Origin of the sequence: Citrobacter portucalensis, assembly GCF_002042885.1 — a bacterium.
In the GTDB taxonomy this organism is placed as follows: Bacteria; Pseudomonadota; Gammaproteobacteria; order Enterobacterales; family Enterobacteriaceae; genus Citrobacter; species Citrobacter portucalensis.
On sequence record NZ_MVFY01000001.1, the window covers coordinates 401,561 to 459,231 of the forward strand.

General features: G+C 51.8%; 53 protein-coding genes and 2 pseudogenes (2 of these 55 running past the window's edge). 21 read left to right on the forward strand and 34 right to left on the reverse strand.

The genetic code is table 11. The annotated features are described in order from the left end of the window. Window positions 1-1,183, forward strand: the 3' portion of a protein-coding gene (locus BZK40_RS01970) for an MFS transporter (RefSeq protein ID WP_008784815.1). Its footprint begins 128 nt before the window's first position; 1,183 of the gene's 1,311 nt are visible here — the last part of the coding sequence; the start codon falls outside the window, past its left edge; it ends in the stop codon at window positions 1,181-1,183. A 69-nt stretch (window positions 1,184-1,252) separates the two neighbouring features. On the opposite strand, the gene BZK40_RS01975 is transcribed toward BZK40_RS01970, so the two are convergent. Next, a complete protein-coding gene (locus BZK40_RS01975) occupies window positions 1,253-1,870 on the reverse strand; it encodes a glutathione S-transferase family protein (protein WP_079934116.1) in 618 nt (205 codons plus the stop codon). 112 nt (window positions 1,871-1,982) lie between these two features. Between BZK40_RS01975 and BZK40_RS01980 the strand changes: the two genes are divergently transcribed. Then, window positions 1,983-2,912, forward strand: coding sequence for a LysR family transcriptional regulator (locus tag BZK40_RS01980; RefSeq protein ID WP_020996394.1), 930 nt, complete (start codon window positions 1,983-1,985; stop codon window positions 2,910-2,912). 89 nt (window positions 2,913-3,001) lie between these two features. Then, window positions 3,002-3,991: a zinc-dependent alcohol dehydrogenase family protein gene (locus BZK40_RS01985; protein ID WP_079934056.1), complete on the forward strand. Its 990-nt coding sequence runs from the start codon at window positions 3,002-3,004 to the stop codon at window positions 3,989-3,991. Window positions 3,992-4,026: 35 nt separating this feature from the next. Here the strand turns inward: BZK40_RS01985 and BZK40_RS01990 are convergent, their stop codons facing one another. From BZK40_RS01990 to BZK40_RS02020, 6 genes and pseudogenes are all read right to left on the reverse strand, one after another. After that, window positions 4,027-4,800: an amino acid ABC transporter ATP-binding protein gene (locus tag BZK40_RS01990; RefSeq protein ID WP_008784819.1), complete on the reverse strand. Its 774-nt coding sequence runs from the start codon at window positions 4,798-4,800 to the stop codon at window positions 4,027-4,029. Continuing rightward, window positions 4,784-5,710: an amino acid ABC transporter permease gene (locus BZK40_RS01995; protein WP_008784820.1), complete on the reverse strand. Its 927-nt coding sequence runs from the start codon at window positions 5,708-5,710 to the stop codon at window positions 4,784-4,786. The genes BZK40_RS01990 and BZK40_RS01995 overlap by 17 nt, the downstream gene beginning before the upstream one ends. Window positions 5,711-5,719: 9 nt before the next feature. Further along, window positions 5,720-6,229 (reverse strand): GNAT family N-acetyltransferase, encoded by a 510-nt coding sequence (locus BZK40_RS02000; protein ID WP_003833076.1) that lies wholly within the window; start codon window positions 6,227-6,229, stop codon window positions 5,720-5,722. A 10-nt stretch (window positions 6,230-6,239) separates the two neighbouring features. Beyond that, window positions 6,240-8,498 (reverse strand): annotated as a pseudogene (locus BZK40_RS24595) (NtaA/DmoA family FMN-dependent monooxygenase). Window positions 8,499-8,523: 25 nt separating this feature from the next. Then, window positions 8,524-9,645, reverse strand: a complete 1,122-nt coding sequence (locus BZK40_RS02015) for an amidohydrolase (protein WP_048227597.1) — start codon at window positions 9,643-9,645, stop codon at window positions 8,524-8,526. Beyond that, a complete protein-coding gene (locus tag BZK40_RS02020; RefSeq protein WP_079934059.1) occupies window positions 9,645-10,643 on the reverse strand; it encodes an MsnO8 family LLM class oxidoreductase in 999 nt (332 codons plus the stop codon). The genes BZK40_RS02015 and BZK40_RS02020 overlap by 1 nt, the downstream gene beginning before the upstream one ends. Before the next feature lie 514 nt (window positions 10,644-11,157). On the opposite strand from BZK40_RS02020, the gene BZK40_RS02025 reads away from it, so the two are divergent. Together BZK40_RS02025 and ansP are read left to right on the forward strand one after the other, a co-directional pair. Further along, on the forward strand, window positions 11,158-12,699 hold the full coding sequence (locus BZK40_RS02025; protein ID WP_079934060.1) for a methyl-accepting chemotaxis protein: 1,542 nt from the start codon (window positions 11,158-11,160) through the stop codon (window positions 12,697-12,699). 281 nt (window positions 12,700-12,980) lie between these two features. Next, the gene (ansP, locus tag BZK40_RS02030; RefSeq protein WP_003833088.1) at window positions 12,981-14,423 is read left to right on the forward strand and encodes an L-asparagine permease; all 1,443 of its coding nucleotides are present in this window, start codon (window positions 12,981-12,983) and stop codon (window positions 14,421-14,423) included. Between the two features lie 41 nt (window positions 14,424-14,464). On the opposite strand, the gene BZK40_RS02035 is transcribed toward ansP, so the two are convergent. The 4 genes from BZK40_RS02035 to BZK40_RS02050 all read right to left on the reverse strand — a co-directional run bounded on the left by BZK40_RS02035 (window position 14,465) and on the right by BZK40_RS02050 (window position 17,806). Further along, window positions 14,465-14,686, reverse strand: a complete 222-nt coding sequence (locus BZK40_RS02035; protein ID WP_003020157.1) for a YgdI/YgdR family lipoprotein — start codon at window positions 14,684-14,686, stop codon at window positions 14,465-14,467. A gap of 137 nt (window positions 14,687-14,823) precedes the next feature. Beyond that, window positions 14,824-15,885 carry a 7-bladed beta-propeller protein YncE gene (gene yncE / locus BZK40_RS02040; protein WP_032943509.1) on the reverse strand — a complete coding sequence of 354 codons (1,062 nt, stop codon included), beginning with the start codon at window positions 15,883-15,885 and terminating at the stop codon, window positions 14,824-14,826. Window positions 15,886-16,137: 252 nt separating this feature from the next. Then, entirely contained in the window at window positions 16,138-17,172 is a 1,035-nt protein-coding gene (gene curA / locus BZK40_RS02045; RefSeq protein WP_048214160.1) for an NADPH-dependent curcumin/dihydrocurcumin reductase, read from the reverse strand. 58 nt (window positions 17,173-17,230) lie between these two features. Continuing rightward, entirely contained in the window at window positions 17,231-17,806 is a 576-nt protein-coding gene (locus BZK40_RS02050) for a helix-turn-helix domain-containing protein (RefSeq protein ID WP_003833097.1), read from the reverse strand. Between the two features lie 37 nt (window positions 17,807-17,843). Here BZK40_RS02050 and BZK40_RS02055 point away from each other — a divergent pair, with 37 nt between their 5' ends. Both BZK40_RS02055 and BZK40_RS02060 read left to right on the forward strand, forming a co-directional pair. After that, window positions 17,844-18,362 carry a GNAT family N-acetyltransferase gene (locus BZK40_RS02055; protein ID WP_048235335.1) on the forward strand — a complete coding sequence of 173 codons (519 nt, stop codon included), beginning with the start codon at window positions 17,844-17,846 and terminating at the stop codon, window positions 18,360-18,362. Further along, the gene (locus tag BZK40_RS02060) at window positions 18,359-18,808 is read left to right on the forward strand and encodes a DMT family transporter (protein WP_048227592.1); all 450 of its coding nucleotides are present in this window, start codon (window positions 18,359-18,361) and stop codon (window positions 18,806-18,808) included. The genes BZK40_RS02055 and BZK40_RS02060 overlap by 4 nt, the downstream gene beginning before the upstream one ends. 64 nt (window positions 18,809-18,872) lie before the next feature. On the opposite strand, the gene BZK40_RS02065 is transcribed toward BZK40_RS02060, so the two are convergent. After that, window positions 18,873-19,106, reverse strand: a complete 234-nt coding sequence (locus BZK40_RS02065; RefSeq protein ID WP_048235333.1) for a YdcY family protein — start codon at window positions 19,104-19,106, stop codon at window positions 18,873-18,875. 17 nt (window positions 19,107-19,123) lie between these two features. Next, on the reverse strand, window positions 19,124-20,722 hold the full coding sequence (locus BZK40_RS02070; RefSeq protein ID WP_079934061.1) for an ABC transporter substrate-binding protein: 1,599 nt from the start codon (window positions 20,720-20,722) through the stop codon (window positions 19,124-19,126). A gap of 282 nt (window positions 20,723-21,004) precedes the next feature. Between BZK40_RS02070 and BZK40_RS02075 the strand changes: the two genes are divergently transcribed. Genes BZK40_RS02075 through BZK40_RS02085 form a run of 3 tightly spaced genes read left to right on the forward strand, consistent with a single transcriptional unit; the run spans window position 21,005 to window position 27,457 of the window. Continuing rightward, window positions 21,005-22,312: an SrfA family protein gene (locus BZK40_RS02075; RefSeq protein WP_079934062.1), complete on the forward strand. Its 1,308-nt coding sequence runs from the start codon at window positions 21,005-21,007 to the stop codon at window positions 22,310-22,312. Window positions 22,313-22,316: 4 nt separating this feature from the next. Continuing rightward, complete coding sequence (locus BZK40_RS02080; protein ID WP_060683725.1) at window positions 22,317-25,298, forward strand: virulence factor SrfB; 2,982 nt, start codon at window positions 22,317-22,319, stop codon at window positions 25,296-25,298. Further along, the gene (locus BZK40_RS02085; RefSeq protein WP_079934063.1) at window positions 25,295-27,457 is read left to right on the forward strand and encodes a virulence factor SrfC family protein; all 2,163 of its coding nucleotides are present in this window, start codon (window positions 25,295-25,297) and stop codon (window positions 27,455-27,457) included. Before BZK40_RS02080 ends, BZK40_RS02085 begins: the two co-directional genes overlap by 4 nt. 19 nt (window positions 27,458-27,476) lie before the next feature. Here the strand turns inward: BZK40_RS02085 and BZK40_RS02090 are convergent, their stop codons facing one another. Further along, window positions 27,477-27,650, reverse strand: a complete 174-nt coding sequence (locus tag BZK40_RS02090; RefSeq protein ID WP_003020198.1) for a GhoT/OrtT family toxin — start codon at window positions 27,648-27,650, stop codon at window positions 27,477-27,479. A 192-nt stretch (window positions 27,651-27,842) separates the two neighbouring features. On the opposite strand from BZK40_RS02090, the gene yncL reads away from it, so the two are divergent. Further along, a complete protein-coding gene (gene yncL / locus BZK40_RS02095) occupies window positions 27,843-27,938 on the forward strand; it encodes a stress response membrane protein YncL (protein WP_071524268.1) in 96 nt (31 codons plus the stop codon). Between the two features lie 119 nt (window positions 27,939-28,057). Here yncL and BZK40_RS02100 read toward each other — a convergent pair whose 3' ends face one another. Next, window positions 28,058-28,837, reverse strand: coding sequence for an AraC family transcriptional regulator (locus BZK40_RS02100; RefSeq protein ID WP_079934064.1), 780 nt, complete (start codon window positions 28,835-28,837; stop codon window positions 28,058-28,060). Window positions 28,838-28,938: 101 nt separating this feature from the next. On the opposite strand from BZK40_RS02100, the gene BZK40_RS02105 reads away from it, so the two are divergent. Further along, window positions 28,939-30,066 (forward strand): multidrug effflux MFS transporter, encoded by a 1,128-nt coding sequence (locus tag BZK40_RS02105; RefSeq protein ID WP_079934065.1) that lies wholly within the window; start codon window positions 28,939-28,941, stop codon window positions 30,064-30,066. Window positions 30,067-30,259: 193 nt separating this feature from the next. Here the strand turns inward: BZK40_RS02105 and patD are convergent, their stop codons facing one another. From patD to BZK40_RS02140, 7 genes and pseudogenes are all read right to left on the reverse strand, one after another. Next, window positions 30,260-31,687, reverse strand: coding sequence for an aminobutyraldehyde dehydrogenase (patD, locus tag BZK40_RS02110; RefSeq protein ID WP_079934066.1), 1,428 nt, complete (start codon window positions 31,685-31,687; stop codon window positions 30,260-30,262). 21 nt (window positions 31,688-31,708) lie between these two features. Further along, complete coding sequence (locus BZK40_RS02115; RefSeq protein ID WP_003020204.1) at window positions 31,709-32,515, reverse strand: ABC transporter permease; 807 nt, start codon at window positions 32,513-32,515, stop codon at window positions 31,709-31,711. Further along, a complete protein-coding gene (locus BZK40_RS02120) occupies window positions 32,505-33,449 on the reverse strand; it encodes an ABC transporter permease (RefSeq protein WP_003833133.1) in 945 nt (314 codons plus the stop codon). The genes BZK40_RS02115 and BZK40_RS02120 overlap by 11 nt, the downstream gene beginning before the upstream one ends. Further along, window positions 33,450-34,466, reverse strand: a complete 1,017-nt coding sequence (locus BZK40_RS02125; protein WP_079934067.1) for an ABC transporter ATP-binding protein — start codon at window positions 34,464-34,466, stop codon at window positions 33,450-33,452. Between the two features lie 16 nt (window positions 34,467-34,482). Further along, window positions 34,483-35,628 (reverse strand): putative ABC transporter substrate-binding protein YdcS, encoded by a 1,146-nt coding sequence (ydcS, locus tag BZK40_RS02130; protein ID WP_008784842.1) that lies wholly within the window; start codon window positions 35,626-35,628, stop codon window positions 34,483-34,485. A gap of 327 nt (window positions 35,629-35,955) precedes the next feature. Then, window positions 35,956-37,365, reverse strand: coding sequence for an aminotransferase-like domain-containing protein (locus BZK40_RS02135; RefSeq protein WP_008784843.1), 1,410 nt, complete (start codon window positions 37,363-37,365; stop codon window positions 35,956-35,958). Between the two features lie 92 nt (window positions 37,366-37,457). Continuing rightward, window positions 37,458-37,727 (reverse strand): annotated as a pseudogene (locus BZK40_RS02140) (type II toxin-antitoxin system HicB family antitoxin); the annotation flags it as partial. 347 nt (window positions 37,728-38,074) lie between these two features. Between BZK40_RS02140 and BZK40_RS24335 the strand changes: the two are divergent. After that, window positions 38,075-38,290, forward strand: a complete 216-nt coding sequence (locus BZK40_RS24335; RefSeq protein WP_139762106.1) for a hypothetical protein — start codon at window positions 38,075-38,077, stop codon at window positions 38,288-38,290. Between the two features lie 4 nt (window positions 38,291-38,294). On the opposite strand, the gene BZK40_RS02145 is transcribed toward BZK40_RS24335, so the two are convergent. Further along, the gene (locus BZK40_RS02145; RefSeq protein ID WP_079934068.1) at window positions 38,295-38,945 is read right to left on the reverse strand and encodes an Ssp6 family T6SS pore-forming effector; all 651 of its coding nucleotides are present in this window, start codon (window positions 38,943-38,945) and stop codon (window positions 38,295-38,297) included. Between the two features lie 558 nt (window positions 38,946-39,503). Here BZK40_RS02145 and BZK40_RS02150 point away from each other — a divergent pair. The 4 genes from BZK40_RS02150 (at window position 39,504) to BZK40_RS02165 (ending at window position 42,464) form a co-directional block, all read left to right on the forward strand. Beyond that, window positions 39,504-40,907, forward strand: coding sequence for a cytochrome ubiquinol oxidase subunit I (locus BZK40_RS02150; RefSeq protein WP_079934069.1), 1,404 nt, complete (start codon window positions 39,504-39,506; stop codon window positions 40,905-40,907). Further along, window positions 40,907-41,917 (forward strand): cytochrome d ubiquinol oxidase subunit II, encoded by a 1,011-nt coding sequence (gene cydB, locus BZK40_RS02155; RefSeq protein ID WP_079934070.1) that lies wholly within the window; start codon window positions 40,907-40,909, stop codon window positions 41,915-41,917. Before BZK40_RS02150 ends, cydB begins: the two co-directional genes overlap by 1 nt. Next, entirely contained in the window at window positions 41,917-42,042 is a 126-nt protein-coding gene (locus BZK40_RS02160) for a DUF2474 domain-containing protein (protein WP_003020230.1), read from the forward strand. The genes cydB and BZK40_RS02160 overlap by 1 nt, the downstream gene beginning before the upstream one ends. A 191-nt stretch (window positions 42,043-42,233) precedes the next feature. Beyond that, window positions 42,234-42,464: a DUF2554 family protein gene (locus tag BZK40_RS02165; protein ID WP_003020233.1), complete on the forward strand. Its 231-nt coding sequence runs from the start codon at window positions 42,234-42,236 to the stop codon at window positions 42,462-42,464. Between the two features lie 3 nt (window positions 42,465-42,467). Here BZK40_RS02165 and rlhA read toward each other — a convergent pair whose 3' ends face one another. Further along, complete coding sequence (rlhA, locus tag BZK40_RS02170) at window positions 42,468-44,429, reverse strand: 23S rRNA 5-hydroxycytidine C2501 synthase (protein WP_079934071.1); 1,962 nt, start codon at window positions 44,427-44,429, stop codon at window positions 42,468-42,470. A gap of 79 nt (window positions 44,430-44,508) precedes the next feature. After that, on the reverse strand, window positions 44,509-45,045 hold the full coding sequence (locus BZK40_RS02175; RefSeq protein ID WP_079934072.1) for a helix-turn-helix domain-containing protein: 537 nt from the start codon (window positions 45,043-45,045) through the stop codon (window positions 44,509-44,511). A 105-nt stretch (window positions 45,046-45,150) separates the two neighbouring features. On the opposite strand from BZK40_RS02175, the gene BZK40_RS02180 reads away from it, so the two are divergent. Then, window positions 45,151-46,317, forward strand: coding sequence for a benzoate/H(+) symporter BenE family transporter (locus BZK40_RS02180; protein WP_079934073.1), 1,167 nt, complete (start codon window positions 45,151-45,153; stop codon window positions 46,315-46,317). Here BZK40_RS02180 and BZK40_RS02185 read toward each other — a convergent pair. Beyond that, window positions 46,300-47,169: an AraC family transcriptional regulator gene (locus BZK40_RS02185; RefSeq protein ID WP_057068172.1), complete on the reverse strand. Its 870-nt coding sequence runs from the start codon at window positions 47,167-47,169 to the stop codon at window positions 46,300-46,302. The two genes, BZK40_RS02180 and BZK40_RS02185, sit on opposite strands and share 18 nt — an antisense overlap. 185 nt (window positions 47,170-47,354) lie before the next feature. Between BZK40_RS02185 and BZK40_RS02190 the strand changes: the two genes are divergently transcribed. Next, window positions 47,355-48,263, forward strand: coding sequence for a DMT family transporter (locus BZK40_RS02190; protein ID WP_079934074.1), 909 nt, complete (start codon window positions 47,355-47,357; stop codon window positions 48,261-48,263). Window positions 48,264-48,300: 37 nt separating this feature from the next. Here BZK40_RS02190 and BZK40_RS02195 read toward each other — a convergent pair whose 3' ends face one another. From BZK40_RS02195 to tehA, 3 genes are all read right to left on the reverse strand, one after another. Then, window positions 48,301-48,975, reverse strand: a complete 675-nt coding sequence (locus tag BZK40_RS02195; RefSeq protein ID WP_003833157.1) for a DUF3313 domain-containing protein — start codon at window positions 48,973-48,975, stop codon at window positions 48,301-48,303. Window positions 48,976-49,130: 155 nt separating this feature from the next. Then, window positions 49,131-49,727 carry a tellurite resistance methyltransferase TehB gene (tehB, locus tag BZK40_RS02200; RefSeq protein WP_003833160.1) on the reverse strand — a complete coding sequence of 199 codons (597 nt, stop codon included), beginning with the start codon at window positions 49,725-49,727 and terminating at the stop codon, window positions 49,131-49,133. After that, the gene (gene tehA, locus BZK40_RS02205) at window positions 49,727-50,728 is read right to left on the reverse strand and encodes a dicarboxylate transporter/tellurite-resistance protein TehA (RefSeq protein ID WP_032943536.1); all 1,002 of its coding nucleotides are present in this window, start codon (window positions 50,726-50,728) and stop codon (window positions 49,727-49,729) included. Before tehA ends, tehB begins: the two co-directional genes overlap by 1 nt. Before the next feature lie 113 nt (window positions 50,729-50,841). Between tehA and ydcK the strand changes: the two genes are divergently transcribed. Then, window positions 50,842-51,822: a YdcK family protein gene (gene ydcK, locus BZK40_RS02210; RefSeq protein WP_079934075.1), complete on the forward strand. Its 981-nt coding sequence runs from the start codon at window positions 50,842-50,844 to the stop codon at window positions 51,820-51,822. Here the strand turns inward: ydcK and rimL are convergent. Continuing rightward, entirely contained in the window at window positions 51,814-52,359 is a 546-nt protein-coding gene (gene rimL / locus BZK40_RS02215) for a 50S ribosomal protein L7/L12-serine acetyltransferase (RefSeq protein ID WP_079934076.1), read from the reverse strand. The two genes, ydcK and rimL, sit on opposite strands and share 9 nt — an antisense overlap. Window positions 52,360-52,577: 218 nt before the next feature. On the opposite strand from rimL, the gene alr reads away from it, so the two are divergent. After that, on the forward strand, window positions 52,578-53,804 hold the full coding sequence (gene alr, locus BZK40_RS02220) for an alanine racemase (protein ID WP_003833167.1): 1,227 nt from the start codon (window positions 52,578-52,580) through the stop codon (window positions 53,802-53,804). Between the two features lie 66 nt (window positions 53,805-53,870). Here alr and BZK40_RS02225 read toward each other — a convergent pair whose 3' ends face one another. The 4 genes from BZK40_RS02225 to BZK40_RS02245 all read right to left on the reverse strand — a co-directional run. After that, on the reverse strand, window positions 53,871-54,095 hold the full coding sequence (locus BZK40_RS02225) for an HP1242/YdcH family protein (RefSeq protein ID WP_003833168.1): 225 nt from the start codon (window positions 54,093-54,095) through the stop codon (window positions 53,871-53,873). Window positions 54,096-54,262: 167 nt separating this feature from the next. Beyond that, window positions 54,263-55,918, reverse strand: coding sequence for a glucan biosynthesis protein D (locus BZK40_RS02235; RefSeq protein ID WP_008784858.1), 1,656 nt, complete (start codon window positions 55,916-55,918; stop codon window positions 54,263-54,265). Window positions 55,919-56,111: 193 nt separating this feature from the next. Continuing rightward, window positions 56,112-57,455, reverse strand: a complete 1,344-nt coding sequence (hglS, locus tag BZK40_RS02240) for a 2-oxoadipate dioxygenase/decarboxylase HglS (protein ID WP_079934077.1) — start codon at window positions 57,453-57,455, stop codon at window positions 56,112-56,114. Between the two features lie 120 nt (window positions 57,456-57,575). Continuing rightward, a protein-coding gene (locus BZK40_RS02245) for a manganese-dependent inorganic pyrophosphatase (RefSeq protein ID WP_079934078.1) crosses the window boundary here: on the reverse strand, window positions 57,576-57,671 show its 3' portion. The gene runs 807 nt beyond the window's last position; 96 of the gene's 903 nt are visible here — the last part of the coding sequence; the start codon falls outside the window, past its right edge; the stop codon is at window positions 57,576-57,578.

Here is a 57,671-nt window from a genome sequence, read left to right on the forward strand (position 1 = left end):
AGGTTTTGATCCTGAAGCAATGGGGCTGGCCTTTTCTGCCTTCGGTATTTCTTATGTCATTATGCAACTACCCGGCGGCTGGCTGCTGGATCGCTATGGCTCGCGTCTGGTATACGGCTGCGCACTGATTGGCTGGTCGCTGGTGACTATGTTTCAGGGCACCATTTATCTGTACGCCAGCCCGCTTGTCGTATTGATTATCTTACGATTACTGATGGGTGCGATTGAAGCTCCGGCCTTTCCGGCCAATAGCCGATTAAGCGTGCAGTGGTTTCCTAATAACGAACGGGGCTTTGTTACCTCTGTCTATCAGGCCGCGCAATATATCTCGTTAGGGATTATTACACCGCTAATGACGATTATTTTGCATAATCTCAGTTGGCACTTTGTGTTTTATTACATTGGGGCAATAGGCGTTATTCTTGGCATCTTCTGGTTGGTCAAAGTAAGAGACCCTATGCATCATCCAAAGGTGAACCAGCAGGAAATTGACTATATTCGGGAAGGCGGTGGTGAACCGTCGCTGGGTAATAAAAAAGAACCACAGAAGATTACCTTTGCGCAAATTAAAAGCGTCTGCGTCAACCGCATGATGATTGGCGTATATATCGGACAGTTCTGCGTGACATCCATTACCTGGTTCTTCCTGACCTGGTTCCCTACTTATCTGTATCAGGCGAAAGGCATGTCGATCCTCAAAGTGGGGTTTGTCGCCAGTATCCCTGCCATTGCCGGTTTTATCGGTGGATTATTAGGCGGTGTTTTCTCCGACTGGCTTTTAAAGCGCGGCTACAGCCTGACGATTGCCCGTAAGCTGCCGGTTATCTGCGGAATGCTGCTTTCCTGCGTCATCGTTATCGCCAACTACACCTCGTCAGAATTTGTGGTGATCGCGGCGATGAGTCTGGCGTTTTTCGCCAAAGGTTTTGGCAATCTGGGATGGTGCGTACTTAGCGATACCTCGCCAAAAGAAGTGCTCGGTATTGCAGGTGGCGTTTTCAATATGTGCGGCAATATGGCCAGTATCATCACGCCACTGGTGATCGGCATCATTCTGGCGAATACCCAGTCTTTTGATTACGCCATTCTGTACGTCGGTTCGATGGGGCTGATTGGCCTGATTTCTTATCTGTTTATCGTGGGTCCATTGGATCGTATTACGCTGACCCCTTCTGTCGCGTAATTTAAAACTTATGGCGATAGTTCGCCCGCTGTTCCGGGATTTGCACTCCTGCGGAACAGCGTTTTTTACTCAAATAATCTTATTGCTTTTCAGTACGGTACGCAGCCTCGGATGCTGACAAACCGCATCGGCGATGGCGCTAATATTCGGCGTGTTGTCCTGAAACCAGTCATGCCCTGGTCCCCAGGTGCGCATAACGGCAATGTAAATGTCCAGCAGTGTTAGCTGATCCCCAAATGCGTACGGCTCGGCGCTTAGCTGGTTGTTCAGCCACATATAGAGGGATTTACGGTACTCAATGCAGCTCTTTTTCAACTGCGCCGGGGCGTCCGGTACCCATCGGTCAGGATAATCGGCATAGGTAAACGTGGGATAGACATTTGCCACCAACCATATCAGCAGACGCTGAAACTGCTGGCGTTCGGCGTGTCCAACGGGTGGTGAAAGTTCGGGGCGACGATCGAGGATCATCAGCGCGATCGCCGCCGTTTCCGTCATTACGCTGCCATTTTCCAGTACCAGCGTGGGCACCTGGCATAGCGGATTCATTGTTTTAAGCAACTCCCGCGAAGGACCATCGCTGTCAAAACCTTCCACATCAATAAAGCTGTAAGGGATCTCCGCCAGTGTGAGCATCACTTCACTGATGGCCGATCCCCAGCCCGGTACCCCATAGACCTTAATCATGCTGCAACCCCCAACGTTAAAACCCTGAGTGTAGAGCAGCATTCGGCAACCTATGCAGACATGATTATTACTTTCATAATAACAATGGTCGAATACCGGGAGAGAATAAGCAATGCGTTCCAGTATGTTTGAATACATGAACATTTTTGTACAGGTTGTTGAGCAAGGTGGATTTGCCAGAGCCGCAGATGTGTTACACCTGCACCGCCCTGCGGTGACCAAAGCTATCCAACATCTTGAAGACGATCTGGGGGCAAAGTTGCTTAACCGCACGACTCGTAAAGTGAGTCTGACAGAAGAAGGTGATGCCTTTTACCAACGCACAAAAATACTGCTCAGTGACGTTGATGACATCATGGCTTCTTTTTCACCTGCCCGCCCGCCGCGCGGAAAACTCAGGGTTAATGCCCCTCTGTCGCTGGCGCACTCCGTATTAGTTCCTGCGCTGAAAGATTTCCAGTCGCGATATCCTGACATCGAGATGGTACTCACCTCCACCGACCGTAGAATCGATATGCTTGCCGAAGGCATCGACTGCATGATCCGTATTGGCGAGCTACAAGATTCGACCTTGATCTCCAGGCGGCTTGGTGAGGTCAAAATGGTGACCTGTGCTTCACCGGATTATCTGCAAAAACAGGGGGTGCCGCAGGTACCAGAGGATTTATCCCGACACCAGGCGCTTAACTTTTTTAGCGAGCGTCATCGCGAGGCGCTGGAATGGACCTTCGTCAACAGAGGTAAAACCGAATCGTTCACCCCCGCAGGGCGGATAAGCGTTGATAACTCCGATATTCTGTTGACCGGCTGCTTATCTGGACTCGGCATTATACGTGGCGTTCATGCTGTCCTTGCGCCCTATCTTCAGTCAGGCCAGCTTGTTGAGGTGCTGGCCGATTATACCGGAGAATCAAAACCAGTTTCGGTGCTTTACCCGGACAGACGTCATCTCGCCCCTCGGGTTCGGGTATTCATTGACTGGTTATGCGAACTTTTTAGCCAACAAAAACCGCGACTTCAGGGATTATTACAAAATAAGTAATAGTGAAGTTCCGCAACAACGGTTTTTCACTCTCATCTGAGTCGTTAAATTGTGCAGACCCAATACAGAACAATTTACTGAGGTCTGCTATGTCTAAGGTCGTAGTTTTTAATCAAATTGGTGGCGCTGAAGTCCTGAAGATTCAGGAGATGCAGGTTCCCGCGCCTGATGCAAATGAGGTTCAGATCCGCGTGCGGGCTATTGGTATCAACCGTGCGGAAGTTATGTACCGCACCGGACAGTATATTTACCAACCTAATTTCCCGGCGCAACTGGGTTATGAAGCTGCCGGAGTCATTGAATCAGTGGGAGACAACGTACGTGAGTTTGCACCTGGCGATTACGTTAGCGTCATCCCGGCATTCAGCTTTCATCAATATGGAATGTATGGTGAAGTCGTTAATGCCCCCGCTCACGCGGTCGTAAAGCATCCACAAAACCTGAGCTTTACCGAGGCTGCTGCCAGCTGGATGATGTATGTGACCGCTTTCGGTGCGCTGGTTGAATATGCGGATATTAAGCCCGGTGATAACGTGCTGATCAATGCTGCTTCCAGCAGCGTCGGACTGGCGGCAATTCAGATTGCTAACATGCGGGGAGCAAAACCGATTGCGATGACACGGACCAGTGAGAAACGTGATCAGCTGCTGCAACTGGGCGCGGCAGAGGTTATTGCAAGCCAGGAGCAGGATCTGGTGGCCGAGATTCAGCGGATTACTGAGGGTAAAGGAACCCGCGTGGTGTTCGATCCGGTCGGTGGCCCAGCGGTGGCAAAAATTGCCCAAGTGATGCCAGCCGGTGGGCTCTTTTTCCAGTATGGTTCGCTTGATTCACGTGACCTTTCTATCCCGGTCATTGAGATACTCGGTCGCCATCTGACCTTCCGCGGCTATGAAATTTTCGAAATCACCACGGACGCAGAAAAACTTGCGCGGGCGAAACGGTTTATCTTTGAAGGATTGCAGTCTGGCCAGCTCAAACCGCTGATTGATAAAACCTTTGCCTTTGATGATATCGTCGAAGCACATCAATACATGGAAGCCAACGGCCAGGTAGGCAAAATCGTCGTCACTCTGTAACCTCTGTGCGGCACAGCCTTGTGCCGCAATGTGTCTCAAAGCACTTTCGACAAAAACTGCTGAGTGCGCGTGTGGCGTGGATGATTCAGCACCTGCTCGCTGCTGCCCTGCTCGATGATTTTGCCATCGACCATAAACACCACCTGATCCGCCACTTCCCGGGCGAAGCCAATCTCATGCGTTACCACAACCAGCGTGGTTCCCGACTTCGCCAGCGCTTTAATGACATCCAGTACTTCACCGACCAGTTCAGGATCCAGTGCAGATGTAGGCTCATCAAACAGCATGACGCGCGGATTTAACGCCAGCGCACGGGCAATAGCGATACGCTGCTGCTGACCTCCGGATAAGTGACGCGACCAGGCATCGGCTTTATTCCGTAACCCTACCGCATCAAGCAGAGTTAATGCCCGCTCGGTGGCGGTTTTACGCGTTGCCAGTCCGTGCGCAATGGGCGCTTCAATCAGATTCTCCAGAACCGTTAAGTGCGGGAACAGATTAAAGTTTTGGAACACATAGCCGACGTTAACACGCTGGCGCAAAATTTCCGCCTCTTTCAGCTCATATAGCTTATCTCCCTGCCGACGATAGCCAATGTAATCGCCATCGATTTGAATAAACCCCTCATCGACGCGTTCCAGATGGTTGATGGTCCGCAAGAGTGTGGATTTCCCAGAACCGGACGGGCCAAGAATAACCGTTACCGTACCGGGAGGGATCTCCAGCGACACATTATCCAGCGCTTTGTGGCGACCAAAGTATTTGCTAACGCCGGTAATAGAAATATGGCCTTCAGGCGAGCGGGACATGGACGGCCTCCTGCTGTGGACGTTGACGACTGCGTTTTTCTGCACGACTCACCCGGGCTGTGTTGATCGCTGAACGTCGTTCGCTGCGTGCCAACGCACGTTCAACCAGGTGCTGAATTAACGACAGGACGCTGGTGATCACCAGATACCATACCGCACCCACCATCAGCAGCGGGATCACTTCCTGCGTGCGGTTATATATCATCTGGATGGTGTAGAACAGCTCCGGCATTGCCAGCACATATACCATCGCCGTCCCTTTCGCCAGGCTGATGATTTCATTGAATCCAGCAGGCAAAATGGTGCGCAGCGCCTGCGGCAGAATAATCCGCAGCGTACGTCGCCCTGCTGGTAAGCCCAGTGCTGCCGCTGCCTCGTACTGACCGTGATCGACCCCTAAAAATCCACCCCGAATAATTTCAGCGGTATAGGCGCTTTGCACCAGCGTCAGGCCAACCACCGCAGTGGAAAACTGACCGAGTACATTGATGGTCTCAAAACTTCCCCACTGAATGGGAGTGAACGGAATACCAATCGTCAACGTGTCGTACAGATAGGAGAAGTTGTACAAAACGATCAGCACCACAATCAGCGGTAACGAACGAAACAGCCAGATGTACCCCCATGCCAGACCGTTCAACAGCCAGGAAGATGAAAGCCGCGCCAACGCCAGCAGACCGCCGATGACAATACTCAACAGCGTCCCGATCAGCGTCAGTAACAGCGTTTGCCCGAGGCCGGACAAGATAACCGGATCAAAGAACCAGCGGGCAAACACGCTCCATTCCCAGCGCGGATTAAACGCCACGGACTGGAGAATTACCGCAAGGGCAAATAAGGCAATGACCGCGCCTACGGTACGCATGGGATAACGTGCCGGTACGACTCTAATGCTATCTGTCGTTTTCATTTTCTCTCCTCAGGCGATTCTGGCCTGACCGGCAATAGTCAGCAGTTTGGTAAAGCGCAGTCGTCCATCAAACGGCGGCAGGCTGTACTCTTCGGGATCGCGCGTCGTATCAAATTGCGGATCGTAGCCCTGGCTTAAATAAAGTCTGACGGCCTCCGGCTGGCGAAATCCCGTGGTCAGATAAATCCGGCTGTAGCCTGCGAGCAGCGCTCTACGTTCCAGTTCCTGCACCACCCGCGCCGCCAGCCCCTGCTGACGCAGGCTGCTTTTTGTCCAGATACGCTTAATCTCGGCGGTGTCCTTGTCGTAAGGTTTGTAAGCCCCGGTGGCGATAATTTCGCCGCGGCGCTCCAGTACCACAAAAAGTCCCTGCGGCGCCAGATACCATTCGGTCAGTTCCACTTCAGCGTCGCGAGAAAAGTAATCGCCATAGCGGGCGGCATATTCACCGAACAGACCGTTCAAAATGGGCTGCAGCTCGCTGGCTTCCGGTGAGAGCACGCGAAATTGATCGCTCACGATGACCTCCTTAGTCGCCTAAACCGGCCGGGTTGATTTCAGATTGTGGAATGCGTTCCACCCCTTCTCCCCAGCGATTCAGCACCTTGTCATAGTCGCCGTTGCCAATCACGCCGTTGAGGGCGGTTTGTACCGGCAGAACCAGACCGCTGTCTTTTTTCAGCGTCACAGCGATATGTGCCGCTTTTGGCCAACCGCCATCAACGCTACCCACTAATTGCGTTTTACCGTTGAGTGCAGCTTTCCACGCGCCGATTACATTAGGACCGAAGTAGGCATCGGCGCGGCCTGACTGTAGGGCCAGGGTTTGCGCGGCATCATCTTTGGTATATACCGGCGTAAACGGCTGTAACCCTTTCTTCACGTTCTCATCGTTCCAGGCCAACAGAATGGCTTCCTGGTTAGTCCCCGAACCGACGATAATGCGTAGTCCTGCGATATCTTCCGCCTGCTCGATTTTCTTCAGCTTGCTACCGGTTTTGACATAAAAGCCAAGAGAGTCCTTCCGATACGTCGCGAAATCGAATTTTTCTTTGCGTGCTTTGGTGACGGTAATATTGCTGATCGCGGCATCGTATTTGCCGGAAGTGACGCCCAGCGGCCAGTCTTCCCATGACGTAGGTACAACGTTGAGTTCCAGCCCCAAACTGTCAGCCACCAGACGCGCGATATCCGCCTCGCTGCCGATCAGCGTTTTATTGTCATCGGCAAAGACGGTCAGCGGCGGCTGGCTGAGCCCGGCAATCGCCACGGTGAATTTACCTGGTACGGCCAGGTGCAGGTTTGCGGGCAACTGCGCAATCGCCTGCGGATTCTTAGCTGTATTGATCGGCGCTTTATTGGCTTCCAGGCTTACGCCGGTGCCGTTAATCGTCACCTCATTTGCCCAAACGGTCGCGCTTAAAGCCAGTGACAGCGCGAGAAATACTGATTTTTTCTGCATAGCGTTTTTCTCTTATTGTGTGAATTGATTTGCAGGTGTCGCTAATCCCAGGCTTGCGCGCAGGGTCGTACCGGGATATTCATGGCGGAACAGGCCGCGCGCCTGAAGCACGGGGACAACCTGTTCGACAAAACGCGGGAAGGTATCCGGCGTTCCGCCCTGGATGATAAAACCGTCTGCGGCTTTTTCGTCGAACCACTGCTGCAAGCCGTCGGCAACCTGTTGTGGCGTGCCGCTGAAACGCGGACGTGGACTGGCCGCTTCCAGAGCAACCTGACGAAGTGTTAAACCACGCTCGCGTGCGTTGCGTTTGATCTCATCAGTCGTACTGCGAAAGCTGTTTTGTCCGAGAGAGCCCAGATCCGGGAACGGTGCGTCCAGCGGATATTGGGCAAAATCATGATGTTCAAAGTAGCGGCCAAGATAGTTCAGCGCGTCAGTAACGGAGACCAGCGCAGCGGTAGTCTGATACTGCTGCTCAACGTCTTCTGCGCTGTCGCCAACAATAACGCTGACGCCCTGGAATATATGCAGTTGTTCGGGATGTCGTCCGGCGACTTCCAGCTGGCTTTTTACATCCTGATAGAACGCTTTAGCCTCTGCCAGCGACTCCTGATGGGTAAAAATGGCATCAGCATGCTGCGCCGCTAATTTTTTACCATCTGCTGAAGCGCCCGCCTGAAATATAATCGGACGACCTTGTGGTGTACGCCCAATATTTAAGGGCCCGGCAACCTGGAAATAATCTCCATGATGATTAAGCGTATGCAGTTTTTGCGGATTAAAAAATTCCCCACTTGTTTTATTACGGGTAAAAGCATCGTCTTCCCAGGAATCCCACAGTCCTTTCACTACCTGTAAATATTCATCAGCAATACGATAACGCTGGGCATGCTCTGGATGCTGAGCGCGAGAGTAGTTTTTTGCCGATCCTTCCAGAGGCGACGTCACCACGTTCCAACCTGCGCGCCCCTTGCTGAGATGGTCCAGGCTAGCGAACTGCCGTGCGGTCGTAAACGGCTCGCTATATGATGTGGACACCGTGCCAACCAGCCCCAGATTCTTGGTGATACTGGCCAAAGCGGATAATACTGTCAGCGGCTCAAAACGATTTAAAAAGTGCGGGATTGATTTTTCATTAATATACAGACCATCGGCGACAAAAATAAAATCCAGCTTCCCCTTTTCCGCAATAAGCGCCGTCTCTTTGACAAAATCAAAATTAATACTGGCATCAGCCTGAGCCACCGGATGGCGCCATGCGGACATATTTCCCGATGCGCCATGTAGAATAGTGCCGAGCCGTAGTTGCCGATTTTCAGCCATAATAACCCCTACCCAACAGGTAAACTTAAAGGTGTGCGAATGCCGTTTTTGCTAACTGCGCAAAGTAGTGCGCGGCAGGTTCAATTAAACGCTCGTCCGGATTGAATCCCGGGTGATGTAATCCGTATTCACTGGCGCTGCCAATACTGACAAATGCGCCAGGCGTATTTTGCAGGTAGACGGCAAAATCCTCCCCGCCCATATGCAGGTCGGCATGGTGGGTGGTATAGCCTGACTGTTTCGCCACCGCGGTGGCAATATCGGCCCAACGATCATCATTTACCAACGCGGTTGGTCCCGCATGCCAGATTACGTCGATTTGTGCGCCAAAGGCGTGGGCAAATCCGGCGGCAATGTCATTAACCCGAGCCTTAACCTGCTGCTGTACCTGGGTTCGGTGCGTTCTGAGTGTCCCTTCCAGCTCAACGGACTCCGGCAGAACGTTCCATGTGTTTCCTCCCTGAATACGGGTCACGCTGAGCACCACCGAATCCAGCGTGTTAACGTCGCGACTGGCAACGCTTTGCAGCACCGTTACCAACTGGCTGGCGAGCAGGATGGCATCTTTACCTTCATGCGGACGCGCCGCATGTGCGCCCTTGCCATTAATGCGCAGTACGAAGCGGTCGACATTGGCATAAAATGCGCCGCCGCGTGTGGCAAATTCGCCCACCGGCAAACCGGGCTCATTGTGCATACCGAAAATAGCCGCTACGTTTTGCAGCGCACCGGCGCGGATCAACGTTTTTGCGCCGCCGAAACTCTCTTCAGCTGGCTGGAACAAAATACGTACTCGCCCCGGTAAGGTTATTTCCTGCTGTTTTAGCAGCAGTGCTGCACCAAGCATGACGCTGGTATGGACGTCATGCCCGCAGGCATGCATCACGCCCGGCGTGAGGGAGCGAAACGGAACGTCGGCGCTTTCTTCTATCGGTAGCGCGTCAATATCCGCCCGCAGCGCGATGACATCTTCTCCCTGACCAATTTCCGCGACCAGACCGGTTTTCAGCTCGAACGGCAGAATGTCGACGTCCGCAGCGTGCAACCAGGCGTGAATGCGCGCCGTGGTTGCTTCCTCCTGCAGGGAAAGCTCCGGATGCTGATGTAGTTCACGACGCCAGTCGATAAGCGTTGAGCCGAGAGTCATCAGAGCACCTCCACGGCGTTATGGGCTTGCGCTAACAAACGCAGCGATGTCAGACGCGCATGCCCTTGCGCCACTGGCGTGTCGATAATGAACTCGTCAATGCCAAATTGCGTATGCAGAGCATTCAGCTTTGCCATCACCTCCTGAGCGGTGCCGTGTAGCAACGCCTGCTCACGACGCGCGATTTTGCGTGGTGGGCAGCCAGACTGAGCGGCAAACGCCAGCGCCTGTTCTTCGCTGGCTACCGTGACACGTTGACCATCTTCCAGCTCCACGCCCCAGATTTGTACGTTTTCCGCCAGTTGCGCAGCGGTGTCGTAACTGTCAGCCACAATCACCTGGACGGCGACTATCGTCGGGCGTGCACTGTGGGTCTGCCAGAAGGACAAAACGTCATGCAATAACGCTTTGTCACCATTGAGGTGCGCTGCGAAGATGAAATTCCAGTCGGATTGCGCTGCTAACTGCGCGCTTTGCACACTGGCTCCCAGTACAAACTTTTCCGGTGGTATCGGTGGAATTGGCGTCGGGAATACCGTTTCCCCGCTTTCCGTTCCGCTCAGCGCCAGCCAATCGTTAAGCAAAGAAAGCTGGTCGGCAAAACTGCCTTTTTCTTCCTGATGCAGCCCATGCTGTAACGCCTGGGTCGACAGCGGTAAGCCGCCAGGGGCTTTCCCTACGCCGAGATCAACACGTCCAGGAGCCAGCGATGCCAGAAGATTGAAGTTTTCCGCCACTTTGTACGGGCTGTAATGTTGCAGCATTACGCCGCCGGAACCTACGCGGATATGCTGGGTTTGCCCGAGGATCCAGGCGATCACCAGCTCCGGCGATGGGCTGGCCAGCTGTGCCGTATTATGGTGTTCCGCGATCCAGAAACGATGGTACCCCCACTCTTCTGCCAGTTGCGCCAGGCGCAACGTACGGGAAAGCGCGGTCGCGGCAGTTTCACCTTCACCGATGGGGCTTTTATCCAGAATACTCAGGCGATATGACATGTTACGAGCCTATGTTTGTTAACATGTCTTTATTATTAATTTATCAAATAGCCATACTGAAACATTTAATTCACATTTACTCAGCTAAAAAGTAGATAACAGCCCCTGTCGCTGCCAGGGTTAAAATTTGGATCGCCCAGTGCTGGTTGTAACGCTAAACAGAAAAACACCCGCAATTAATAGCCTACAAAATATAATAGGGTCGTTGGAATCACGGTAATAACATCAAAATCATTTCATGCCAGTTTTCTTTTTACGAAAAGGTTTTTTAACGCGATTTACGTTAAGTCAGTTTAAACGACTTGTCACGTTATGCGCTTGTATTAATTGTTTCACTTTTATGACACAGGATGAATGATTTACATAGGAATTTTTATTTTAACTACTTCCACAGAATTGATGATTAGTAGAGAATGCAACGTTCTTATTAAAACGGTTTAAAACAGATTTTAATATCCCCCGATTTTATTGCGGGGATTTTTGTATGGATTATACATAGCACCATGGGACCTCTATGAAAAGTAACATGCCCGTTACACAAATTGAGCACGCACTTAACGATAAAGCGACGCTGCTTTCTACGACGGATAAAGAAAGTCATATTACCTACGCCAACTCCGCGTTTATTGATGCCAGCGGATTTAACGAACAGCAGTTAATGGGCGAACCACATAATATTATTCGCCATCCCGATATGCCTCCCGCGGCTTTCGCCGATATGTGGTACACGCTACAGCAGGGAGACAGCTGGACGGGGATGGTGAAAAACCGTCGACAGAATGGCGACCATTACTGGGTTCGCGCCAACGTTACGCCAGTCTGGCACAATGAAAAACTCACCGGCTACATCTCGGTGCGTACCGTTCCTTCGCGCGATGAAATAACTCAAAGCGAAAGCTTATATCAAAAAATTAATAATCAGCAGCTTAAAGGGTTTCGTCTTTTTAAAGGCATTATCATTCGTCGCGGAATATTGTCATGGGCATCAATGTTTAAATGGCTGAGTATTAGCCAGCGCGTCAATTATTCTTTAGGGGTAATCGCCCTGCTCGCTGTGCTATTTCTCTTCGCTCCTGTTAATCCATTTATTCAGGCGGGAGGGTTATTGTTCTTATTTCTGATGCTTGCTATTTACCTTAAGTATCAAATTTGTCAGCCAGTTAATACGCTACTGACGCAAATGAAGAAAGTGGTATCCGGGAGAAAACCTGATAACTGTCATTTAAATCGGGTGGATGAGATCGGAATGCTGATGCGTCTGGTTAATCAGTCCGGGCTTAATCTGAATTCCCTGGTCGATGATGTCAGTACGCAAATATCCGGTATTCGCGCCATCAGTCAGCGGGTATCAAAAGAAGGTACGGCGCTGCACAAGCGTTCAGAAGAAACCTCCGCCGACCTGCAACAAACCGCTGCCGCCATTGAAGAAATTGGTAGTGCGGTACAGCAAACTGCTGAGACTGCGGCTCATACTATGACCATGGCCGATAAAACCAGCGCCAATGCGACAGAAGGCGGCGATATTATGAAACAAACTATCGCCATGATGCAGGCGATATCGCGTGACAACGGGCAGATAGTCGACATCATCGGCGTTATCGACAGTATTGCTTTCCAGACTAATATTCTGGCGCTCAATGCCGCGGTTGAAGCCGCGCGGGCCGGGGAGTCCGGGCGTGGTTTTGCCGTTGTGGCGGCAGAGGTCCGTAATCTGGCGCAGCATTCGGCGTCTGCAGCAAAAGAGATCAAACAGCTGATTGAGAAGAATGTCGCTAACGTTAACAGCGGTGTCAAAATGGTGGAGCAAACGGAAACGCATCTCACTGGGATGATTGGCGATGTCCTGCAGATGTCGATGATGATCAAAGATATTAGTCTGGCGACGCGTGAGCAAACCCAGGCGCTGGATCTGATTAACGATTCGATTTCACGCGTTGGCACCATGACACACAATAACGCCGAGATGGTGGAGCGTGTCACCGATGCTACCGCCGATCTGACTCAACGTTCATCGCGCTTACAGCAGGCCGTTCAGGTCTTTGGCGTATCAGCATAACCTTACGGCGCTTATCGGGTGAATGTCTCGATAAGCGCACACCTCTCCACGTATTTACGCCCTTCTCTTTTATTGGCTGAATCGAGGCCACACCGCGCCAGTGCTGGCTGTACAAAAATGCTGAATTCTTGTTATCGGGGCTTTGCGGAACCGAACAATTGAATGTAGGATGCTCGGCCGGCAGTTTTCCCCCATAACACAATGAAGGTTAAGGCTGTTTTTCGCCGCAGCAGGTGCGGCAAAAAGGATTTTGTATTTTTGTCAGGTCAACAGGAAAAGTAATGAACACAAACAACACGCAAGCCGCGGAACAACATGCGGCGAAACGACGCTGGTTGAATGCCCACGAAGAGGGGTATCACAAAGCGATGGGTAATCGACAGGTACAAATGATCGCCATTGGCGGCGCAATTGGTACCGGGTTGTTTTTAGGGGCTGGCGCACGCTTGCAAATGGCGGGTCCTGCTTTGGCGCTGGTCTATCTGGTGTGCGGTATTTTTTCGTTCTTTATACTGCGTGCGCTTGGTGAACTGGTTTTACATCGCCCTTCCAGCGGCAGCTTTGTCTCCTATGCTCGCGAATTTTTAGGTGAGAAAGCCGCCTATGTGGCTGGCTGGATGTACTTCATCAACTGGGCGATGACCGGCATTGTCGATATCACCGCGGTGGCGTTGTATATGCATTACTGGGGCGCCTTTGGTGATGTACCGCAGTGGGTGTTCGCCCTCGGCGCGCTGGCCATTGTTGGCACCATGAACATGATCGGCGTGAAGTGGTTCGCGGAGATGGAGTTTTGGTTTGCGCTGGTCAAAGTGCTGGCGATTGTGATTTTCCTGGTGGTGGGTACCGTCTTTTTAGGTACTGGAAAGCCGCTGGATGGCAACGCCACCGGTTTTCACCTGATCACCGACAACGGTGGATTCTTCCCACATGGTCTGCTTCCAGCGCTGGTACTGGTTCAGGGGGTAGTTTTTGCGTTTGCCTCCATTGAACTGGTGGGCACCGCTGCTGGAGAATGCAAAGATCCGCAAACCATGGTGCCGAAAGCGATCAATAGCGTTATCTGGCGTATTGGTCTGTTCTATGTGGGTTCTGTCGTGCTGCTGGTTCTGTTACTGCCGTGGAATGCCTATCAGGCGGGGCAAAGCCCGTTTGTTACCTTCTTCTCCAAACTGGGCGTGCCGTATATCGGCAGTATCATGAATATTGTGGTGCTCACCGCGGCGCTTTCCAGCCTTAACTCTGGGCTGTACTGCACCGGGCGTATTTTACGTTCCATGTCGATGGGCGGATCGGCGCCTAAATTCATGGCTAAAATGAGCCGTCAACAGGTACCCTGGGCTGGGATCCTCGCCACGTTGGTCGTCTATGTCGTCGGGGTATTTCTGAACTATCTGGTACCGTCGCAGGTGTTTGAGATCGTGTTGAACTTCGCGTCGTTGGGCATTATTGCGTCGTGGGGCTTTATCATGGTCTGTCAGATGCGTCTGCGCCGGGCCATAAAAGAAGGTAAAACGGCAGACGTCAGCTTTAAACTGCCGGGCGCTCCGTTTACCTCGTGGCTAACCCTACTGTTCCTGCTGAGCGTGCTGGTGCTGATGGCGTTTGACTATCCAAACGGCACCTACACCATCGCGTCATTACCGTTGATTGCCATCCTGCTGGTTGCAGGCTGGTTCGGCGTACGTAAACGCGTCGCGGAAATCCACCGCACCGCGCCGTAATGGCTGAAGGCCTGACTGGTTAACCCTTCAGGCCTTCATTTTTAGTTCGCTTCAATCAACTGCGCTACATCGTTGCTGTTAATTTCCCGCGCATTTCCATCCTGATCGGTATAGCTGGTCATTCCCGTATCTTTATCCAGTTTTGGCTTACCCTGGGTGGTGATGGTTTGTCCGCTTTTGGTCGTCATGACGTAATCGGTGGTACATCCTGCAAGGGTAAACAGCATTACGCCTGCACAAAGACAGATAAATGGCTTTTTCATGGTATTCCCGTGTTATTCAGTTAGCCGTTGAGGGCGTAGTGTAAGTCCCTGAAGTGGCTCGGGCTACTGGCGGGGTGTAACGAGGCGTATCGTGGGGTTTAGAGAAATGACAGGAGGGGTTTCCCCCTCCGGATGTTTTATAGCGCAATACGAATAACATCGTCCGGCTGAGTGGCTTCCTGCTCGCGGGTAGATTTCTGTTTCACGCTGACGTACAGGGTTTTACCATCGGCGGAGAGCGCCAGGCTATTCGGGAACGTTGGGGTCTCGAATGTTTTGACGACTTTATAGCTTTTCGCGTCGATCACACTCACTTTACCGGCCTGGCGATGAGTCACGTAGGCTTCATTACGCGTTGGGTTGAACAACACGGCCAGGGATTCCGGCGCGGCTACTTTTGCCAGTACATTGCCATTACGGGTGTCGATGACCAGCACTTCCGCCGCTTTAGAGTCGGTGACAAATGCGCGGTTGCCCGCTGTGTCCAGGCTCAGGTTGATAAAGAAATGCTCTTTCCCGTCATCCAGCAGTTTTTTGCGGCTGAGAATTTTGTTAGTGGCGGTGTCAATGGTAATGAATTCACCGTCCGCATTGGCGGTGTACAGGCGTTTAGCCTTGCTGTCGACAGCCAGAGCAGTGCTCATTTTGCCGGTATTCTGGATGGTGTCCTTCAGCTTGATCGTCTCACCGTCCACCACCCAAACCACGCTCTCTTTACCAATACCGCTAATGTATACCGTGTTGGTAGCATCATCGGCGACCAGCTCACGCGGCTGCAGCGGGCGAACGTCTTCAGAACGTTTACGCGCATCCAGCACCAGACGTCCTTTCACCGCACCCGTTTTGGCATCCATCGCCGTTACCGCGCTGTTTACCGTATTGCCGAACCACAGCGTTTGCGTGGCGTTGTTGATGGTGGCACCAAACGGTTTGAGATCGTTATGAATCACCTGGGTCACTTCGAGGGTGACCGGGTCAAGACGATAAACCACCCCGCCGGTATCCAGTTTGCGGCTCTGTGAGGTCGCCAGCCACAGCGCGTTCTCTTGCTGGCTGTACGCCATTTCATAGGCACCTTTGCCGACGGCTTTGCGCAGCAGTTCTTCTGCAGCCTGCGTAGTAAAAGATGATGCAACGAGCAGTGAACCTAACAGTAAAGAACCACGCAGACGCGGCGAAAACAGATGACGTAAAGACATGACGACTCCCTTTGATAAATTCGTTTGTTACTGCTTCACATAGCTTCAATGAGCAAAATCATGGTTTTGCCTTTTTAAGAATGAGAATAGTAATCATTATTTATCTCAATGTGGAGTGTTTATTCGCTTTCGGGTAGTAACCTTCTTATTTTCTCCATGAATACCAGATAACGACATTGGCATTTTACCAGGCCTACATTTTGTACGAAGCAGGCCTGGTTACAGGCATTCACCGTCTTCCACCTTTACGCATCAATCCTCAGCAAGACGAATCACTACCTTGCCGAAGTTTTTGCCAGTCAGCAGACCGATAAAGGTTTGTGGCGCATTTTCCAGACCGTCGGTCACCTGCTCGCGGTAGTGGATTTTGCCCTCTTTAACCCAGCGCCCCATCTCCCGCTGAAACTCATGAATACGGTGTCCATAATCCTGACCAATGATAAAACCCTGCATGCGGATACGCTTTTTCAGCAGCGTTGCCATTAACAGCGGTAATCTGTCAGGTCCGGCCGGAAGCGACGTTGCGTTATAACCGCTGACCAGGCCACAAAGCGGGATGCGCGCTGAGGTGTTGAGTAACGGCAGGACAGCATCAAATACTTTTCCACCGACGTTTTCGTAATAAATATCAATACCCTGCGGACAGGCTTTTGCCAGTTGTTGCGCAAAATCTTGTGCGTGGTGATCGAGACAAACATCAAAACCCAATACCTCGGTGGCATGTCGGCATTTCTCTGCCCCACCCGCCACACCGATCACCCGACAACCCTTAAGCTTACCGATCTGCCCGACCGTTGCGCCAACTGGCCCGGTTGCGGCAGCTACCACCAGCGTTTCCCCCGCTTTTGGCTGACCGATATCCAGCAGACCCATATAAGCGGTAAACCCCGGCATACCCATAACTCCCAGCGCCCAGGAGGGATGCTCGGGATGATCGCCAAGCTTCACCAGCCCGTTACCGTCGGAGATGTCATAGTCCTGCCAACCGCTGTAGCTCAATACCCATTCGCCTGGCTGGTAGTCCGGATGGTGGGATGACACCACGCGACTTACGGTACCCCCCACCATGACACCACCAATCTCTACTGGTGGTGAGTAAGATGGCTCATCGCTCATGCGGCCACGCATGTAGGGATCAAGGGAAAGATAAACGGTGCGCAACAACATCTGGCCTTCGCCCGGTGTTGCGACTTCATCTTCTTCAAGACGGAAGTTCTCTGGGACTGGCGCGCCATGTGGACGGGAAGCCAGTACCCAACGACGGTTACGATTAGTCTGTTGACCCATGATGTGCTCCTCTGCTTTTGGCATGAATCCATCAATAGTAGCAGCCCGTTCCTGCTATTTAGCTGACGACGTGATTTAACCGCACAACCAGGTAAACGCAAGGTTGCGCGGTTTCATTGATAAACCGACAGTCATTCGGCGGGCCAAGTTCCAGGCAATCACCTGCCTGCATTTCATGGCGTACGTCCCCTTCGACAAAGACTAATTCCCCCTGCTGTAACCAGATAAGTTGTCTGGCCTGCACATAGGAAGAGGCTGGCATCGGGATATCACTTCCGGCGGGTAATTCGATCTGCACCAGATCGATAGGCAGATCGCTGCGTGGTGAAACATGGCGGCGCAGATAGTGACTTTGTGGATCGTGCCAAACAGGCTGATCGACGAAGCGCAATAGCTTGCCCTCCTGCATTTCAGCCCGCGCAATCAGGGTAGACATGCTGATGCCAAACGCGCCGGAAAGCCTGCCCAGCAGCGTAGCCGTTGGACTACTCTCGCCGCGCTCTATTTTATGGATCATGGCCCGCGACACACCCGCGCGCTCGGCAAGTTCCGTGAGTGACCAACCGCGAGATTCCCGCTCAATGCGAATTCTTGCACTGATCCGTTGATTTATGCTGTCTTCAATAGTATTCATATTGTAATACTATAGTGAACAACCCCTGAGGTTCAACATGTCAATTCGATTTGCCAGCAAAGAAGACTGCGCCGCCATTGCAGAAATCTACAACCATGCGGTACTGCATACGGCGGCTATCTGGAACGATCAAACGGTCGATGCCGAAAACCGTATTTCCTGGTATGAAGCCCGCCAATTGATGGGGTATCCGGTGCTGGTGAGTGAAGAGAATGGCGTGGTTACGGGATACGCCTCCTTTGGCGACTGGCGTAACTTTGATGGCTTCCGTCATACCGTTGAACATTCGGTGTATGTTCATCCTGAACATCAGGGAAAAGGGCTAGGACGGGCACTGCTCAGCAGACTGATAGACGAAGCCCGCGCATGCGGCAAGCATGTGATGGTGGCAGGTATTGAGTCTCAGAATCAGGCATCACTGCATCTGCACAGCTTGCTGGGTTTTAAAACCACCGCGCAAATGCCGCAGGTTGGCACCAAGTTTGGCCGTTGGCTGGATCTGACCTTCATGCAGTTACAGCTAGACGATCGCCGCGATCCGGATGCCCGTAGATGAACCAGACGCTGACCCTCTCCTTTCTGATTGCCGCAGGTATTGGTCTGGTGGTGCAAAATACCTTGATGGTACGCATCACCCAGACATCCTCGACGATCCTCATCGCCATGTTGCTTAACTCGCTGGTCGGGATCGTGCTGTTTGTCAGCATACTGTGGTTTAAACAAGGAGCTGCGGGATTTGGAGAACTGGTATCCAGCGTGCGCTGGTGGACACTCATCCCCGGATTGCTGGGATCGTTCTTTGTTTTTGCCAGTATCAGTGGGTACCAAAATGTGGGGGCCGCTACCACTATCGCGGTGCTGGTGGCTAGCCAGTTAATCGGCGGGCTGGTGCTGGATATTCTACGTAGTCACGGCGTGCCGCTGCGGGCGCTGGTAGGTCCGGTCTGTGGCGCGGTGCTGTTGGTCATCGGGGCGTGGCTGGTGGCGAGACGTTCATTTTAATTGCCTGACGGCGCTTCGCTTATCAGACCTACAGAACGTGCCTGTAGGTCGGATAAGTGAAATATCAGAGGATTGTGCCGCCTTTGGTCAACTGTTCGCGACGGGCTTCCATATCTTCTTTATGCTGACGGCCATGATGTGCGATAGCCGTACGCAAACGCTGTTGCTGGGTATAGCGGTCTTCCCGGCTCAACGCGATATCATCGCTGAGCTCAATCAGCAATTCATTCATATGCGTAATGACGCTCTCTTCAATGGCGGCATCAACACGTGCGCTGACCTCATCCAGATGCGACATAACCTCTCCTTAACTCATTAATTTAATTTTGCTTTTGAAAAATCACTGCCCATCAGGCTGACGCTGTATCCGCTGACGTTGCTGCGCGTAGCATAGAACGTTTTACCGTTTGCCAGGGCTATCCACGGAGCCTGCTGGTAGAAAATCTCTTGCGATTGCTGGTAAAGCGCGGCGCGCTCTTCCGGTTTACTCACCAGCTTCGCCTTTTGAACCAGCGAATTATACTCTTTATCGCACCAGCGCGCGGCGTTAGATCCGGTTTTTATGCTGTCGCAGCCCAGCAGCACATCGGCGAAATTATCCGGATCGCCGTTGTCTGACATCCAGCCAAACAACGCGGTGTCATGCTCACCTTTACGCATTCCGGAGAGATATTCCCCCCACTCGTACGACACAATTTTCGCCTTCACGCCCACCTTTGCCCAGTCGCTCTGGATCATCTCAGCAATCCGTCGGGAGTTCGGGTTGTAAGGGCGCTGAACCGGCATTGACCACAGCGTCGCTTCAAAGCCGTTTTCCAGCCCCGCCTGCTTCAGCAGATCTTTCGCCTTTTGCGGGTCGTAAGTGTAATCCTGCAGATCTTTATTGAAGCCCATCATATTCGGCGGAATCGGCGATTTTGCCACCGTACCGGAACCTAAAAAGACGGCGTTAATAATGGCCTTTTTATCGGTCGCGTAGTTTAGCGCCTGACGCACCAGTACGTTATCAAACGGTTTTTTCTCGGTATTAAACGCCAGATATCCGACGTTCAGCGCTTCAACCGAATGCAGCGTCAAATCTTTATTCTTTTTAATCTCGTCAAACTGTACGGGGGCTGGTGCCGGGATTATCTGGCACTCATTGGTTTGCAGTTTTGCCAGCCGCGTCTGGACGTTTGGCGTGATTGAGAAGATCAGGTGCTTCGTTGGAACGGCGCCATCCCAGTAGTTCGGGTTGGCAAGATAGCGGATTTGCGAGTCCTGCTTGTACTGTTGCAACACGTAAGGCCCGGTGCCAATCGGCCAGTTATCGACGTTTTCCGGGGTGCCTTTTTTCAGCATCGCGTCGGCATATTCCGCAGAAAGGATAGAGGCAAAATCCATACCCCAGTCGGCAAGAAACGCGGCATTAGGTTCATTGAGGACAAACTGAACGTGATAATCATCGACCTTCTTCACTTCTTTAATCAGTTTATCCAGACCAACATCGTTAAAGTATTCGTAGCTTCCCTGAGAAACCTTGTGATACGGATGATCGGCATCTTTCTGCCGTAATACCGAGAAAATCACGTCATCTGCGTTGAAGTCGCGGGTCGGTTTAAAGAATTTATTACTGTTGAATTTCACGCCCTGACGCAGGGTAAACGTGTAAGTCTTACCATCCGGGGAAATCGTCCAGTCCGTTGCCAGAGACGGTATCGGGGTATTCTTTACCGGATCAAAGTTGATGAGTCGGTTGTAGAGCACCTGTGAACTGGCTACAAATGAAGGACCAGAACTGGCGATTTGCGGGTTAAATGACTCCGGAGATGCTTCAGAGCAATAGATGATGGTGTCAGTATTGGCCGCGAACGCAGCGCCTGACGGTAAGACGGCGCTGAGAGCCAGCGCGAGTAACGTTTTCCTTGCAATCATGGTTATAAGCCTTCTTATTTTATTATTAACAGGGATATCAGAGCATAGCTGACAAAAACTGACCAATAACAAATCACTATCAGGTTATTCTAATCCGGTGTATTTCGCTGAATAATTCATCACTCCAAGCGAATTAATTTCCCTTAAGTCTTTTTCAAAACGTCAAGATTTTTCCCGGCACTCTATGCCATGAAAATTAGCCCCTTTTTGCCTCTCTTTCGCCGTTTGCTCGTTTTTATAAAACGTAAAGTAGATACGTGAAGAAGTCTAAGGGGTAACAACGTGGCAAAAACTCTCTTGCGCAGCGGCAATTTGGATGACTATCAGGCCGTGGGCGGCGGTGGTCAGGCCGTGTTTGATTCAGCATTGCAAATTCGTGAAACGCTTCGTCTGCGTAAACAGCAGGCGATGGTGGATTGTCTGGCGATCCCACAAATTAACGACAACGGCGATCGGGTTGACTGGTATTCCCCGATAGAAGGGAAAGCCGTGGCGTGGAAAGCCGCTGATGAAGAAGCACGTTTTCGTGCGCTGCGCTATCTGGGGAGCACGCTGGAAAATGCGGCGTCCCTGAGCCGTAAAAGTCTGCAATCGGGGAAAACCTCCCTACAGCTGTTTGGCTCGCTGCTTGAAAAAGCCATCCAATTTCCCGGTGAAAATCACGTGTTTCTGGTTGATGGCAAACCCGTTATTACGTTCTGGGGCTTCGTCAATCTGAATGAAAATCCCCGCGCCGATGTACTCGACTGCCTGCGCATTGCCGATGTTCCTCCTGTGGTTACCGTAGCAGAGCCAGAACAGGAAGAAGAAATCGCACCGGAAATTACCTTTGCCGAGGCCGATGTCCCCTTACTGACGCCGGTCGTTGATCAGCCAAAACCGGCTGAACCTGAACCTCAACCCCCGGTTATTGTTAACGAACCTGAAGTCACTGCGTCGCCGGTAAAGGAGAAGCCCATACGCCGCCTGCCGCTGTGGAGCCTCCCCGTTGCCGCAGTGATTATTGCAGCCATCGTTGGGCCGCTGCTGTGGAAGCAACAGGCCACCCAGCCCGTACCCGCAGTAGCCGCTATTGAAGTCGCTAAGGTTGATATGGCACCGCTGCCAGCACTGACATCTGCACTGCCCCTGCATCGTGCTGAAGTGACCCCAACTGCGAAGAAAGAGAAACCTGTCGAAGGACCGGTGGTGATCGCCGCAATTCCAAAAGATGCGCTGGTGATGGATGCCAACCAGATGAAGGCAGGAACGACGCGTTTTCTCAACGGTAACTGGCGCGTCATAGTCGATGTTAAAGATCCGGTGAGCGGCAAAGCGCCGTCGCTGCGCTATCAGATTCAGGCCAATAAAGGCACTGCGCGCGTGGTGCATGGTGACAATATTGTTTGTCGTGCCGAGATTTTCTCTGGTTTGCACCAGTCGGGTGAATTAATGATTAAGAGTCGCGGCAATGCCCGTTGTACCGACGGTTCACGTTATCCGATGCCTGAAATTACCTGTAAAGCGGGAACCAATGACGTCGCCGCCTGTACCGCGCGTTATGACGATCACGCGGAAATCCCTCTGACGATCAAAAAGATAGGTGCCTGATTTTATGTTGGTGAATCTGTGTGATTACAAACAGAGCGTGACGCTCATCGCCAATAGCGGTGTGCAATTTCTGGATTTCGGCCTCACGCCGCAGGAATCTGCGCACCATGGACGCTTTGTGCGCAAAACGGCAAACGGTCCGCTACTGAGACTAGACTTCGATCTGACGTCAGGACGCTATACCCTACCGGGCAGCACCGGCGCGCAACCCGAAGTGGTGAAGCCGGAAAGTACTCAGACGCTGCACTATTCGCTGGACGTGCTCGACGGCGTCTGGCTGCCGCTGCCGTTTTTGCGCTTTAACCCGCCGCGTACGTTTGTTGAAGGTCCGGATAACTGGGCACGCGTGCAGGTGCGAAAGCTGCCGCAGCCGGACAGCGCGGGCAACACCCACCGTGTTACCGTAGCGCTGGACAGCCAGCTTACTGAAAATGCCCCTGCGGCGTTAACCCCCAACGAAAATGATCTGCTTAACGGTACACGGTTTGCGCTGGCCTGGCATGACAACGAAATTGCTGATTTCCTTGACCAGACCTGGATTGACGGCTGGTTGCGCGAATCTTTTATGCACCATGTCACCCAACATGAGAACCGCTCAGAACAAGAGATCCAGCAGGCGCTGCGTAACTTTGAATACCAGGCGCACTGGCTGAATGTGCTGACCCTGTTAGGTGAGCAGCTTTCCGTCCCGGAAGTGAAACTGGTTACGCACACCCTTAGCACACCCGCCATTCCCGTCGATCTTATTTTGGATATCGGTAATACCCATACCTGTGGTGTCCTGATTGAAGATCACGGGGATGCCAATGACGGGCTGCGTCAGACCGCTGAATTGCAGGTCCGTTCGTTAAGCGAGCCGCAGTTCCTCAACGATCCGCTATTCACCAGTCGGCTGGAGTTTTCCGAAGCGCGCTTTGGTAAGCAGCACTTTTCCGTTGAGAGCGGACGTGATGACGCCTTTATCTGGCCGTCGATTGTGCGTGTGGGTGATGAAGCCCGTAAGCTGGCGATGCAGCGTATGGGCACCGAGGGCAACAGTGGGATCTCAAGCCCGCGCCGCTATCTGTGGGATGAAACGCCGGTGTTACATGACTGGCGCTTTAGCCAGATGAATGGCAAAACCCAGCGCGAACCGCTGGCTACCGCCTTCCCGCTGATGAACCTGATGAACGATGACGGGCAACCGCTGTTCAGCCTGCCGCAGGACGATCGTCTGCCAGTGTTCTCACCACAATACAGCCGCAGCACGCTGATGACACATATGCTGTGCGAAATACTGGCCCAGGCGCTGGGGCAAATTAACAGCGTAGCGACGCGTTTGCGCCTCGGATTCCCGGCGTCTCCTCGTCAGTTGCGGACGCTGATCCTGACCCTACCGTCGGCGATGCCCAAACAGGAGCGCGAGATTTTCCGCCTGCGCATGTTTGAAGCTATTGCCCTGGTCTGGAAAGCGATGGGCTGGCACCCGCAGGATGAAGACTTCACCACCCGTAAGCAGCAGGAAAAGAGTGTGGTTCCCGTACCTGAAATTCAGATGGAATGGGATGAAGCCAGCTGCGGGCAACTGGTGTGGCTGTATAACGAGGCTATCTCACACTACGATGGCCACACCGAATCGTTCTTTAACGCCCTTGCCCGCCCGGACCGTTTGCCGGAGCCTGGTGAGACTAAAGGTCGAGCACTGCGCGTGGCATCGATCGATATTGGCGGCGGGACAACGGATATGGCTGTCGTTCATTACCAGCTTGATGACGGCGTTGGCGCGAATGTCAAAATTACCCCGCATCTGCTGTTCCGTGAAGGTTTTAAAGTTGCGGGCGATGACATGCTGCTGGACGTGATTCAGCGCTGCGTGTTGCCTGCGCTGCAAACCCGCTTACAACAGGCTGGCGTGACCGACGCCGCCGCATTGCTGGCCACGCTGTTTGGCGATTCCGGGCGCATTGACACCCAGGCGATTTTGCGTCAACAAACGGCGTTGCAGCTCTTTATGCCGCTTGGTCATGCGGTCCTCTCAGCCTGGGAACAAAGCGATATTAACGACCCGGTCGCCGGGCTACATGCCACCTTTGGGGAACTCCTGAGTCAACAACCCACGCGCAACGTGATGAACTACATCCAACAGGCTATCGATCATGCGTTGCCAGCAGGGTCGCCAGCGTTTGATGTTCTGAGCGTGCCGTTACAGGTACAGTTCAGGCAGTTACAAGAAGCACTATTGGCGGGGCAATTTACCCTGACTTCCCCACTGCACGCGGTTTGTGAGGCCATTTCACACTATCGCTGCGATATCTTATTAGTGACCGGCAGGCCCGCCTGTTTACCGGGTGTACAGGCGTTGATCCGCCATCTGCAACCTGTTCCGGTTAACCGTATGATCTGGATGGATAACTACCGCGTGCATGAGTGGTATCCGTTCAGCCAACAGGGGCGGATTGGTAACCCTAAATCCACCGCTGCTGTAGGCGCTATGCTGTGCAGCCTGGCGCTGGATTTGCGTTTGCCACGTTTTAACTTTAAAGCTGCCGATATCGGCGCTTACTCGACCGTACGCTTTCTCGGTGTGCTGGATAATACGGTCAATACCCTGCGCGATGAGAACATCTGGTATCACGATATTGATCTGGATAAACCTGGGGCGAAGCTGGATGCCCGGTTGCATTTCCCGTTACGTGGCAACGTGACGTTAGGATTTCGGCAACTGGCAAACAGCCGCTGGCCTGCCACGCCGCTGTATACGCTCAGCATAAACTCTGCCGAACTGGCAAAAACTATCGCCGGAGATGGCGTGTTGAATGTTCGGCTGCAGCTACGCGGCGGCAGCAAAGAAAGTGGCCCGGAATTCTTCATCCTGAGTGATGCCTGGTTACAGGATGGCACCCCCGTTGCCGCCAATGCCTTAACGTTAAAACTGAATACGCTGGCAGACCGTCGCCATAGCGGAAGCCATTACTGGATTGATAGCGGGAGCGTGTACCTGAAATGAGTAAGATGTTAAATACCGCGCAGGCCGCCATCGAGTGGGTGGTAGATACCCGTCAACGTGCGGCGCGTCTTGATGATGAAGCGGATGCCCTGCTGGCACAGCTTACGCTAGCCGCAGTGAGTGAATCTGCGTTGAAGGAGACCTTTTCATCGCAAGGATGTATAGGGTTATACGGACACTCACAATCGGCAAAAGCACATCTGCTGGCGGCATTGTGCTGCAATGCCACTGGCAAAGTGAATATTGTTACCCCGGATCGCAGCTTTGATTATTTCTCGCATATTAATCCGGGCCATGCACCAACCAATATGGCGATCCGTTTTACGCGCGATGAAAATCCGCATGATAACGAATGGCCGTTGCGTCTGCGGTTACTCAGTGAAGCCGAACTGGTACAGCTATTTATCGCCCAGTTCAGCGCGCTCCCGGGCAACCGACAGGTCGAGAAATCGATTATTGAGGCGCGCCTGGAAAAATGGCAAACGCTGCGTCAGCGTCATCCGGTGCCGGGCATTACCGCACATGATGTTGCGGCAATCGGTCGTTTCTGGCGCTCCTGCGTACCGGCAAACCAGCAGCAAATTGACGATGCACTATGGTATCAGTTTGCCACGTTGCTGCCCGCACTGGATCTGACTACCCGGGCAAACGCCTGGGCGTTACTGTGGGGAGAACAACCAGAGCTGACGCAGCAGTGGCTGGCGCTGGCGCACACGTTGCAACAAACCGGACACGCGCAAGAATTAGCGGCCCCGCTGAGCCTGCTGGTTGATCATTTTGGTTTACCTGCCGAAAGTTTCCTGACCCAGGTGGCATTGACCGGCAATAATGAGACGCAAAGCGATGTGGTGGTTCATCCGATTGAGAATCATCAGTTGCTCAATGCGGTCAGCCTTTCTTTGTCGTCACTGGCGCTGCTCACGCGCGAGTTGGTCCTGACGGTTGAAGACTCGGTGCTGGAGAATGTCGATCTGCTCGATATTCCCCTCGCCCCGGATGCTCATCCTCATCCACTGTGGCAGGCAAAATTAGGCTGGATGCTGGAACATTATCGCCAGCACCTGCAACCGGATGTGCTCTTAATCTGCAACGCGGTCTCTGCCCGCGCCCAGACGCCCGTCATCACCCGCAAGCTGTTGGGCTGGGTCAACGATACCCAACCTGTTCATGATGCCGCATTACCGGGCGTGGTTTGGGCCATTACCCCGCAGGATGCGCGTTTTAGTACCCAGCAAAACCTTGATGAATCCGTGCAGCAATTAATGGGCAAGCCCGGGCTGCATTGGGGTACGTTGCAGGCGCTGGATAAACATAGCTTACAACGTCTTGTCGAATGGCTGACTCAGGCAACCTCACCACAGCAGCGCCAGGCCAGGTTGACTTCTCTACGCGAGCAGCATCAACAGCGCATCCGCGAAACGCTGATAAGCTGGATTAATCCCGCTCAAGCTGAATCGGATAGCCACGAGTCGGTGATCCGCCAGTTACAGGCGCAAGCGGCAAAACATGGCGAACTGCTGGATGGTTTGCTCCCGCCGATGCGCATTTTTGAGTCGCTGCTGCGTATTCAGCAACCGCGCGAGGAGCAGGTAAGCGGTTTATTTAATGAAGAGATTGACCTGTTTGCCGAAGTGCGTGACACACTATACTCGCCGGAAAGTCAGGAGACTGGATATCAGGCACACAAAATGTGGATTAACCACGTGCGCCAGTGGTGTCGCGATGAAAATAATGCCCGCCGTTTACGACTCGATCCCCGTACGTTAAGGCAGGTTGCCGACATTCTCGTCACCACCAGCTATCGCCTGGAGATGCCACAACGCTTACAGCGCATTATGCAGCGAGAAAACGTCTGTGCCGCGCAGTTACACGCCGATATTGGTGATTTTATTACCTGGCTTGGATTTGCCGACGTTGCTGAGGAACAGCGCCCTGCCAGCAGGATCCAAAAAGGATCGGCTATTTTTAGCGCGCCGAAGCAATCGCCGATGTTACGCCTGACGAAGCTGGATGAACAACCCTCGCATGGTGCAAGCCGTTACGTTTACGACTGGCTGGTTGCCTTGTACACCCGTGCGAATGAGAATGCGGGATATCAGCACCCACAGGATGTCTCTGAAACCGACAAAAAACGATTAGATGCCCTGCTTTTCTCCTGAAACGGCGAATACGCCGTCATCAGAAAAGAGAAAACATCAGCGCAACGGGAAAACTCATCGGCCAGGTCGCCCCGACTAATACCGCGCTAAGAAAGCGGATCCGCTTTTTATCGCGGGAAAGAAACCAGGTGATGATTGCCGTGATGACGGCCATCACCGCATAAAAAACCAACATTTTTTGGTATAGGGACATTTAAGGCATCCTGGCCAGAAGGGAAAATCGCGCGCAATATGCTCTTTTTCATGACTCACATCAAGTTTTATTAATTAATTTAAGAAAAACGGCTGTAAAACAACCCATTTTCATTATGTTCAGAATTCGTACTATTGCGGATAGTTATAAGCCGTACTATACCCATAAGGGTTAAAACGAAAGGTGGCAAAAATGAATGTTTCCAGTAAAACTGTGGTGCTGATAAATATATTTGCTGCTGTAGGACTTTTCAGTCTGATATCCGCAAGGTTCGGCTGGTTTGCTTGATGTAACTCTTCTTGATTAATTGCAGCGTCCGCTGGCAGAGAGGATCTTCTCTCTGCCATCAGTAAACGATCTTCCCACTCTGCTATTACTGGGTAAATTATCCTTAATATGTAATACCCCTAATCCTTCTGCGGCATTATATTGCCCGAATATCGGCCAGGTGTTGTGCCGGTATGTTGATGGAAGAACGCAATAAAAGCACTGTCGCTGACAAACTCCAGATATTGCGCGACCTGGCTGATATGGCCTCCGTCAGCCAACATTTCCATGGCTTTTAACAACCTAAATTGCTGCCGCCAGTCCTGATAATTCATCCCGGTATCCCTGATAAATATTCGGCTGATCGTCCTCTCGCATGCCCCAACCTGTCGGGACAATTGATTCAGTCGTGGTGGCAATTCACCCATGCGTAATCCCTTGAGCCACACGTCAAGCCGCGGATCTGAGGGATACTGCAATGTCCAGTTTTCACTGCGGGCGGCACGCATTTCCTCACAAAAAACGGCAATGAGGCTGGACTGCTGTGCGGCAGGCATTTCCCATGGCCAGAAGGCCATACGTTCTATCACTTCAAAAAACAGCGGATTAACTTCGACTATCTGCAGCGGTAACTCAGATAACGGCAATGCGGTAGAAAAATACAAAGAGCGATAAGCCATCACACCACGCATTATGGCGCGATGTACCGTGCCTGCCGGGATCCAAACCGCACGGCGTGGCGGTAGCAGACACAGGGCCTGCTCCAGTTCAATCGTAATACTTCCCGCTGCCGAAAAAAGTAGCTGATGACGAAGATGACTGTGCCGCCCGGAATCATGTACCCCCATATCGGCAGCAATACCGATTACCGGTTTATCAAAGCTATCCGCATCAAAAGCATCATCAGGGGCAATTTTCATTATCTGTCTGATATTTGATATTTAAAGTCCTGATAATGGTAATACGACATATCCCTTTCAGCAATAATGCCCGCCTGTTTTCTGTCTCTCTGGATATTGCTATGAACACACTTCGTCGCCCATCGCTGTGGCTTCTTACGCTACTGATTATGTTTCCACAACTGGTGGAAACCATTTACAGCCCGGCATTGCCGGGTATCGCTACCTCTTTTCACGTAAGCAGTGAGCGCGCGGCTCAAACACTCTCCGTTTATTTTGTTGCCTTTGCCGTCGGCGTAGCGATGTGGGGTTGGCTAAGTGACTGCATCGGACGACGTTGGGCGATGCTGGCAGGGCTTATCTGCTATGGAACAGGTTGCGCATTGGCCGTTGTTGCCACCGACTTCAGCGTTTTGCTGCTGGCACGGATGATCTCCGCCGTCGGTGCGGCTGCGGGGTCGGTCGTGGTACAGACCATGCTAAGGGACAGTTATGAATCAACTGCGCTATCCCGCGTCTTTTCCGTGATGGGGGCCGCGCTGGCATTGAGTCCGGTTTTTGGCCTGCTAAGCGGAGGTTGGTTAGTGAGTCTATACGGCCATACCGGTGTCTTTGTTGCCCTTGTGCTGTTGGCGTTGCTACTGCTAATACTGACAGCGACCATGCTGCCAGAAACCCGGCCCAAACATACGCTCAGCCCGAAGCTTGCCGCGCTATTTTCCCGCATGATGCGGGACAGTGAGTTGCGGAAAAACGCCTTGCTGGTTGCCCTGCTGAACACCATGCTGTTTAGCTATTACAGCCTGGCACCGTTTCTTTTTGGGCAATTAGGATGGAGCTCCAGAGCCTTTGGCTGGACGGGGTTGCTACTTGCGTTTGCTTCTCTGTCAGGTAGCCTGCTGAACCGAGGACTGTTAACGACAGGTCTGACGCCGGAGCGACTTGTACGTTATGCCTGTGTGCTGGCAGCGTTGTTAGGTCTCGTCGCGTGGTGTTTACAGCACTCCGCGTGGATCCTGATTCCGGTGTTCGGCGTGGTGATTGCCTATGGTATCGCCATTCCCAATGTGCTGAGTCAGGCGCTGCGTCACTACCGTGAACAGGCCGGTGCCGCGGGTGCTTTGTTCGGATTAAGCTATTACCTGTTACTTGGGATGATGCTGGGTTTAGCAGGCATGGTGCAGCAACTGGGGCTGGTTCTGAGCGTCTGTGCCCTACTCGCCTGGCTTTGCAGCCTGGGCCGCAGATAAACCCGATGGCGATCCTGAAAGCACAAAGCCCCGGCTATATGCTGGGGCTTTGTTGTATCAATTAGCCTGACCTCGCGGATATTTCCAACTTACCGCCGTCCGATGGCGACGAGGCCAGTGGCGCGAATAGTATAGACACACGTATGCCAATATTTAGCTATCCGTGCCCCATTCGCCGATCGCGCTTAAGATATTACTCATGCTTGATCATAACATGGCGAATAACCGTGTAATCCTCCAGCCCATAAACCGACATATCCTTTCCATAGCCAGACTGTTTTTGCCCACCGTGCGGCATCTCGCTAACCAGCGTGAAATGGGTATTGACCCAGGTACAACCATATTGCAGGCGAGCGCTAAAGCGATGCGCTCGCCCAACATCCCGGGTCCAGACGGAGGATGCCAGGCCGTATTTCGAATCGTTGGCCCATGCCAGCACCTGATCTTCATCATCAAATACGGTCACGCTGACCACCGGACCGAAAACTTCCCGCTGTACGATGGCATCGTCCTGCTTCGCCCCAGCAAGCAGCGTCGGGGCAAAATAGTAGCCTGAACCATCCACTTTTTTACCGCCGGTGATGACCTTAATATGGCCCAACGCTTTAGCCTCATCGACCGCTTTAGTCACGCGATCGAGATGTGCCTGCGAGCTCACTGGTCCCAGCTCGGTCGATTCATCATTCGGCGGACCGATTTTCAGGCTGGCAACGGCGGCGCCAAGTTTCTCGACCAGTGCATCATAAATGCCTTTCTGGGCATAAATTCGGCAAGCGGCGGTACAGTCTTGCCCGGCGTTGTAATAACCAAAGGTCCGCACGCCACTCACCACTGCATCCAGATCGGCATCATCAAAAATGATCACCGGAGCTTTTCCGCCCAGTTCCATATGCGTACGCTTAATTGACGGCGCGGTGTGCTGAATAATGTGTTCGCCGGTTGCAATGGAGCCGGTCAGCGAAACCATACGCACTTTTTCATGACCGGTCAGCGGATCGCCCACCGTTTTACCGCGACCAAACAGCACGTTAATCACGCCAGCTGGATAAATGTCTTTGGCGAATTCGGCTAATTTAAGCGCTGTCAGCGGAGTAATTTCTGACGGTTTAATCACCACGCAGTTCCCCGCCGCCAACGCTGGAGCCAGCTTCCACGCCGCCATCATCAGCGGATAGTTCCACGGCGCAATAGAAGCCACCACACCCAGCGGATCACGGCGAATCATCGAGGTATGCCCTTCCAGATATTCACCGGCCGCCTGTCCTTGCAGGGTACGCGCCGCACCGGCAAAGAAGCGGAAAACATCGGCAATAGCGGGAATTTCATCGTTGAGAACACAGTGCAGCGGTTTACCGCAGTTAAGTGATTCCAGCTCAGCGAAGGTTTGCGCGTTATCAGCAATAGCATCCGCTAGTTTCAGCAGCAGTTCAGAGCGGACTTTCGGCGTGGTTTGCCCCCAGGTGGCAAACGCGGCGTCTGCCGCACGTACAGCGGCATCAACCTGCATGGCTGACGCCTCAGCAATCTCCAGAATGAGTTCACCAGTGGCAGGGTTATAGACTGGCTGCTTTTCACCTTCACCGTTGACCAGCTCGCCATTAATCAGTAATTGATGTTGCATAGCAATTTCCCATATCGTCGTTTATTTACCGTTTCCGGCGAGAGTGTCGCCTTCACGCGTTAGCCACCAGGCCCCTAAAATTGGCAGTGTTGTCACCAGCATTACCAGCAATGCCACAACGTTGGTGACCGGCACATCCCGTGGACGGCCCAATTGATTGAGCAGCCACAGAGGAAGTGTTCTTTCATGTCCGGCGGTGAACGTTGTCACGATGATTTCATCAAACGACAAGGCAAACGCCAGCATCCCCCCCGCCAGAAGTGCCGATGCCAGGTTTGGCAGCACGACATAACGAAAGGTTTGCCAGCCATTGGCGCCAAGATCCATAGACGCTTCGACCAGACTCCATGAGGTACGGCGAAAACGCGCCACAACGTTGTTAAACACCACCACCACGCAAAATGTCGCATGGCCCACCACGATCGTGAGAAAACCCGGTTCCAGGTTGATGGTTTTAAACGCCGTCAACAGCGCAAGGCCGGTAATAATGCCCGGCAGCGCGATCGGCAACAGTAGCAACAGCGATATTGCACTTTTGCCAAAAAAGTCCCTACGCCACAGCGCGGCCGCGGCCAGCGTCCCCAGAACAAGGGCAATAGCTGTCGACAACGCAGCGATCTTAAGTGACAACGTCACAGACTCCAGAATATCGCTACGCTGCGCAGCAACGCTAAACCACTTCAGCGTTAATCCCTGGGGTGGAAAACTAAAAGCAGCCTCCTCAGTATTAAAAGCATAGGTGGCGATGATGAGGATGGGAAAGTGCAGGAAAATAACCCCGCCCCATGCCGCCAGTTTGAGTAGCCAGGGTGCGCGTTCAGAGTGCATCGAAAGCTCCCAGACGCTTCACGAACGCCAGATACAGTGCGATTAACACAATCGGCACCAGAGTAAATGCCGCCGCCATCGGCATATTGCCGATCGCCCCTTGTTGCGAATACACCATGTTGCCGATGAAATAGCCCGGCGGTCCCACCAGTTGCGGCACAATAAAGTCACCCAACGTCAGAGAGAAGGTAAAGATTGAACCCGCTGCAATGCCCGGTATCGCCAATGGAAGCACCACATAGCGGAAGGTTTGACGCGGACGCGCGCCCAAATCAGCAGAAGCCTGTAACAGCGACGGCGGAAGTCTCTCCAGCGCGGCCTGTACTGGCAGGATCATAAACGGCAGCCAGATATAGACGAACACCAGGAAACGCCCTAACCCTGAAGTCGACAGCGTATTGCCGCCTACCGCAGGTAATGTCAGGAACGAAAGCAGCAACGGCTCCAGCCCAAGGTGGGTTAAAAACCACTGCGCCACGCCGTCTTTAGCCAACAGCAGCGTCCACGCATAGGCTTTAACGATGTAGCTGGCCCACATTGGCAACATTACGGCAATGTAAAAAAAAGCCTTCATTTTGCCGCTGGTATAGCGAGCCATATACCACGCCATCGGAAACGCCAGAATCGCGCTGGCGATGGTGACTGCTACCGCCATCGTCAGAGTGCGCAAAATGATGTCGTAGTTAGCGGGATTAAACAGCGCCTGCAAATTCGCCAGCGTCAGGTCTGGTGTGACCGACATGGTGAAATCGTCGAAGGTATAAAAACCTTGCCACAACAGCGTCAGTAATGAGCCAAAGTAGACGATGCCAAACCACATCAGCGGTCCGAGGAGCAGCAAAAACAACCCCAGCCCCGGATTACGCCAGAAGTAACCTGAGATCCGGTTCAGGTTGGTCGACTGTGGAGGCGAATGTAAGACGTTCATAGCCATTCACCTCTCCTCAACCAGCGGTACCATCACGTCGCGTGACCAGGATGCCATCACCTGCTGACCTGGCGACAACGTTGACGGTAGCATTTCTCCCGTCAGGTTCGCCTGGCTAACCAGCAATTTTTCCCCTCCGGCGAGTTTTAGCTCAAACCGCGTCGCCGCCCCCTGATACTGCACCGCCTGAATAACCCCCCGGGCCTGGACTTCTCCCCCGGCATCATTCAAACGAATATGTTCCGGACGCAGGGAGAACATCCCCTGTAGCCCACAAACGTTCGCCGACATCGTCGCATCGAAGACATTGGACGTCCCGACGAAACTTGCCACAAACGGCGTACGTGGACGCATATACAGTTCACGCGGAGAATCTACCTGTTCAATGCGACCGTTATTAAACACCGCCACACGATCGGACATCGACAGGGCTTCCCCCTGATCGTGGGTAACAAAAATGAACGTGATGCCAAGAGATTGCTGTAATTTTTTCAGTTCCAGCTGCATCTGTTCACGCAATTTAAGATCCAATGCCCCGAGCGGCTCATCCAACAGCAGGACGCGCGGCTCATTGACCAGCGCCCGGGCAATCGCCACGCGCTGACGTTGCCCACCGGAAAGCTGCGACGGTTTACGCTCATGCACAAAACCGAGTGCGACCTTATCCAGCGCTTCACGTGCTTTCGCGTGGCGCTGTTTTTTATCGATGCCTTTGACCATCAGCCCGTAGGCGACGTTGTCGAGAATCGACATGTGCGGGAACAACGCGTAATCCTGAAATACCGTATTGACGTCCCGTTCCCAGGGCGGCAATTCGCTGGCCTGCTTACCAAAAATGGTAATTGCGCCGCCTGACAGCTGCTCAAACCCGGCAATCAGGCGCAGACAAGTGGTCTTGCCGGAGCCGGATGGCCCCAGCATAGAGAAAAACTCACCGTCGTTAATCGCAATACTTACCCCATCAACTGCACGAACATCCCCATACAAACGCGAGACGTTATGAAACTCCACTGCGTACGTCATAAAACCCCCAGTGGAATTAACGACCGCCCATAATGGCGATGTAATCCTGCGTCCAGCGACTGTAAGGAACGAATTTTCCACCTTCGGCAATCGGCGTTTTCCAGAAGGCAATTTTGTCAAAGTAGCTATAGCCGTTGGTTTCACAACCCTTTTCACCCAACAGAGGGCTGGCTTTACAACCTTCAGGCACCACTGGCAGAGAACCAAACCAGGCCGCTACGTCGCCCTGTACTTTCGGGGTTAATGACCAGTTCATCCATTTGTAAGCACAAACCGGGTGTTTCGCTTCACTGTGCAGCATGGTGGTATCAGCCCATCCGGTAACCCCTTCTTTTGGGAAAACCGTGGCAATTGGCTGACCTTCGCCTTTCAAGGCGTTAGCCTGATAAGGCCAGGCGCTTGACGCCACCACGCCTTCGTTTTTGAAATCGCTCATTTGCACGGTGGTATCGTGCCAATAGCGATGGATCAGCGCGTGCTGATCGCTCAGGACTTTGATCACCGCCTGATACTGTTTTTCAGTGAGCTGATAGGGATCGGTAATACCCAACTGCGGCTGAGTGGCTTTAACGAATAACGCGGCATCGGCAATATAGATCGGGCCATCGTAGGCCTGAACGCGCCCTTTATTGCTTTTCCCATCCTCAAGTTTTTGCTCAACAAACACCACGCTCCAGCTATCCGGCGGCGTTGGGAAAATTTTGGTGTTATACATCAGCAGGTTTGGTCCCCACTGGTACGGTGTGCCGTAAACTTTTCCGCCAACGTTAAACCATTCGCCTTTTACCACGCGTGGATCGATGGTTTTCCAGTTAGGGATCAGCGCGGTATTAATTGGCTGAACGCGTTTTCCCATAATCAGGCGCAGTGAGGCATCACCAGAAGCGGTAACCAGGTCGTAGCCGCCTTTTGCCATCAGGCTGACCATTTCATCAGATGTGGCTGCCGTTTTTACATTAACCGCGCAGCCGGTATCTTTCTCAAACTGTGAGACCCAGTCATATTGCTTATCGGTTTGCCCACGTTCGATATAACCCGGCCAGGCAATAATATCCAGGCGGCCTTCCGGTTTATCTAATGATGTGGGGGGTTCGGCTGCCTGCGCAGTCATCAGCGTCATACTGAGTGCGCACAGGCTACTGAGGGCAAACTGCTTGCTCATAACGTCTTACTCCTGTCTAAAAAATATTGAGCGGCAGCCTTGCCGTAAATATATGTCCTTTTCTAAAAATAGTCGGGGTGTTGTAAGCGTTCCTGCTGGCGCAAGGAAATTTAATCAGGTTGTGAGCTAACGCTCATTACGCTACAGACTCTGACCTGGGGGTAATCTTCTGGAGTATAGACAAGGAGTTAGACGCAGAGGTGGCAATAGTAATAACTATTGATATTTTGTATGGACGCACCCGATATAAATAATACCGTGGTTCAGCATTCACTATTTCGAAAATAAGAACACGCTATTCATTTATATTGAATAGCGCGTTATGGTTTATTTCATCATTTCACGAATTAATTTACCAAGCTGTTTTACGGCCTGCTCTTCGCGATCTCCCCAGTGCCATGCAGTATTAAAACGAAAAAAACGTGTCCAGCTTCCCGAGGTCGAGAACATTTTCCCCGGCGCAATACTGATGTGGTGTGCCAGCGCATGGGTACTGAGCACACCGGCATCAAGCGGTTCCGGCAGCTCCAGCCACAGAAAATAACCACTGTCGTTGTGGTGAATTTTGACTTCCGCCGGAAGATGACGCAGCAGCGTTTGCCAGGCCTGTTGTTTACGTTCCGCCAGTTGCCGACGCAAGCGCCGTAAATGCGCGTCATAGCGCCGGGTTGAAAGATAATCAACAAGGGCAAGCTGCATGGGCGAACTGGTAGATAAGGTGCTCATTAGCTGGAGTCGCTGAATACGCCGGGCATGTTTCCCTGCTGCCACCCAGCCAATACGAAATCCTGGTACCAGACACTTCGAGAAGGACGAACAATGCAGAACGCTGTCGGCGCGATCCCAGGCTTTGGCGGGCAACGGTTTTTCGCGGCCAAAGTACAGCTCGCTGTAAACATCATCTTCAATCAGTATTACGTGGTATTTTTCCAGCAAGGCAACCAGACGCGCCTTTTTCTCTGCGCTGAGCGTAAAACCCAGTGGATTTTGGCTGTTTGTCATTAGCCAGCAAGCTTTTACCGGGTACTCCTGCAACGCCTGCTCCAGCGCGGTGAGATCGATTCCCTCTTTTACGTCGGTGGCAATCGAAAGCGCCTTCAGACGTAATCGCTCCAGGGCCTGCAACGCCCCGTAAAAACAGGGGTTTTCGACAATTACCCAATCACCCGGTTCGGTGACTGCTTGCAGGCTCAGGTTGAGGGCTTCCATCGCGCCGGTGGTGATGACGATTTCGTCCGGTGAAATGGTCATCCCCTGTTGAGCATAGCGACGGGCAATGGCATGACGCAGCTCAGCATTCCCCGGCGGCAGGTTTTCAATCACGCTCATGGCGGTGGCAGTTTTACTCACCTGCGCCAACGAGCGGTTCAACTGCTGAAGTGGAAACAGACGCGGGTCGGGGAATGCGGAGGCAAAGGGCATCACTGACGCATCCCGGCTGGCCTGCAACATATCAAAAATGTAGGTATTGATATCCACCGCTTCATCGCGCATGACCTGCACCTGCGGCGCAGCAAATTCACGTTCGGGGCGCGCGGCGACATAATAACCAGACTGCGGTCGGGCAATAATTCGCCCCTGGCTTTCCAGCAACTGGTATGCGTGTCCGACGGTCATAAAACTCATTCCGCTGCTGACCACCTGCTCACGCAAGGATGGCAAGCGATCGCCTGGCTGCCATACGCCAGACGCAATTTGATCGCGAATTTGCTCTGCCAGTCGCTGGTACTTTTTCATTTTTCGTCCTGATTACCGGTGTCGGTGACAACCACTGTGTATATCAGTTTACATAATCAGGGTATTTTATTTAACTGTTATAGTTAACAGTTTTACAACATCGTTAATGACAGTTCTTTGCCTACGGCGCGCACAGCTATCTGCACTGCATCAATTTTTGTCGCGAGATTTAAATCGAATAAGCGAGTAATTTCCTGCTTAGACCTGCCGATCCTGTTTGCCAACTCCTGCTGGGTGATATTGGATTCAAGAAAGACATTTAACAACAGAACCTTAGACGCAACGCTCAGTGGTATTTCCACATAGTCAGTTTCAGTACCTACTGCAGAAGGTAAAGGAATCGGTTCGTTATCGTCGAAGTGACCAATGCGGCTTGCGCAGCCTGCGTCATTTGACACCATAGGGATTCCTACCGGAGTTTTTGCTTTCTATAACGTAACCTGCTTTCGCTTTTGTGGTTTTCGCAGTAACCGGAACAAAGCAACTGCAATTTCTTCAAATCCCACAGGGAGTATTTAACGACACACCGAAAGTGAGAGGTTGCCGATGGAGTTTGCGGAAAAATATCCACAGATAACCAGAGAGTTACCAGCATGAAAATTCAATTAATTAGGCTAAATGAATTTGTTACATCTAATTATTTACTCATTAGTTTCGATTCAGTACACTGCCAGATGAAAATGTCTGGCAACCGATAAGAGATTAGTAAATGAAACAAGTATTATCTTTCTTAATCTGGGTTGGGATCGCTTTAGCAGCATTCTTAGCAATAACATCAACATTATCAAATGTAATACTAATGTTTAGTGCTTATCCTGATTCTATCGGGGATAAATATGCTTACATGTTTATATTTGGACGTTGGACATTTACTGTGGCAATGATTCTTACTTGCTGGTTGCTTTATCGCCTGTCAAAAAATTGATGAGCTACACCCCCTTGAAAAAATACTCTACCGCCTGTTTGAACAAAGCCGGATTTTCTTTTGATAATCTGGTTGCTTTCTCAAATGGCTCAACCCGCTCCTGAATAGCAAAATAGAGAAGATCTAAATCTCCCAAGTCCTTAAGCTTCCGGTAAACTTCATAGTTTGATATTTTTAGGTATCTCGAAGCATGTATAGCACTTGATACTCCACCACCAATCATTAACAATGTGCTGACCGACATACTAAAAGCAATAGACACGGTGATCCGTGAAGAGATTAAGGCTCCAATTTTTAAACCAGAAAGTTCACCGAAAGTATAACTACCCAATGTAGAAGCTACAGTGTCTTTTGCTACATTTGTTACGATATCAGATAAATTAACGTGCTGCATGAAACCATCAATGAATACATTGACCGCTTTTTCCACAATGTTAATATTTTTCGTTGATGTTGCCCGCTTCACTAGTCCCGCAATCCTCATATTATCATCCATATTTTGCCGCCTGTCATCGGTATGGATAAAATCGGATGCGAGAGAATACAAGTCTACAGGAAAGTGAATCAAGCCTTTAATGTATGCAACCAGCATCCCTTCATTTTCTAAATTCAGAGCTGAGAGCATTTCCTTTGCCAAATCTTTTGCGTATCCCATCCCTTAAGGTCCATGTGGTATTATTTTAAACACAATCATAGAGATCATCTTATGTACATTCCATAATTAGACAGCTCGTGACTGTCCATTTTAAGAATAATGCTCACCAGAGATAAAAATTCCAGGCAGGTACCGGCGGTTCCGCTGTTGGTCGCGGATCACCATGTTCATTTCAGTCTGATTGACACGATAACCGGATGTCACCCGAAGCTCAGTGATGCCATTCGCCCTCTTTCCCTCACTACACCGTCACGAGAACTCAACCGTATGAATGCCGTCGTCGCTATGCCAGCTAGCTGGCGGTAATGCAAGGACAACGCGGCACGCAGGACTGCTGGGTCATAAATCGGCCAAAATGACCGAGAAATATCACAATGAAAGGAATGATAGTTGGGTGATTCTGGCGATTTAATTTTAGCCATTATTGGGGAGGAGTTTTGGGGAAGGCCCATAACAGTCGGGTAACTGTTATGGTTAAAAAGAACTGTTCTGTTTCTGCCTTCCATTGCTCCTCAGACTTAGAATTGCGCTAAATCAATTTTGCCTGCGGAGTTAAGCATGTTCGGTCTTGACGCGTTTCACCTGGCAAGGATCCAGTTCGCGTTTACGGTATCCTTTCACATCATCTTTCCGGCTATTACTATCGGGCTCGCCAGTTATCTGGCTGTGCTGGAAGGGCTATGGCTAAAAACGAAAAATCCCACCTGGCGATCGCTTTACCATTTCTGGTCGAAAATATTCGCCGTAAATTTTGGTATGGGTGTAGTTTCCGGGCTGGTGATGGCTTATCAGTTCGGCACCAACTGGAGTGGTTTTTCCGAGTTCGCCGGGAGTATCACTGGGCCGTTACTGACCTATGAAGTATTAACCGCCTTCTTCCTCGAAGCTGGTTTCCTTGGGGTGATGTTGTTTGGCTGGAATCGGGTTGGTCCAGGACTTCACTTCTTTGCCACCTGCATGGTCGCACTGGGTACCATTATTTCAACCTTCTGGATCCTCGCCTCCAACAGCTGGATGCAGACACCGCAAGGCTATGAAATAGTTAACGGCCAGGTCGTTCCCGTCGACTGGTTCGCCGTTATTTTCAATCCTTCATTCCCCTATCGTCTGCTGCATATGTCGGTTGCCGCCTTCCTGAGCAGCGCGTTGTTTGTTGCTGCCTCGGGGGCATGGCATTTGCTGCGCGGGAATAACACACCAGCAATTCGAGCGATGTTTTCGATGGCGCTGTGGATGACATTAATCGTCGCTCCACTGCAGGCCTTGATTGGCGATATGCACGGTTTGAATACGCTGAAGCATCAGCCGGCAAAAATTGCTGCGATTGAAGGACACTGGGAAAATCGCCCCGGTGAACCGACTCCGCTGCTGCTGTTCGGCTGGCCGGATATGGAGCAGGAACGCACCCGCTATGGGCTGGAAATCCCGGCGCTGGGCAGTCTGATCCTGACCCATAGTCTGGACAAACAGGTCCCGGCCCTAAAAGAGTTTCCTAAAGAAGACAGGCCCAACTCCACCATGGTGTTCTGGTCGTTTCGCATAATGGCCGGGCTAGGCATGCTGATGATCCTGTTGGGCGCGTTTGCCCTGTGGCTGCGCTTTAAGCAGCGTTTATACACCTCGCGCCCTTTTCTGCGCTTTGCCTTATGGATGGGTCCTTCCGGTCTGATTGCCATCCTTGCCGGTTGGGTGACCACTGAAGTTGGCCGTCAGCCGTGGGTGGTTTACGGTCTGCAACGTACGGCGGATGCGGTTTCTGCACATGGCGATTTACATATGAGCATCAGCCTGCTGTCCTTCTTTGTGGTGTACAGCTCAGTGTTTGGCGTGGGTTACAGCTACATGATCCGCCTGATCCGTAAAGGGCCACAGGAAGATGACCCGACTATTCCGCCAACAGGCACGCCTGCCCGGCCGCTTTCAGCCGCCGTCCTCGATTCTCAACCGGAGGCACATCGCTAATGGGTATCGATTTATCAGTTATCTGGTTTGTAATTATCGTCTTCGCCACGCTGATGTATATCGTGATGGACGGTTTTGATCTCGGGATTGGCATTTTATTCCCAGCGATTCAGGACGCTGACGACCGCGATGTTATGGTCAACAGCGTAGCCCCGGTATGGGACGGCAATGAAACCTGGCTGGTATTGGGCGGAGCCGGATTATTCGGCGCTTTCCCCCTGGCCTATGCGGTGATCGTCGATGCGCTGACCATCCCGTTGACCCTGATGCTAATCGGCCTAATTTTTCGCGGCGTCGCGTTCGAGTTTCGCTTCAAAGCCACACCGGCTCACCGACCATTCTGGGATAAAGCCTTTATCGGCGGTTCAATCCTCGCGACATTCACGCAAGGTGTCGTGGTGGGTGCCGTACTCAACGGGTTTTCCGTTACCGGACGCAGCTACAGCGGCGGTCCTTTCGACTGGTTGACCCCGTTCACGTTGTTCTGCGGCGTTGGTCTGGTCGTGGCTTACGCCCTGCTGGGGGCGACATGGCTGGTGATGAAAAGCGAAAATCCGTTGCAGGATAAAATGCGCAGTGTGGCCAAAAAACTGCTGCTGGCAATGTTGGTTGTGATTGCCATTATCAGCCTGTGGACACCACTGGCACATAGCGCGATTGCCGAGCGTTGGTTTAGCCTGCCCAACCTTTGGTTCCTGATGCCGGTTCCGCTGCTGGTTGCGCTTATCAGTCTCTGGCTGTGGCGTTCGCTGGGGCAACATAACTGCCATACACTGCCTTTTGTATTAACGCTGGGGCTGATTTTTCTCGGGTTTAGCGGGCTGGGGATCAGTATCTGGCCACATATCATTCCACCGTCTATTACGCTCTGGCAGGCGGCGGCTCCGGCACAAAGTCAGGGCTTTATGTTGGTTGGCGCACTGCTGATTATCCCGATAATCCTGGGGTACACCTTCTGGAGCTACTACGTTTTCCGCGGGAAAGTTCAACATGGTGAGGGGTATCATTGATGCAACAAACAATCTGGAAACGCCTGATGTGGCTGGTGATCCTCTGGGGCGGCAGCGTGCTGGCCCTGGCCGCCGTTGGTATGTTCTTTCGTCTCCTGATGACGGCCGCCGGATTTAAGTCCTGAATCTCGCCCTGATCACACCCGGTCAGCGCGCTGCACTGCCCGGGTGTTACAAATCCCAACATCGACTAAACAAAAATGTAAAAAACATCGAAATGGCAAAACAGAGATTGTCATTAACCCGATTAAAATATTGAATAGTCACCGGGCGAAATTATCGCCAATTCCGCAGCTAACGTACCAGAGGGTGCATGATGTTTAAGAAAGGGTTAACGGTGTTATTGCTGGCCAGCGCGCTTTTTTCCGGTCAACTTTTCGCTACTAATCAGGGACATGAATATCTTCAGGTGCAGGATGCCGATCATTTACTACGACACACGGCCGACAGCGATGAACTTCGAGTGACGGCGGAAGAATCCGCCGCCGATCTTCGTGAGCACCATCACTGGCAAAAATCACGCAAACCAGATACACATCTGAGCTAACGATTAACCTTTGCGCTTTGGCAGTGTCTTCATCAGTTCTTCTGGACTGACCGAAGCCACGACGCTGCCCGGCAACGGCATCTTCAGAATGTGATGCTTCATCTTGCCGATTACGTGCATTTCGCACGGTCGGCAATCAAATTTCAGCGTCAGGACTTCATCGCCGTTAACCAGTTGCATCGGTGTTGCTTTCCAGCTTTTGATGTTACCTTTCGCCTGTTTCGGACACAGGTTAAAGGCGAAACGCAGGCAATGTTTGGTGATCATCACCGGCACTTCGCCCTTTTCTTCATGTGCTTCATAGGCTGCATCAATCAACTGAACGCCATAACGGTGATAAAACTCACGCGCTTTTTGATTGTAGACGTTAGCCAGAAAACTCAAGTGCGTTTGTGGGTAAACCGGCGCTGGCTGAGATACCGGTTTGCGGCTACCGCGCTGATAGCTTTGCAGGCGCGCTGCATCCAGCATATCAACGGCTTCACGCCGGAACTGATTTAGTTGACCGTTTGGCACGAACAGCGCGCCCGGCAGATTCACCTGAATATTGCGGGCGTAGTACATCGTCTGACCAAGTTTTGCCAGTCCGTCCTGTAGGTTACTCAACGCTTTTTCCGCATTGTTCGCTTCCTCAAACTGGCCGTCCAACGTATGGGTGATACTCACGCCCTCTTCACTGGTGAGCGTCAGAATCAACTGCTCCTGCCAGCCGCCGAGCTCAATATCGATCGCAACACGGCGTTCGCTGGAAGTTTTTGTTAACGCTTGCTGCCAGTTATGATCGAGGTTGCGATTCAGCGGATGATGCGGACGCACTTTGTACAGGTCGGCGGGCATTTCATTCGGCCATACCCGATAACGATTGTTCCCCGTTTTTTCCACGGTGTTGGCGCGGAATCCAACAACCTCACGTTTGATTAACACGTTCAGGCCATCCCCGTTTGCCAGCGGTTCGGTCACTTCAACATCGAGATGATCTTTTGCCACCTTCAGGACTTCGCCGACCGGCAAACCGATAAACTTTGGTGAGTCGAATGCACCGATATCCCCTTTACGGGCATTCACAAAATAATCGGTGCTGCCGCGATGGAAGGTTTTCTCTGTGGATGGGGTAAAGAAATGTTCGGTACGTCCTGCTGATGAACGGGCCAGATCGCCGCGCTCTTCAATAATGGCGTCGAGCATCTGGCGATAATGCGCGGTAATATTCTTCACATAACTCATGTCCTTATAGCGCCCTTCAATTTTGAAGGAACGCACACCTGCGTCAATCAACGCACCCAGGTTGGCGGTCTGATCGTTATCTTTCATCGACAGCAGATGTTTTTCATAGGATACCACGCGCCCCTGATCGTCTTTCAGGGTATACGGCAGACGGCAAGCCTGGGAACAGTCGCCGCGGTTAGCGCTGCGTCCGGTTTGTGCATGTGAAATATAACACTGCCCTGAATAGGCAACGCACAGCGCACCGTGAATGAAAAACTCAATAGTCGCATCGGTAGCCTGATGGATAGCGTTAATCTGCTCAAGGCTCAGTTCGCGCGCCAGCACAATCTGGGTGAATCCCACATCAGATAGAAATTTCGCCTTCTCAACGCTGCGAATATCGCACTGGGTGCTGGCGTGCAGTTCAATCGGGGGAATATCCAGTTCAAGAATCCCCATATCCTGCACGATCAGGGCATCAACGCCGGTCTGATACAGATCGGTAATTAACCGTTGTGCGGGCTCCAGCTCATCATCATGCAAGATCGTGTTTAGCGTCACAAAGATTTTTGCCCCGTAACGATGGGCAAAAGGCACTAATTCGGCAATATCTTTCAGGCTATTACTGGCGTTATGACGCGCGCCAAAACCTGGTCCACCAATGTAAACGGCGTCTGCGCCGTGCAAAATGGCTTCGCGCGCAATGGCGGTATCCCGAGCCGGGCTTAACAATTCAAGGTGATGAGGCTGCTGGCGCATACAGTTGTTACCATCCACAAGCGGTAAAAATGGCGGTTATTGTAGTCACAAGCGCGGCGTTTCGGAATAGTTTTCCCGATTAACCGCGTGGGTAATGGATCAGCGAATGAAAATGAACCGTTTGCTCGCTACTGTTACGGTAGCTATGTGCCGTATCTCCGGCGAAACGGACACCCTCACCGGATTTAAAGGTGCGCCACTGCCCCTCAATACACATATCCAGCAGGCCACTAATCACCACCACGTGCTCAATTACGCCGGTTTCATGCGGAGTAGATTCACTGAGCGCGCCGGGTGCCAGCAGTATCGAAAAATGATCGAAGCACAGTTGCGGATCCCACGGGAACAACGGTGTGACGACCATCGCCTGCTGCTGGGGATCGAATGTTAGCGTGCCGTCTGACTCTGGTGGTGAAATAAAGGTTGAAAATGGGACGTTCAGTCCGGTGGCAATTTTCCACAATGTCGCCACCGTTGGACTGGATTCGTTGCGCTCAATCTGCCCCAGCATCGCTTTTGAGACGCCAGTTTCCTCCGCCAGACGCGAAAGGCTCCATTCACGCTGGTGACGTAGCGTCTTGAGCGTTGTGGCCAGATAGTGGGTTATGTTGTCCATTTTTCTCCTTCGTCGCTCTCCTTTCTCAGGGCTACAGCTTAGCACTTGTACGCTATAACGCACAGTGTTACAGTGACTGACCGTTATAACGCACGCGGAGTTGCTATGCGCACATTTTCCATCCCCCTGCCTACAGTTTTGTCGGGTTTTGTGGCGGTCCTGGTCGGCTACGCCAGTTCAGCGGCCATTATCTGGCAAGCGGCGCTCGCCGCAGGTGCGACGACCGGACAAATCGCAGGCTGGATGACCGCACTAGGGCTAGCAATGGGGGTCAGTACGCTGGCGCTGACATTGTGGTATCGCGCCCCTGTACTTACCGCATGGTCAACGCCTGGTGCCGCGCTGCTGGTGACGGGCCTGCAAGGGGTATCGATTCAGGATGCTATCGGTGTTTTTATCGTAGCTAATGCATTGATTGTGCTGTGCGGTATAACCGGGCTGTTTGCCCGCCTGATGAAAATTATTCCCCACTCGCTGGCATCGGCCATGCTGGCCGGGATCTTGCTGCGTTTTGGTTTGCAGGCGTTCAATAGCCTGAACAGTGAGCTTATCTTGTGCGGCAGCATGCTGCTGGCGTGGTTGGTACTAAAAGTAATCGCCCCACGGAATGCCGTTATCGCCGCAATGTTGGTAGGTATAGCCATCGCCCTGGTTAAAGGTGACATTGTCACCGATGGTGTTAATCTGTCACCGGTGTTGCCAGCGTTTATTGCACCACACTTTTCATTAGCCCACAGTATCAGTATTGCGCTACCGCTGTTTCTGGTCACTATGGCTTCGCAAAATGCCCCCGGTATTGCGACCATGAAAGCATCGGGATATTCGTTACCCGTTTCACCCCTGATTGTTTTTACGGGTCTGTTGGCACTGCTATTTTCGCCGTTTGGCGTCTATTCCATCTGCATCGCCGCCATAACCGCAGCAATTTGCCAAAGCCCCGAAGCCCATCCAGATGTAAATCGACGCTGGCTCGCCGCAGCCGCAGCGGGTGTCTTTTACATTCTGGCTGGGGTGTTTGGCGGTTCGGTCACAGGACTGATGGCAGCCCTGCCCGTAAGCTGGATCCAGATGCTTGCTGGTCTGGCATTACTCGGCACGATTAGCGGTAGTTTATTTCAAGCCTTACATAATGAAGCAGAACGCGATGCGGCCATCGTGACTTTTCTGGTTACGGCCAGTGGTCTGACGGTATTTGGTGTTGGGTCTGCATTCTGGGGGCTGATCGTAGGCGGTATCTGCTACTCAGTGTTGACGTTATTTCGCCGCGCGTAACTGCGTTGGCGTTTTACCCGTCACTTGTTTAAACCGGTTACTGAAATGGCTCGCCGAACTGAACCCGCAGGCCATTGCAATATCCGACAGGCTGCGTGATGAATAACAGACCAGTTGCTGCGCCAGCGCCATACGGCGTTGCATGACGTACTGATGAGGCGCCATATTCATCGACTGGCGAAACATTCTGGCAAAATGGAATTCACTTAGCGCTGCTTCACCTGCCAGATCGCTCAACGTTATGGGATACGCCAGATGTGCTTCAATATAGGCCAGCACGTTGCGCAATGTGGCAGGCGCAAGCCCTCCGGTGACGACGGGAAGTCGCCATTGCACATTGCTGTAATGCTGGATCAGATGCGTTAACAGTAGTGAAGATGCTGCGCTAAGCGTGAGGTGATTGGCCGGTTGCTGCCAGTCGTTACCAAGCAAAAACTGACGGTAAACCGCCGTGATCCCCGGGTCACTGCCAAACGTATGCTCGTCCAGCGTGAAACTATAGGGGCTTTTGTCCCAAACTTTTTCACCCACTTCGCGCAAATGGGCGTCTGTACAATAGAGATGAACAAAGGAAAGATCGTCACGAATATCCCAACTGGACTCACTCTCCTTCGGCATCAGGCAAAAACGGTCTGGTCCCCCGCCATTCTTCCAGCCTCCCGCCGTCTTGTGGTAACTCTCGTAACCATCTGCGATGTATAAACTGAGCGTATGGTGATCGCAATATTGGGTGATGGTATCGCGTTTGTTCGACCAGGCCGCCAGTTGGATCCCTGAATGTAACGCAACCGATTCATGCAGCACGGCATTATGTTTGCGCAAGTTTTCAAAGGCACCGTAGGGCTGAGACATACCATCACATTCAAAAATAAGTTAGCAGGCTTTCAGTCTATATCAGCTACATATCGTTAACAGCTGCCTTTTCACTATTACGCAAAAAAAAGCGCAAGATTTTGCAAGTCCACCGCAAGCCGATGAAAGTCTCCTGCATTCCGTCGTGACACAGTGTAAGTCTGACGACAAAAAGAGAGAGTTGTATGAACGCACTGTTGTACTGCCTGGTGGTGGTTATTTGGGGAACGACATGGATTGCGATTTATTTGCAGCAAGGTCCGGTTTCTGCACCGGTTTCTATCTTTTGGCGCTTCGCCGTTGCCAGCTCGGTGATGATAGTGGTCCTGTTGCTAAGCGGTAAATTACGCAAACTGTCTGGTCGCGATCATCTGTTTTGTCTGTTACAGGGCGGATGCGTTTTTTGCTTCAACTTCTGGTGTTTTTATACGGCTGCGGCGTGGATTAATACCGGCCTGGAGTCGGTGATTTTCTCGATGGCCGTCCTGTTCAATGCAGTCAATAGCTTCATCTTTTTTGGGCAAAAACCACCGCTGCGCTTCTATATTGCAGCCGGTCTGGGAGTGACTGGCATCGTCACCTTATTCTGGCAAGATTTGCTCAACAGCGGGTTTAATCATTCACTGTTACTGGGCATCGGTTTGAGCGCTCTGGGAACCTTCGGCTTCTCACTGGGCAATATGATCAGTCTGCGTCACCAGAAAAAAGGGTTAGAAGTGTTAACGACCAACAGCTGGGCCATGCTGTACGGCACATTGCTGATCGCGGCCATTGCGCTGGTACGCGGCGACAACTTCACGCCACAGTGGACATTCAGCTATCTTAGCGCGCTGTTATATCTGGCTATTTTCGGCTCAGTGATTGCCTTTGGCGCTTATTTCACGCTGGTAGGTCGCATTGGTCCCAGTAAGGCGGCATACAGCACGCTGCTGTTCCCTCTGGTGGCGCTGACGCTGTCAACATTGTATGAAGGATACATCTGGCAAGTTAATGCGATTGCCGGATTGGTGTTGATTTTACTGGGTAACCTGGTGATGTTTGCCAGGCCGGAAGCGCTGATGGGTAAACTATTCTATCGTCGTCGCGTGGCATAAAATAACGCACCATCCTGAGATGGTGCGTTCATCATTTTTATTGTGGTTTTTTGTTCACATCAAACATGGAAGCATCGGTTGCCATGTCATCAACAACTTTCTTCAACGTTTCGAACGCCATCGGCGTACTTTCGTTGTTCAGGTCTTTACCTTCACCCTTACGTACAACTTTAATCACCGGTTTATTGGTCGCTGCATCAATCAACTCACCCTCGAAATAGAGGTTGGTATCCATGGTACGGTGACCCGTCGCCATTTGCGTTCCCGCAACCAGCAGTGCAACCGGGACCACTTCATAGAACTGCAGTCCTTCTTTGCTGGTCGCAACACCGGTAATCGCTCCGCGGAAAATCAGGCTACGTGGCCCTGGGGTTGTAACCAGAGGTTTACGCTGACCGATCGCCGTTTTCAACTTCGTATTGGTATAGGTCAGTAATTGATCAAGAACCTGCTGCCCTACCTGTGTAGTAGGTTTAGGAACCGGATAATACGTTACCGGGTTATACACGATGTTGTCATATTTGGATTCGTTGTAGCTCGGATCAACCCAACGGAGTACCGTTTGTCCCGATGCTGATTTTGTTTCCTTCAGATCAGAGTAATTTTTTAAAAACCCAGAATATTTATCCGGCTCGGTCACTTTTGACGCACAGCCGGATAATGCCAACAAGCCAGTAAGCACTGCAACTTTAAATAAAGTTTGAGTACGCATGAAACGATCCCTTTAGTTTTCGCAATGATGCCTAAAAAGGATAGCAAAACAGTTTCATTTTGGATGTACTAAAAATGGTAAGCACCGCACAATTTTATCTCTGCGCTCAGCACAAAAAATGCTGAACGCAGAAAGAGTTAACCCAAACGGGAGGTTCAGGAAGTTTTGCGTGCCAGCATGGTGGCAAAGCGCAGTTTAATTCGATTACCGTTTTCATCTGTACGATGAAGTTCACCTACGTCTTCGTTATATTTCAGCAGATCCCACCCACTGTAATAGTTGCGTAATTCTCCGGTTTTAAACGCGAACGGAAAACCAACGGTGCACGGAAAATCATCAGTATCCATCGCTGCGACGATTAAGTTATATCCACCCGGTTTAGTACAACGTTGCATATTCTCAATAAGGCCAGGGATTGTTTTGGCTTCAAGAAACATCAGCACAACGGTAGATAGAATAAAATCGTATTCACCCTCAAAACGTAACGCATTAAGGTCAGCGACCTTCGCGTTCAGGTTGGTCAGCCCCTCAGCCGCTTTGATGCGCTCAAGGTTAGCGATGCTCATGGGGTTTTTATCCCATGCAGTAACGTCATAGCCGTTTGCCGCCAGGTACAGGCTGTTTCGGCCGTTACCGCAGCCCAGATCTAACGTTTTACCTGGTGCAACCACTTTTGCCGCTTCAACGACATCGGAATGCGTACGGGTTAAATCATATTTTTCAGTAAAGTAGTTTTCGTCGCAAAGGGTCATTATTTATCCTCAGATTTCAGTAATGCAGCACGCTCCGTGCGGATGAGCAGTTTCCCCTGCATCAGCAATGCAAACGTACGTATCAGTAATAATGCAATGATAAAATTGGTAAAAATAAACAGTGGGATAGACAGCGTATGAAAAAATCCTGATTCACTGCCGTGTCCAAGATGCAATCCCGTTGTCGCCAACGCAGACACGCCAAACGAGAAGCTCCAGAATGACGCATTAAATGGCTGTGACAAATACCACGGCATAAGGCGTAGCATGAACAGAAGTTGCAGCAGACCATAACCAAATAGCATTTTAGCTAACGTATCCCCCTCGCCACCGTTGACGCTAAGCCAGGCGCTACAGGCGACCAGCGCGGGTGCCAACTGTATACCAAGTGAAGTACGTAAAACCGTCGGTAGTTCACCGCAGCTACGTAAACGCTGCAGAATCACCGGCTCCAGGCTGAGCCATGAAAATACCCCGGCGCCCAAAAACACCAATCCGGCATCGTTGAACCCAAGTGCACCACAGGCCATGGCGCTGATAAAGTTATTGGCAACGGTTGGCAGATACAGACCCGGCGTGGTGGCCTCTTCCGGATGCTCCCCACGCCACAGCCCTGCCGTTTGCCAGGCGGCGTATGAGAGCTGTATCACCACACCAATGCTGAACAATCCTAACGCCAGCGGTCGATACCACGGTACAAAACCAATCGCGACCAGCATCGTTGTTGCTGGAAACAGACTGACAAAACTGCTCATCACCGGATGACGAATCTCCGCCAGTACGCTGTGCGGAAAACGTAGTAAGCGATTCACAAATGCCAGCGTCAGCAATCCCCAGATGACCATCGCAAGGATGACTAAGCCATCACCAATCCAGTGGCTCACCGGCCACACCTGGCTGGCGTAACGCCACGCAAATCCCATCCCAATTGTACCCAGTACCATGCCAAAATAACCGGCCGGAAGATTGAGGACCCGTTCACTCTGTTTGTTCTTACTCATTTTGTTTATTTTTTAAAGTATATTTGAAATGCATTTTATGGAATATCTGCCGGTTTAGCCAGTGCAGAAAACTTTGCTACGTTTAACTAAGGTGCGCAACATGGAAATGAGCTATGACCAAATACCGTCTAAGCGATGAATCTCGCTCCTTTAGTTACCAGGATAATGGCAATAAAAAAAGTGTATTACTACGCCAAATCATCGCACTCATTGATTTTAATGATGTTAGATCCGGTACGCTCGGTGGCTGGATTGATGATGAAAGTGTTCTGTCGCAAAGCGGTAATTGCTGGATATACGATGAGAATGCGCTCGCGTTTTCCGGCGCAATGATAACCGGAGACGCCCGTATTACACAGGCAAGCGTGGTCAGAGACGGCGCACAGATTGGTGATGCCGTCTGGATTGACCGAGCAGAAATCAGCCATAACGCGCAAATACGTGACAACGTCACCATTCAGGATTCTGTTGTTCGCGGTGAGTGCCTCATCTGCGGTGATGCACGCATTGTGTGTGACTCTGAAATCATTGCAGCCAGAGGGTTAACCCGTGAAAGCGACCAGCTCCTGCAAATTTACGAGCGGGCGGCAGTCAGCAATTCACGCGTGGTGCATCAGGCGCAAATCTATGGCGATGCGATGATCAATTATGCCTTTATAGAACATCGGGCTGAAGTTTTTGATTTTGCACGGATAGAAGGCAACGAAGAGAATAATGTCTGGATCTGCGATTGCGCCAAAGTCTATGGGCATGCACGCGTCATCGCCGGAACGGATGAAGACGCCATTCCTACCCTGCGCTACAGCTCGCAGGTGGCGGAACACGCGGTGGTTGAAGGTAACTGCGTGCTGAAACACCACGTGCTGGTTGGGGGGCATGCGCAATTACGTGGCGGACCGCTCCAGCTTGACGGTCACATCCTGATTGAAGGCTATGCCTGTATTCTGGGTGAAGTGCTGATCGAGCATCATATTGAGATAACCGATCAGGCCCAAGTTGAAGCCTTTGATGGCGATGCAATCCATCTGCGCGGGCCAAAAGTGATCAACGGCGAACAACGTATCACGCGCACCCCTATCGCCGGTTTATTCTGAAGAGCCATCAATGATGCGGGCGTAGTGATTCACGTCATGGTAATCGCCATTAAGGAACTCCGCCTGTTGCATACATCCTTCCAGTCGGAAGCCATTGCGCAGTGCAACCTGGTTGCTTCTGACGTTATCTACACGACATTTAATCACGAAGCGGCGAATCTCCTGGCGCTGCGCATAATGATGAATCATCGCCTGTAGCGCCTGAGACAGAATGCCTTTGCCCTGGTGCTCTTCATCCAGCCAATAACCAATATAAGCGGCTTTGTTCAGCGGCTCTATCTGGTTAAACGAGATAACGCCAGCCACCTCCCCTTGTTCGAAAATAAGGAACATTTTGGCGTAGCCGCGCTGGTGCAACATCATATTCCCCTGCACGTTCTTACGCGTGTCGTCCTCAGATTCGACAAACTGCGGCCAGTTCAGTGACTGTTGGAGCCAGGTTTTATTTTTAAGCACCAACTGATGCAGAGGGGTGACGTGGTGTTCTTCTACCGCCCGCAGTTCCAGCGCGTCACTAACGATAATTATTTCTGACATGTTTATCTCCTTTGCGATCGTAAACGGGGCATTTCTGACTGGCAGTAGCCGATATTACTCTGTTTAGCACCGAGGATGTCTTATTTTTATGCTGTAACAGCAATCACTTAGAAAGAATCTCTGGCGTGGAACCCGTTACTCTGGTGATCCGGGTATCCCCTCATGGATAGACCGTAATGATGACAATAACACTTTCATTCTATTGCTAAGGAGCAAGCATGGCAGCACCTTTGGGTCGTTTAGCACTTATTCCGCTTTTACTGATTACCGCCTGTCACCAACCTGTTTCCACCACGCAAGCGGGCCCCGTTCCCTTTGCCGTCAATAAGCAACAGGTCGTGGATAATACCACGCTGGAAATTTCCCGTAGCGCGCTGGAATATAACATTCATAAAGTTCAGCAACTGCTGGGAGATAAAACCCGGATGTGCGCCATTCTTAAAGGCGACGCGTATGGCCACGATCTCTCACTGGTAACACCGGTGATGATGCAAAACGGCGTGCAATGTATTGGCATCGCCAGCAACGAGGAGATTAGTACCGTTCGCCAGTCAGGCTATACATCGCAGCTCATGCGCGTGCGTAACGCGACGGAAAAAGAGATGCGCCAGGCGGCGGATTTCGATACCGAAGAGCTTATCGGTAATCTGGATATGGCTAAGCGTCTAAGTGCAATCGCTCAAGAGAAAGGTAAAACTATTCGTATCCATCTTGCGCTGAACTCTGGCGGTATGTCGCGTAACGGTCTGGAAGTCAGTACCGCTGCAGGTCTGGAAGAAGCACGCGCTATTTCCGCATTACCCGGCCTGAAAATTGTCGGCATCATGTCGCATTTCCCGGAAGAAGATGCGGCAGTGGTAAAACGCGATCTGGCCCGTTTCAATACGCAATCAGCCCAGGTACTGAAAATTACCGGGCTTAAGCGCGAAGATGTCACCCTGCATGTCGCGAATACGTTCGCTACCCTGACCGTTCCAGAATCCTGGCTCGACATGGTGCGTGTTGGCGGTATTTTCTATGGCGATACCATCGCCAGCACCGAATACAAACGCGTCATGACGTTTAAATCTGCCATCGCGTCGGTAAACCATTACCCCAAAGGAAACACCGTCGGATATGACAGAACCTATACCCTTAAACGTGATTCCGTTCTGGCCAATATCCCGACAGGTTATGCCGATGGTTATCGCCGTGTGTTCAGTAATGCGGGACACGTGCTGATCCGCGGCCAGCGGGTTCCGGTACTGGGTAAAACATCCATGAATACCGTGATCGTCGATGTAACCGATTTGCCGCAGGTTGCATCCGGTGATGAAGTGGTGCTGTTCGGTAAACAGGGAAATGCGCAGGTTAGTGCAGAAGAAGTCGAAGAAATTAGCGGCGCGTTGTTCACTGAAATGTCGATCCTCTGGGGGGCGACGAACAAACGCGTGATGGTCGATTAACACCTAAAACAGGAAGGGCTTCCGTTTCTCGCAGGAAGCCCTTTTACACAGCAAGCGCCGTTCTACTCAGCTCTCACTGACACTCTCTTTTTGCAATATTTTGAGCAGATCTTCCTTCAGGTGGAGTTTCTGTTTCTTAAGACGAACAATGTCCAAACTATACCCCCGACCATCCGAACCTTCCAGTCTGGAGATCTCATGATCAAGGCTGTTGTGTTTTTCGAATAAGGACAGAAAGCGAGGGTTCTCGGATTTCAGTCGGGAAATAAGGTCTCTGTATTCTGGAAACATACTTTCTCCCTGTTAGTGGACAAGAACGTGTATAAGAAATACACACCCACAGAGTACCCATTTGCCATACAGAAAAATGCGAACAGGATCGAGTAAATAGTGTACAGAGTCGTTATGAGGATGAATGCAGATACGGCTCCCCATCAGGAGAGCCGTAAAGGGCGTGATTAACGCATCTCGCGGTCGTCAACGTACTGACGTTTATCCGGCGCTGGCGGGAAGTACTGATACAGCCAGGTTTCGCTGATGGCGTCACCCTGACAACGCAGGAACATACGCATATCTACCGGATCGGTCGAGTCAGAGGTCGGATACCAGTCAAACTGAATGCGATAACCGTCGATAGGCTCCACGTAGAGGATCTCAATCTGTTTCGCTTCACCGCTGGAGAGCGTAATCACCGGTTCAATGCCTTTCGGCGCAGCCGCTTTTAGATCGCCACCAACGAAGTCAACGGCAAAACGACGCGCCCATTTTTCCGGGTAATGCTCGCCCGGTGCCCATCCTTCCGGGAAACCGCCCATGCCTGTCCGGGTCGCCATCACGCGAGCCAGCGGTGAACGCACCGGCGGTTGAGCGCTCCAGTACAGGCGATATTTGAATTCCAGCTCATCGCCGGCTTTGATCTTCTTGTCCGGCTGCCAGAAGCAGACAACGTTATCCAGCGTTTCGCCGGTCGTCGGGATCTCCATCAGACCGATGGTCCCCTTGCCCCACTGGTTGCGCGGTTCGACCCACAAGCTTGGGCGCTTGTTATACCAGCCCATGATGTCCTGATAATGGGAGAAGTCGCGATCGAGTTGCAGCAAGCCAAACCCTTTCGGGTTGTTATCGGTATAGGCGTTGAACTGCAGCTTTTGCGGGTTATTCAGCGGACGGCAGATCCACTCGCCATTTCCCCGCCACATCGCCAGACGATCGGAGTCATGGATTTGCGGGTGAATAGTGTCGCACATCCGACGCTCGTTGTTGCCACAGCTGAACATGCTGGTCATCGGCGCAATGCCGAGCTGCTTGATGTCTTTGCGCGCATAGATGTGGTTTTGTACATCCATAATCACCTGCGTTTTCTCGCAGTGGATCACGAACTTGAATGCGCCGGTTACGCTTGGGCTGTCGAGAAGCGCATACACGGTAAAGGAGGTTGCGCCCGGTTTAACCGTTTCGAACCAGAAAGAGGTGAAATCAGGAAATTCTTCTTTACTGTCGGTGTAGGTATCTATCGCCAGACCACGCGCCGATAAACCGTACTGATAGGTGTCATCCACGGCGCGGAAATAGCTGGCGCCCAGGAAAGAAACGACATCGCGGCGGGCCAGTTCTGGCGCCTTAAACACGCGGAATCCAGCGAATCCGAGGTCAGTCTGCCCTTCCAATTGTTTGGTATCCACACCCGCGTCGTTGTATTTAAACAGCTCCGGACGGAAGTGAATTTCACGCGCCATATGCGTACTACCATCAACCGAGAACATGCGTACACGACGACGGAAGCCCATTCCCACGTGGAAGAACTGCGCATCAAGCTGACGATTTTCAACATTGTTCCACAGAGACTGCTCTGCGTCATATTGAATGCTGTTGTAGGCCTGCGGCGTCAGTTTCGCCAGCGTGTCCGGTAACGCGCGTGGTGCGCCGCCCCAGGGTTTCTGTGCTAAGTCATGGGCCATCGATTGCAGAACGGAAAAATCAAAACGTACGGTTTTTCCGTCTGCAATGTCAGACTCTGCCGCAAAGGCGGCGCGGGAAAAGAGTGATGCAATACCACTGGTTCCGCACACGGCGGCCATTGCCATTGAACCTTTAATAAATCGTCTGCGATTCATGCCTGAAAGTGAGTCCTTCTGGTCGTGTAAATGGTCCCGCGCCGGTCAAAATCTGCGGCATGAGAGTGCACATTTCTGACCGCTCACTCTAGACAAAATTCATTAATAATCCAATTGTTGGTCGCCGATTATCTGTACAAAATCGAAAATATTTTATGTCGATGGGAACAGACCGAATCCCATGTAAATTCCATTAAAGTAAACCACACCGACGTTTACTTCGTTCTTGAGCCTCCTGATACAGCGCAAACTCATCATAAACCGCGCAACCCAGCGCCTGTTCAAACGCGTCGCGGCTGGAATTTCCGTGGCTGCGAGCTTGTGTTTCATTGCCCAAATTGGACTGGAAAATTCCTGCGGCGCTCACCGGTAAAAAATCTTCGTAGGTGATGGGTTGCGCAACCAGCCAGCCCCGTTCAATAAGCGGCTGCGGATCGTCATCCGGGCGAATCGCCTGCCGATGCGCTTCACCCGATGGCGTCAGACGATAGCGGAACCAGGCTAGCCCCTGCTGGCGCAGCAGGAATTCGCTGTCCGGGAAGGCCTTGAATACTTCCTGAAGGTGTAGCTGATGCGTCAGATTGTCTTTCCCCATTCCCGCTTTATTCAGCAATTCGTCGTACAACGCCCTACCTTTCGGCGTCAGGGCCACGCCGCGCTGTTCGATCTCACCAAAACGTGCCGTGTGAGTGCCGCGCATTTCACCGGCAAACAACACCGGTTCTTCCAGCGCTTTGAAACTGGTCTGACGCAATAAAATGGGCACCTCGCGGCGCGGCGGCCCTTCAATCAGTATTTTCGGTTCAATGCCGCATTCCGGCATCATCGACTGCACCCGGTCAATATCCAGCGTTCGCGGTGTCAGATGGTTGATATGACAACCGGGGAAGCACACCACATCGGCAATCAGCCGGTGTTCGTTGTGTAATGCGTGATAGGTCGCTTCATCGACCGTGGCATGCTGATGCCAGCGGAATGTTTCCAGCGCTTCATGCACAAATTCTTGCGCCTGTTCAGATGTAAAACTGCCCTGTGCATCAAATTCATCCAGTAGTTCGTGGCAACGGCGAGTGAAAATATCGCGTTTCGCGAGGATCTCAGCGGCTTTTTGCCGCAGCGCGGCGTTTTCGATTAGTTCGAGCCGTAATAACGAGGTGAATACCCGAAACGGGTTGCGCGATAGCGAGGCATCGTCGATGGGACGAAAAGCGGTGGAATGTACGGGGACGCCCGCCTGGGAGAGATCGTAATAACTCACCGGATACATGCCCATAACGGTAAACATCCGGCGCAGCGTAGAAAGCTCCTGCGCGGTACCCACTCGAATGGCACCATGACGCTCAACGTTTAGCCGGGCCAGTTCATCCGCATTCGCCAGTTTTTCATGCAGCGTCGGATTATTTTCCAGTACCGCCAGATTCACATCAGCGACAAGTTCCAGCAACGTGCCATACTGCGGGACTTCCTGCTGGTACATTGCTGACATTGCCTGCGAAAATTGTTCCCGAATCTCATCTGCCGTGATGGTGTTCGCCATAATGTCATGCCTCCAGTGAATATTACCTGGAGTGTAGAAAACGCCGCTGACTCCGGTGGGAAGAATTTACAAAGTGTGACCCCGCGTAAACTTCCCACCCATACAAACGATGAACAGTACCTACTGGCGTTGTTTCAAATGACTTTCCAGCCAGGGCAGCATCTGTTTTTTACGGCTAAGCATACCTTCTACCTTGCAAGGCTGCGGGATGTCTGA

Coding starts and splice junctions, on each gene's coding strand:
- BZK40_RS01990 (WP_008784819.1), bottom strand. CDS start 4,800: ATGTCCCGCTCGCCTGAAGGCCATATTTCTATTACCGGCGTTAGCAAA.
- BZK40_RS02105 (WP_079934065.1), top strand. CDS start 28,939: ATGAACACACTTCGTCGCCCATCGCTGTGGCTTCTTACGCTACTGATT.
- BZK40_RS02080 (WP_060683725.1), top strand. CDS start 22,317: ATGTTGGTGAATCTGTGTGATTACAAACAGAGCGTGACGCTCATCGCC.
- BZK40_RS02015 (WP_048227597.1), bottom strand. CDS start 9,645: ATGACTCTCGGCTCAACGCTTATCGACTGGCGTCGTGAACTACATCAG.
- cydB (WP_079934070.1), top strand. CDS start 40,907: ATGGGTATCGATTTATCAGTTATCTGGTTTGTAATTATCGTCTTCGCC.
- ydcS (WP_008784842.1), bottom strand. CDS start 35,628: ATGAGCAAGCAGTTTGCCCTCAGTAGCCTGTGCGCACTCAGTATGACG.
- BZK40_RS02190 (WP_079934074.1), top strand. CDS start 47,355: ATGAACGCACTGTTGTACTGCCTGGTGGTGGTTATTTGGGGAACGACA.
- BZK40_RS02235 (WP_008784858.1), bottom strand. CDS start 55,918: ATGAATCGCAGACGATTTATTAAAGGTTCAATGGCAATGGCCGCCGTG.
- alr (WP_003833167.1), top strand. CDS start 52,578: ATGGCAGCACCTTTGGGTCGTTTAGCACTTATTCCGCTTTTACTGATT.
- BZK40_RS02020 (WP_079934059.1), bottom strand. CDS start 10,643: ATGTCATATCGCCTGAGTATTCTGGATAAAAGCCCCATCGGTGAAGGT.
- yncL (WP_071524268.1), top strand. CDS start 27,843: ATGAATGTTTCCAGTAAAACTGTGGTGCTGATAAATATATTTGCTGCT.
- BZK40_RS02135 (WP_008784843.1), bottom strand. CDS start 37,365: ATGAAAAAGTACCAGCGACTGGCAGAGCAAATTCGCGATCAAATTGCG.
- BZK40_RS02070 (WP_079934061.1), bottom strand. CDS start 20,722: ATGATTGCAAGGAAAACGTTACTCGCGCTGGCTCTCAGCGCCGTCTTA.
- BZK40_RS02150 (WP_079934069.1), top strand. CDS start 39,504: ATGTTCGGTCTTGACGCGTTTCACCTGGCAAGGATCCAGTTCGCGTTT.
- BZK40_RS02055 (WP_048235335.1), top strand. CDS start 17,844: ATGTCAATTCGATTTGCCAGCAAAGAAGACTGCGCCGCCATTGCAGAA.
- yncE (WP_032943509.1), bottom strand. CDS start 15,885: ATGTCTTTACGTCATCTGTTTTCGCCGCGTCTGCGTGGTTCTTTACTG.
- BZK40_RS02175 (WP_079934072.1), bottom strand. CDS start 45,045: ATGGACAACATAACCCACTATCTGGCCACAACGCTCAAGACGCTACGT.
- tehA (WP_032943536.1), bottom strand. CDS start 50,728: ATGAGTAAGAACAAACAGAGTGAACGGGTCCTCAATCTTCCGGCCGGT.
- BZK40_RS02100 (WP_079934064.1), bottom strand. CDS start 28,837: ATGAAAATTGCCCCTGATGATGCTTTTGATGCGGATAGCTTTGATAAA.
- BZK40_RS01980 (WP_020996394.1), top strand. CDS start 1,983: ATGCGTTCCAGTATGTTTGAATACATGAACATTTTTGTACAGGTTGTT.
- BZK40_RS01985 (WP_079934056.1), top strand. CDS start 3,002: ATGTCTAAGGTCGTAGTTTTTAATCAAATTGGTGGCGCTGAAGTCCTG.
- patD (WP_079934066.1), bottom strand. CDS start 31,687: ATGCAACATCAATTACTGATTAATGGCGAGCTGGTCAACGGTGAAGGT.
- curA (WP_048214160.1), bottom strand. CDS start 17,172: ATGGGTCAACAGACTAATCGTAACCGTCGTTGGGTACTGGCTTCCCGT.
- ansP (WP_003833088.1), top strand. CDS start 12,981: ATGAACACAAACAACACGCAAGCCGCGGAACAACATGCGGCGAAACGA.
- BZK40_RS02035 (WP_003020157.1), bottom strand. CDS start 14,686: ATGAAAAAGCCATTTATCTGTCTTTGTGCAGGCGTAATGCTGTTTACC.
- BZK40_RS02185 (WP_057068172.1), bottom strand. CDS start 47,169: ATGTCTCAGCCCTACGGTGCCTTTGAAAACTTGCGCAAACATAATGCC.
- BZK40_RS02225 (WP_003833168.1), bottom strand. CDS start 54,095: ATGTTTCCAGAATACAGAGACCTTATTTCCCGACTGAAATCCGAGAAC.
- BZK40_RS02115 (WP_003020204.1), bottom strand. CDS start 32,515: ATGCACTCTGAACGCGCACCCTGGCTACTCAAACTGGCGGCATGGGGC.
- BZK40_RS01975 (WP_079934116.1), bottom strand. CDS start 1,870: ATGATTAAGGTCTATGGGGTACCGGGCTGGGGATCGGCCATCAGTGAA.
- BZK40_RS02060 (WP_048227592.1), top strand. CDS start 18,359: ATGAACCAGACGCTGACCCTCTCCTTTCTGATTGCCGCAGGTATTGGT.
- BZK40_RS02065 (WP_048235333.1), bottom strand. CDS start 19,106: ATGTCGCATCTGGATGAGGTCAGCGCACGTGTTGATGCCGCCATTGAA.
- rlhA (WP_079934071.1), bottom strand. CDS start 44,429: ATGCGCCAGCAGCCTCATCACCTTGAATTGTTAAGCCCGGCTCGGGAT.
- tehB (WP_003833160.1), bottom strand. CDS start 49,727: ATGACCCTTTGCGACGAAAACTACTTTACTGAAAAATATGATTTAACC.
- BZK40_RS02120 (WP_003833133.1), bottom strand. CDS start 33,449: ATGGCTATGAACGTCTTACATTCGCCTCCACAGTCGACCAACCTGAAC.
- rimL (WP_079934076.1), bottom strand. CDS start 52,359: ATGTCAGAAATAATTATCGTTAGTGACGCGCTGGAACTGCGGGCGGTA.
- BZK40_RS02165 (WP_003020233.1), top strand. CDS start 42,234: ATGTTTAAGAAAGGGTTAACGGTGTTATTGCTGGCCAGCGCGCTTTTT.
- BZK40_RS02025 (WP_079934060.1), top strand. CDS start 11,158: ATGAAAAGTAACATGCCCGTTACACAAATTGAGCACGCACTTAACGAT.
- BZK40_RS01995 (WP_008784820.1), bottom strand. CDS start 5,710: ATGAAAACGACAGATAGCATTAGAGTCGTACCGGCACGTTATCCCATG.
- BZK40_RS02145 (WP_079934068.1), bottom strand. CDS start 38,945: ATGGGATACGCAAAAGATTTGGCAAAGGAAATGCTCTCAGCTCTGAAT.
- BZK40_RS24335 (WP_139762106.1), top strand. CDS start 38,075: ATGAAACAAGTATTATCTTTCTTAATCTGGGTTGGGATCGCTTTAGCA.
- BZK40_RS02180 (WP_079934073.1), top strand. CDS start 45,151: ATGCGCACATTTTCCATCCCCCTGCCTACAGTTTTGTCGGGTTTTGTG.
- BZK40_RS02195 (WP_003833157.1), bottom strand. CDS start 48,975: ATGCGTACTCAAACTTTATTTAAAGTTGCAGTGCTTACTGGCTTGTTG.
- BZK40_RS02085 (WP_079934063.1), top strand. CDS start 25,295: ATGAGTAAGATGTTAAATACCGCGCAGGCCGCCATCGAGTGGGTGGTA.
- BZK40_RS02160 (WP_003020230.1), top strand. CDS start 41,917: ATGCAACAAACAATCTGGAAACGCCTGATGTGGCTGGTGATCCTCTGG.
- BZK40_RS02050 (WP_003833097.1), bottom strand. CDS start 17,806: ATGAATACTATTGAAGACAGCATAAATCAACGGATCAGTGCAAGAATT.
- hglS (WP_079934077.1), bottom strand. CDS start 57,455: ATGGCGAACACCATCACGGCAGATGAGATTCGGGAACAATTTTCGCAG.
- ydcK (WP_079934075.1), top strand. CDS start 50,842: ATGACCAAATACCGTCTAAGCGATGAATCTCGCTCCTTTAGTTACCAG.
- BZK40_RS02090 (WP_003020198.1), bottom strand. CDS start 27,650: ATGTCCCTATACCAAAAAATGTTGGTTTTTTATGCGGTGATGGCCGTC.
- BZK40_RS02125 (WP_079934067.1), bottom strand. CDS start 34,466: ATGACGTACGCAGTGGAGTTTCATAACGTCTCGCGTTTGTATGGGGAT.